The sequence below is a fragment of the Herbiconiux liukaitaii genome (assembly GCF_041927495.1).
Taxonomy (GTDB): domain Bacteria; phylum Actinomycetota; class Actinomycetes; order Actinomycetales; family Microbacteriaceae; genus Herbiconiux; species Herbiconiux liukaitaii.
The window spans coordinates 1-57,671 of the sequence record NZ_JBHFHG010000009.1 but is presented as its reverse complement, the minus strand read 5'-3'; the positions used below and the strand labels follow the sequence as shown (position 1 = coordinate 57,671).

Below are 57,671 nucleotides of genomic sequence, written 5' to 3'. Positions count from 1 at the left end.
GTCGCGGGAATGTCAGCACAGCCGACCTCACCGCGCTGCTGTCCGGGCTCCCGGGAGTTACCCTCGCGGTTTCGGTTGCTGGCGTTGCGGACGCATTCGCATTCGTGCAGGCGAAAGACAATGACTCACTTGGAGAGGCTATTGAGCGGCTTCGAGCATCCCCTCGCATCGAGCGCACGAGGACGTCGGTCGTGCTGGACAAACTGGACGGGGCAGACCCGCTCTCCGTTCGAGCCGGACACGTACTAAAGGCATAAGAACGCCCTACTCAGACCCCGATCGACATCGTCACAGGACGCTTTCGGAGCGGCACGAGCTGCTGGCGCTCCGGGCGCCATCGCATAGTCTCGGTTGGTAGTCGGCCAAGCTGCCGCGGGTGCACCCGTCTTCCTGTCTGCGGGTGAGGACATCCGCCCCCAGACGCTGCAGCCTGGCGTGCCACCCTGGGTTGGTGGCTTCACTGACCTGGATCGCCTCGGCACACTGGACCCATGACGCGGAAGCACCAGAAGCACACAGGAATGGACTATCAGCCTCCCAAACCGGTGCGCCTGGATGTGTCGCTTGCCGGTTAGCAATTTGACTGCATGCGTTAGACAGATGCCTATCAGACCCCGCTATCGAAATGAGGCGGGTGCACCTTGGGTTGACTTGCAATCTTTTGACGCCTTAGCCAATCTCCGCCAGGTCTCAGCCCACATGCCCGCCATACTTAGTGCACACAGAGACGGCCAGGAGTGTGCCCAGTTGCGAATTGAGACGATCAATGTCGGAGACGGAGCATGCGCCGTAGCCAGTGACACCGATGAAACCACGGATCTCACAATGATTGACTGCGGGCGTTGGCGACGAGGAGATCGTGTCGCCGCCAGCCGCGCCGCGAATTATCTTGGAGAGCGTCTTGGTGAAGTCACCACCCTCGTTGTCACACACTTCGATCGCGACCACTGGGGCGGCCTTCTAGAGTTGGCGGCAACCCACGCGACCCTTCGCCCCAACAACTCGCCGCCCGTCGAGATCCGTATTCCCGGCATGCCGGATACCTTCGCCGCGGACCTTCGTGCCGGCATGCTCGCGCTGATCTCGAGCCGAGACGGTACCCCGGTGAATGCCATGGAGCTCCTCGACGCATGGCAGGCGACCAACATCGGAGTGCGTCAGACCGTGCACTACGCCGGGGACGAATTCGAAGCCAACGGCCTCGAATGGAAGGTGCTCTGGCCACCTCACCAGATCCCCCCTGAAATGGGTAGCCGAATCACAACCTGGCTCCAGGATCTCAACCAACTCGCACACGAGATGGAGTCCGCCGGCCATGGCAAACTGCTAAACGACCTGCGCAGGGCCTACGCCGAGGTCGAAAGGTTCGACACCGCAGTCGACCGAAAAGAACCCTGCCCAGACGCGCCGACCTGGTCGTCGCTGCCCGAGACGCGGATTGCCGAGCACACCGCCGACGACCACCCGCGACTGGACGCAGCCGAACCTGTACCTGCAGACACGGAGTTCGTTTCGGCTCCAGCGGCATTCAAGAAAGACCTCGCGAAGCTCGCCGCGCGGATGGGCGCCCTCGACAACGCGCTGAGCCTCGTGATTGCCACCAAGGTGGGGGACTTCATCAACTTCGGCGACATCGAAGGCGACGCGCTCGAAGCTCTGCTCCTGTCAGGAAAGGTCGAGTCTGAGTATCCCGTGATGTTCGCCCCGCACCATGGAACCCATGAGGCTCCTTATCTTCTCCCGAAGTCCGGCGTGTGCATCTCGCAGAACGGCACCGATCACCACAAGAAGAACCTTAATCATCGCAGAACGCATGCTAATTACGGCCGCTGCATCAGCACCTGGGACCGCGGGAATATTGATCTGGAAACGGACTGGCGGGGAGTTCGGCGCAATCCCTGGTGGTAGCTAGAACTAGATGGAGCAGGGCTTGGGTCGCGTCAGAGGCATTTGTGAGGACACCTCATAGACCAAGGTAGCCAGGTGCCGAGGACTTCTCCGACCTGGGCGGCGCCCTCGGGCGACGAATAGTCGAACTGAAATGTGGTCGCCGTCCTCTGGCGAGGTCAGGGGTTCTGACCCGCCTTGGTCAGCGACCGGCTCCGCCTCCGTCAGAACTCCGGCAGGCTCGTGAGGTTGTTGTCCATTCTCCGTCGGCGTGCGTTCGGAGATACTTAGGCAACGCATTCACCACGCCCACGTTCAGTCATCTTGAACTGGAGCCGACGTAGACCTTGTTGCCTTTCTGGACTCAGCGACCAGTGCGGCTTATCACTTGACCCGGAATCGGTTGATCCGATCTGCTTGTAACTGGTGATAGTGAGCTCCCGGTTTTGCGCACTGTCGGTGGTTCCTTGCGCTGTCCGCGTGCGATGCCGCGTTCAGTGATCCGGACCAACTCCCGGCCTCGACAATGACGACCTGGTCGCCGAGGGCTGCTATGACTCGGTTCCGTGCGAGGAACCGCCACTTCGTCGGAGCGGTCGTGGGCGGCAGCACACTGATGACCACTCCCCCGTTCGTTGCGACTCGGGTGATGAGGTCGTGATGCCCGGCCGGGTACGGCCGGTCCACTCCACCAGCGAGAACGACGACGGGCGTTCCACCGCTTACAAGTGTGGCGCGGGTCGCCGTCCCGTCGAGACCGTAGGCTGCACGGGTGATGATCACGTGCCCGTCCGCGACGACGTCGCTGGTCAGATTCATTGCGACGTGCTCGCCGTACTTTGTGGCGGCGCGGGAGCCTGAGATCGCGGTGGCATGTTCGGCGGTCAGCGCCTCGAGGTTCCCGCGGCACCACAGGAGGAGCGGGGCAGTGTCACCCAATGGCACAAGACGTGTCGGCCAGCCCGCATCCTCCGGGGTGAGGATGGCGAAGCCGTGCTTACCGGTGAGCTCGAGGCGGCGAGCAACCCGGCCCTGGTAATACTGGGCTCCCGCAAGGCTCGCGAGCCGATCTGGAACGTCGCCGTTCGATGGGTTGAACACGAGAGCGAGAGCGCGACCGGGCCGTGCGTGTGGATGAGGGCTCCCGCATCGGGGTCCCCGGGTTCGACGATGACCGACCAGGCAACGCGTGCGATCGCGGCATGGCTGTAAGTCACAGTCGTGCTGCTGGCGCGGCGGATGGCTTCGACCGCGTTGTGTTCGAGTGGCGGGCGTGTGGGAAGTCCGGTTCGGACGATTCGGACGGGGTTCTGTTTGGTCGACATAGGGTTCCGCTCGATGATGGGGAGGGGGCGCCTCCGGGCCCCCTCGAGTGCTTCTAGAACGGGCCCGTTCCGCTGGTGGAGTCGGCGGGGGCGACCTGCTCGGCGGTGTCACCGGCGCGTGGGGTCCGGATGTAGGCGGTGGTGCCCCAGCTGAGGTCGTGCCCGATGGCGTCGGCATCGATCTCGACGTTGGTGCCGCTCTTGTCGCCGTCTTCCCATGCGCGCACCCGGAGCTTCCCAGTGACGATGACTCGCTCGCCCCGGCGGAGGCTGCTCGTCACCCCGATCGCGAGCTGACGGAATGCGCTGACCGAGTACCAGTTGGTTCCTGTCTCGACCCACTTTGCGGCGTCGGGGTCGTAGTGGCCCTGGGCGGATGCGACCCGGAAGTTCGACACATCCAGGCCCGCCTGAGTGACGATGTGGCGGGGGTCGGTGGCGAGGATCCCGGTGATGGTGATGGTGTCCGACATGATCTGTTCTCCCTCTGGTTGGCTGATCGTTTTTCTGTGCGTCTCCGCGGGAAGATCCCTTGAGAGCGGGAGTGTCGAAGTGCCGGGACGTGGAATACCGGACCAGGCGAAGCCGGGGAGGATATCCCGCGAAAGCCCGGCACGTAGACGCGGAAGCGAACTAGGGTCTCCACCCGGAGATGTAAAGAAGCCCCAGAAGGACTGCCGCCGGCGACGCCGGCGTCCGCTCGGTATCGCTCCGTCGACGCCGTCACCATGAGGTTTGCGCGATCGCCCAAGCGGTCGCTCGATCACGTCTCGGGAGTCGCTTCTCAATTCGGGTGTGTGGCGGCGGTAGGCTCCCCCTGATGACCCCACAGCCGCTTGTCCCAGACGATTACCGCTCCGTTCTCGACGAGCTGAAGTCCCAGGTTCGCAGCGCTCGAATGCAGGCGCAGCGCCGGGTCAACAAAGGGTTGGTGCAGCTGTATTGGTCGATCGGTCGCACGATCGACTCCCGGCAAGTGGACGGTTCGTGGGGTACGGGCGTCCTGCAGAGGATCGCGGATGACCTTCGTGCGGAGTTCCCGGAGATGAAGGGGTTTTCTCGCTCGAATCTGCAGTACATGCGCACTCTTGCTCAAGACTGGCCCGAGGAAGCCTCAATTCGCCAACAAGCTGTTGGCAATTTGCCGTGGGGACACATCACTGTCCTCATCGACAAGCTGCAGGACCGTGGATCGCGCGATTGGTACGCCGCGCGCGCGGTGGAGCATGGTTGGTCTCGGAACGTGTTGATGAACCAGATCATGAACCGAACCCTGGAGCGAACGGGCGCGGCCGCAACGAATTTCGCCGGGCAGCTCGCACCTGCCGACTCCGATCTCGCGCTGCAGCTCGCCAAGGACCCCTACGTCTTCGACTTCCTGGACCTCACATCCGATGTCGCGGAGCGAGAGCTTGAACAGGCGCTGATGGACCGGATTGTCGACACGCTGCGCGAGCTTGGAGCTGGCTTTGCGTTCGTGGGCCGGCAGGTGCATTTCGATGTCGGCGGCGACGACTTCTACCTCGACCTTTTGTTCTTCCACGTCGAGCAGCTGCGCTATGTGGTCGTTGAACTCAAGACCGGCAAGTTCCAGCCGGAGTACGCGGGGAAGCTCGGCTTCTACGTCGCTCTCGTCGATGACCGCCTGCGACGCGAAGCCCACGCACCAACGGTAGGGATTCTGATCTGCGGTAGTGGTAACGAACACACCGTCCGCTACTCGCTCGGCCGCACAGAATCGCCGATGGCGGTGTCCACCTACACATACGAGTCGCTCCCGGCAAGCGAGCAGGCCGTCCTCCCGAACGCCGCCCAACTTGCGGCAGCGTTGGAACGGGAAGTCGAAGAGAACTGAATACAGCTCAATATGCCAACAGGTTGTTGGCATACTGAGGCGAGAGGTCCAAGTGGGTCAGAAATACGCAACCGGTGGAAGTCAGTGAGCACCGTAGCCTGAATCCTTGACAGAACCGGTAAGTGCGGACGCGATCCGAGAAGAGCTCCGTTCCTCCCGCCGACGGCTCTGCAGGCTTGGCGATGAAGGCCGGATCGTTATGTCCCAGAACAGCTGGAATATTGACTGACGCGACTCGGCCATGGCGATGGAGACCGCTACGGCGGCCCCAGAGCTGGCCAAAGCGGCGGTGCTCTGGGTGCATTCGCTCCCACGTCCCGACGGCGGCCCTCCCCCATCGCAAACTAGGACTTCGTTCCCGATGGCGAGCCTCGAATTTGATAATGACGAGATCGACCATGCAACGGCGTTACCGAATGCGGAAGTAGGCTTCAAGCTCATTCCGTAGCCGACGGCTCGACGCCGGCCTCGTCTGCTCATTCTGGGCTACCCGATAGAACGCATTCGAATGGATGGGTGTGTGGACTACCTCCGGTAGCTCACCGCGAGCAGTCCCCCACGCAACGAACGAATGTTCGATTCTCGCCCAATCCCCTTGAGCGTGCGATCTACAGACATGCTCGTGGTTACCGATTTCCACGACCGTCTTGGCGGCCTCTGGCGGTACTCAGGGTCGATTTGACCGTTGATCTGGGCCAGTCACCCATTGAGCCCTCTGTTCGTCCATTCTGAGCGAATTCCGCGCCAGAATGCGGTGACTTTTGTGGGTCGTCCTTTGGTTTTAATACTGGTATTTATGGGTTTGCTGGTGTTGCTGGTTTCGATTGCATATATGGCTTTTCGGGCAATACTGTGAACACCAGCATTTCGTACGAAGATTGACCGGTTTATCGTTGCTCCTGCATGGGCGGAGTGCAACGTGTGTCGAGCTTGAAACACCACAATTGCAAGCATTGCTTGCTAATCTGGTTTTACCTGGATCGCCAGAAACACTTGCAATACTTGTTTAGGAGACTGTCGTGGCTGAGATAGACCGGAGCGTTCTGCAACGCACCGTTGCCGTCATCAACAACAAGGGCGGTGTCGGCAAAACGACCCTGACCACGAACGTTGGTGGTCTCCTAGCGGCATCTGGATGGCGGGTTCTGATCGTCGACCTGGACCACCAGGGCAACGCCGGACTGGATCTTGGGTATCGGAACACGGACAAGGATGATGACGGCGCGAATCTACTGAAAGCGCTGATCATGAACGAGCAGCTGCACCCGGTCGAGGTGCGACCGAATTTGGATGTCGTCGTGGGAGGCAGCCTGCTCGAGAACGCGAACGGTCCGCAGCCGGCCTCGGCGTCGAAGAGGGGAGATGCCCGCCTATCGGTCGCGCGGGCGCTGGAACCTATCGCCGGCGATTACGACATCATCTTGCTCGATTGCCCACCGAGCAGTGATGTGATTCAGTCTGCCGCTGTGGCGGCGGCCCGCTACGTCCTGGTTCCGGTAAAGACGGACCGGGCGAGCCTGGAGGGCCTGGCTCTGACAGCGAACCGCCTCAGCGCCATCTATCAGCTGAATCCGGACATTGACCTGCTTGGCATTGTGCTCTTCTCATCGACGACGTCAGCGGTGAAGGTGCGCGAAGAGTTCATCGGTCAGATCGTCGAAGTGCTGGTCAGCGATGATGCGGGTTCTGAGGAGCGGGACGCGGCCAAGAAGTCGATCTTCGACAATTTCGTCCGTAATGCGGAGGCGGTGGCGAACTCGGCGCGAAACAAGGGCGTTCTTGTGCACGAACTGGATGAGCAGGTGCGGAAGGCCGACAAGTGGTGGGTGTCGCTCCGTAAGGGAGAGCCGGCGAAGCGGGTGGGACCTGCGTCCTCGAAGAGTGTTGCTGATGACCTGCAGGCCATCACGCAGGAGCTGGTGGCCCGGTTGACCGAGCTTGAAGCTGAGGCTGTAGCGGAGGAAGCGAATGTCTGATGATGCGTCCCGTTTTGTTGGCGGCCCGCCTCCGCCACCGCGCAAGGCGCGTGGTCTGACCCGGGCCTCCCGGCCTGCGGTTGCCGTGCAACCCGAGCCGGAGAGCATCCAGGCGATCGAGTCCGCGCCGGTACCCGCTCAGTCGACCTACGAAGCTGAGTCTGAGCAAACTGCGGCCGTCGAGCCTCTCGAAACTCAACCGGTTGCGAGCGTTCCGACGGCACCAATCATTCCTCACCCTCCGGTTGCTGGGCAGCAGCCTGCCGGTGTGCAGAGGTCGGCAGGGGAGGATTTCGATGCTCCGGAGCCCCGACGACACAAGATCAAGGTCACGTTTGAGCTCGACTCGGATCTGCGGATGCGAGCTCGGACGATGTTCAAACTGACAGGCGAGGATGAGGGCGACGTGTCCTTCGGTGGAATGCTCGCGACACTCATCGAGAACGAGTGCATCCGCCGGGAGCGTGTGTACAACGGGGGCCGTCCGTTCGAGGGGACGGACCGAAAGCTTCGTCCGGGCCGCCCCTTGGGCTGACCTGGAGGACAGAGTGCCGCCCGCGGCGGCTCCGCTAGCCTGCGCCCACCAGGGCCAGCATGTGAGGTTCTGCTGGCCCTGGTGGGCGCAGGGGATCAGTTGGGTTCTGTCGGCTCGGGGTTGCCGGTGAGGGGCTTCTGCGAGGGTGTGGGCTGGTAGTAGTACTCGGCTGGCGGTGGTTCGGATGGTGTCGGCGTCGCAGTTGCTCCAGCCGGCGACGTAGCCAATGCTGTATGCGCTGGTGTCGAGGCCGAGGAGCCCGGTGGCGATGTAGGCGCCGCTCTCGGCTTCGGTCTCGGCGGTTCCGCGGTGCTCTATGAGGGTTCCTTGATCCTGGTCGGTGTGGAGGAGGATGTGCCCGGCTTCGTGGAGGATGGTTTTGGCGGCTTGGGCGGGGGAGAGGTTGGCGTCAACGACGACGCGGGTGCTTCCGCCGCGGGTGGTGAATCCGTTGACCTCGCCGGGGATCGCTTCGAGGGTCACTGTCCATCCGATTGACGTCAGGTAGTCGGCGGTGGCGTCGAAGATGCCTGCCGGGTCGCCGCCGGTGAGCCGGTGGCCCAGTTCGGCGGGGTCGGGCTGTGTGGGGTCGATGAGGTCGGTTCGTGCCCGGTCGAACACGGACAGGATGGGGAAGTAGGTGAGGGTCTTTTCGCCGTTCTCGCTTGGTTCGGCTTGCTCGCCTTCGCCTGAGTCGTCACTGCTGAGTTTCTTCTGCCGGAATCCGAAGATCCGGATGCCGCGTTCTCCTTTGCGCACCTGTCGTCCGAGTTGCTGCCACTTGCGGAATCCGGCTACGTGGGTACCGGTGGGGGACTGGGTGAGGATCAGGACGAGGTTGTTGAACGAGTACTGATGGAACGCCTGGACGAAAGTCAGGAACAGCTCCCATTCGCCGCTGTCGCTCAGTTTTTCGATTTCGGTCACGATCGATGCCTGCAGCTCTTGGGCTTGGGCGCGACGCTCCTCGGGGGATGTGCGGAGCCCGCCGTTCTTGACCTTGCGCATTGCATTCTCCTCTCAAACACCCCTCACGTTTCTTTGCCGTGAAGGCGGTTTACCGCCGCTAGGGCGAGCTGGCCGGAGTGCAAGCGACCGTGGAATACCGGGGGGCGCAGCGAGGGAGGATATGCCGCGAAAGCGCTTGTACGGAGGTTGGCCGACCGTATGCTGCCGAAGGCTTCACGGCAAAGAATTAGTCATCTCCGATGGCAACAGTCGGCCGGTGCGCCGGTCGTCTTTTAGCCGGCGCGGGCTCCGTCCCGTGCCGGCGGCGATCTGAGCTGGACCGGGCGCACGCAAACGCGACCAGCGTCCCTTGAGGAGCACGGCGCGCTGGTCGTCGCGCTCAGTCGGTAGGTGGGCGGTCGCCTTGGCTAGTCAAGTACCTCGCAGTCGAGGCAGATCGGGGCGAGTACGGTTCCGCCGAAACGATGCAACATGCCGTTCGACGGACAGAAGAGCTTCCGGGTTCGCACTTGCACCAGACCCTGGGCTTCCCACGTTTCATTTTGGGTCAGCTCACCCGCGTGCTCGTGGTCGGGATTCTCGTGAAGGTCCCATTCGATGCGCTCCCACGCGAGCACGATGAGGTAGGCGTGCGCATACTCGTCGCCGTAGTCCTCGAACTCACCGGCACCGGGCTTCCCGTAGCCGGTACCGCGGTCGGGGAGGTTGCAGGAGTCGGTGACGTACCGGTAGGTGGTGGCCTGGTCGGGAAGGTCCGTCGGGAGCATCCATTCTTCACGGATGCAATGGGCTTGGATCAGGTCGACAGCGGCCACGACCTTCGGGGGGAGCGGGATGGTGGGCGGTTCAGTGGTCATGGGGCCCTCCTCGGGGCTGGTGGTGTGCGGGTGGAGGGTGCGGGGCCGGCCTCCGTGGCGGCCCCGCACCTAGGCGGGTCAGATCGACCGGAGCATGGCGATGATCGGCAGGAACGCCGGATGCACGCTCAGCGTGGCCACCACGGCGTCGACGACCTCGGGGGAGGGGTTCTGACCGATGGTGTCGGTGACGGCCTGAGCCTGCTCGTCGCTGAGTCCCTGGGTGTCGCCGTCGTCGTCGGCGGTCAGCGCGAGGGCGGAGCCGAACAGGGCGGCGGGGTGGCCGAGCGCGTGGGCGATGATCGTCAGCGGCAGGTTAAACGGCGCCCCGTTGATCGCGCCCTCATCGTCCACGTACAGGTCGATGCCGTCGCGGCAGCGCACCACGTCGAAGTTTCGTGCGTCGATCGCTTGCTGGATCGCCTTCCATGTCTGGTCGGCGGACACGGTGACCTGCTGCAGCTGGTCGGCTCCGATCAGGATGCCCCGGTGGGTGTCGGTGGTGGTCATGATGTCTCTCCTAGTGGTCGAAAGTGGTGGGTTCGGCGACGGTGTAGCCGGGGAAGATTCCGTCGGCCATCAGCGCGAGCTCCTCGATCGCCGAGTTCATGGCGTCGTGCTGGTCGAACGGAATGACGCCGTTCTCCCAGCCCTCGCCGTGCTGCTTGTCGAGCCATTTGGAAGCCAGCTCGACGTCGGTTGAGCCGGCGATGGTGTCGCCGTCTGGCGTGGTGAGGATCAGCACGGCGTCTCCTAGTTCTCGGAGAGGGTGTATCCGCGGGTGCCCACTAAGCAAGCCCGGGCCGTGGGGTTCGTCTTGATTGCCGCCCAAGCCTCGGGGGACACGACGTAGGCCGGGTCGCCGTCGTCGTCCGTGAACGCGACGGCGGTGCGCGCGTCGAGCACGGCTCCGGTCACGGGGCAGGTGATGATCCGCCCGACGAGATAGGCGACCATCTGGCCGCGCACGATGTTTTCAAGTGTGGTGCTCATGGGTTCTCTCTCACTCGACCGATTTTCTTGCCTGTCTGGCAAGCGCAGCGATTGAGAGTGGAGGGCCCGTAGTGCGCGCCGATTCGGGGGAAATAAGTCCGTCAGGGCGCGTCCGAATCGGTGGGCACGAAGGGCCGGCAGCGAACTATCGTGAGGTGGCCAGACAGACGGAAAAATGACGACTAGGCAGTGCCGCCGGCGGCGGCTCCATTCCGATGAGGGCAGTGCGCCGGCGTTCCTTCTGCGGCTCCCTGCTGGTCTGCCTCCGTTCCGATACCAGGGTCAAACTGTTCTGACATCGGATCGAGGTTCCGGCCTCCGTGCCGGAGCCGGGGGAGTGGCCCGGCGTGACAGCAGTGTGGGACTGCCACGCCGGTGTCTGCTACTCCTCGAAGTCGTCGCCGGTGTCGTCCTGCTCGCTCTCGACCTCGACGGGCTGGGCGTCACCCTCCGCGGCGTGCTCTGCGCGGGCGGCGGCACGGTTCTTCTCGTGCTCGGTGATGATCTGCTCGACCTCGCTGAGGCTGTACCCCCACGCGGCGATCTGGTTGAGGTAGAGCGCATCCTGGGTGTTCGGGTTCCGCCAACTCATCTTGGACGTGTTGGCCTCTATGCCGCCAAGAATCACCGCGAGGGCGACGTGATGGGCCTTGGCCGGGGTGGCCTCGACGACGGCCGCGAGCTTGTCGCGGTCGTAGTAGCCCCCGCGCTCCAAGCCCATCAGTTCGTGGGCAAGGGCGTTTCCGTCGCGGGCGGCGCTGCCGACGTTCAGCCCGTGGATGGTGAGGCCCTGGGCGATGAACTGCGCGGCATCCCTCGGCAGGGTCTTGCGCGACAGGAACGTGGCCAGCCACTCCCGGCGCACTGTTTCAGCGCTGGCCCACGCCTTGTTGTTTGCGATCAGGATCTTGCGCTCGGCCTTCTGCTCGTCGGTCATCGGGCCGCTGTTCGCGCCGCTCCCGCTGTCCTTCCGGAACCCTGCCGCCTTGGGGTCGGCCACGGAGTAGACCGGGCGCAAATGACCGCCGAAGTAGGTGGCCACGTAGACAGCGCGTCCCTCGGCGGCGTCGATCTGCTCCTGGGTGGGGCGTGTGCCGTCGGCGGTCACCAGGTCGCGCACCAGCGTGTAGTCGTTCTCGAAGTAGCCGCGTTCCCGGTCGAGGATCACGTACCCGCGCTCGGCGTGCAGGGCCTCAATTGCGGCCTTCTCAGCGTTACGGGCCTTGTCGTCTCGCGCCCGCTGAGCGGTGTGGGCGAACTGGCCGGGTTCGGTGGTCGCCACATCGATCAACTCGGCCACGATGTCGTCATCGCCCTCGAACTCGATCAGCGTCGCCGCCTGGTCGAGCGTGAGCGAGTGCGACACGATGGCGGATGCGGCTGCGGCGTTCTCGGCCACGGCGATCCCAGCCTTCACGAGGGCAGGCTTGGTGTTGAGCCGCTTGGCGATCACGGTCGGGGTCAGTCCCTCAAACGCGAGTTGCTGGTACGCGGCCACCCGATCGGCGTCGGTGACGGCTTCGCGGTGCTCGTTCTCGGCTATCTGCTGCACGATCCGATCTACGGTCTTCTCGTTGGCCTCGACGATGTAAGCCGGGATGCTGGCCAGCCCGACCTCACGGGCGGCGAGGGTACGGCGCTGACCGGCACGCACGATGATATTGCCCTGCTCGTCGCGGCGGGCAAGGATCGGCGACAGAACACCGTGCTGCTTGATGCTCGCGAGGAAATCAGCGGGCAGCTTCGCCTCGCTTCGCACGTTGGCCTCGACGATAATCACGGTCGGGTCGATGTGCTCGACGACGCCCTGCTGGATGCTGGCGGTGTTGGTAGTCATTGGGTTTCCTCTCCCTCAACTGATTTTTCTGCCTGTCTGGCAAGCGCAGCGATTGAGAGCGGACTGCCCGCAGTGCGCGCCGATTCGGGCGAAATAAGCCCGTCAGGGCGCGTCCGAATTGGTGGGCACGAAGGGCAGGGAGCGAACTATCGTGAAGTGGCCAGACAGACGGAAATTTGCAGGCGAGCACGGGCCGCAACGAGGCTCCTTCACTGGCGGAGCCAGGATGGGTGGCAGTGTTGCGAGAACCGACCGGCCAACCTGTCCTTTCTGGTTAGGACTCTCTTTCGACGCGCCGGGGTCGGATCCGACCGGACGGGACGATGGCCGCCAGGATTGATAGCACGCTAGCGAGCTATCAACTCTTGTGGAGGAACCATGACAGCGATCGACAGCAGGCCCCCGAAAAAGCGTGATGTCGCCGTTCAGTTGAACACTCGAGTGTCGCTTGATTATCGCGAGTTACTGGACGAGGTGGTGGCCCGTGAGGGCATCAGCTTGCGTGCGGCGGTCGAGACAGCCATTCGAACCACGTGGGGGAGTGGGGCACAGAAGGCGGATCCGTCGTGAGCGCCATCGAACCGGCGGTCCCCCGCATTCCGCGCGACCGCCTGAAAGCACTGAATTTCGCTGCAGCTCAAGAACAGGACGACAGCAATCCCCTCGTGGGCTACAGCGCCCGTGTCTGGGCTCAAGTATCTCTGCCGTACCGCGACCCGGGCGACGTTCCGTATTGGACTCGCAAGAACGGTGATGTCGAGCTGACGATGCGTCCTGCTCTTCTGTCGAATCCTGACGGCTCGAAGTACGAAGGATTCGCGTACGGGTTACTGCCCCGACATGCGCTCACCTGGATCGCAACCGAGGCGGTCCGCACGCAGAGCCCGGTGCTTCAGCTTGGCTCAAGCATGAATACGTTCATGCAGAAGATCGGGCTAGCTAAGGGCGGCCGTGATGCGAAGCGACTCACCGAGCAGCTGCAGCGCTTGTTCGGTTCGCAGCTCTTCGTGCGTGGGCTGGCGATGAACGAGAGCGGCCGCGGCGAGATGGTGAAGTATTTCCAGATCGCCGACACCGTCCAATTGTGGTTCTCGAAGGAGGTCGGTGACGAGAACAAAGGCCTGTGGTCGTCATCGGTGACCTTGTCGGAGTCGTTCTACCGGTCGATAGTTGATGCCCCGGTCCCGGTGCATCTGGAGGCGATGCGAGCGTTGGGTTCGTCGCCGATGCGGCTAGATATCTATTTGTGGGCGACGTACCGGGTATTCACCCTGACGCGTCCGGCGAAGATTCGCTGGACGGAGCTGAATGATCAATTCGGTGGCCAGTACGGGTCAATACGTCAGTTCAAGGCGGCGTTCATCAAGAATTTGCACGAGGTGAAACTGGTCTATCCCGAGTTAAATGTCGAGGTGACTCAGGAGTTTCTGGTGCTACGCCCTTCGCGCCCGCATATTCCGCCGACAAAGCGGAGAGTCGAGCTGATTTAGTCCTCGGCAAACGACGGCGGTGCTGCGGGACACGTCACTAAGTACCCACGATGAGTTCCGTCACTAACTACCCACGATTCGTCGTCACCAGTTACCCACCCATCAGGTTCTGTCACGAGTCCACAATTGCGCCGTGAGGCCCTCGAGGGGCCCTCGAGGGGCGCTCGGCGCTCAGGATGATGCGGAACAGGGTCTAAGGGCCCTGAAACGGCCTGCAGTGGGCAGTTGGCAGATTCTATGTCGAGGCGTGAGGTCGCAGATGCAGTGTGAGTTTCAGATTCTCTATCGCTCAAGTCCGGTTGTTGAATTGGATTGCAAAGTGCTCCGTGGTTATGTCAGGTGGTCAAGTCTTCTAAAGGTAGAGCTACTGGCAGAACTACAGGGGGAGGGTCGAGACCGGCCTGACATCCGCTTCAATCCAGCGGTCGGAGCCCCTCGGTTAGGCGACGACTGTCACCAATCACCCATGGCGACGTCACGACTTACCCACGGCTCCGTCACCGAACACCCACGGCTGTCACCAAATACCCACGATATTTGCGGGGGTGTTTGGTGACAAGCGGGGTCGAGAAGCGCACCTTCGTCTGCGTCACCGGATACCCACGATCTGCTGGGAGACCGCGTCACCAAGCACCCATAGCTGGACGCCTCAGCAGGGGATAGCTGACCCTGATCCTTCGCGTCATCAAATACCCACGATGTAGAGCCCGGAGGCCGTGGGTACTTGGTGACGGCTGGTTGAGCCGCAGGTCTAGCTGATGCGAAGCGCTACAGCCGCGGTTGGGCTACGCGACGTCGCCCAACGCCCAGCGGCTCCCTGGTCGGAGGTAGCCGGCCTCGACATAGTGTCGCGCCTCCCTATGGTTGGCAAAGCCGTCGGCGGACCGTGGGTATCTAGGCCAGGTGCGCTCTCCAGAGCCGTCGTCGCGGAAGAGGGGTCTGGCTGAAACGTGAGGACGGGCGGGGCGTTGCCGGGGGCTGCTGTGCATCGTGTCGTATTCTGCGAGCCACCATGCCCACACTTCCCGCTCAAGCGCGTACAGTCGAGCTCGAGCCGCCAACGTTCCCAGTACTCCGATCGCGCGTGCCGCCGCGTCGCGGAGATCTCGAACTGACCTCACCCAGCCCGTTCCCCGTTTGATGACAAGCCGTGAGCGCCTAAGACGACTGAGAGCTGTCGTGGCAGTTCGCCTGTCTATCCCAAGCAAACGGGCGGCCCCATCGACTGAGATGGCATCTACCTGATCGCGGAGCTCCGCGTAGACGCGTCCGGCGGTGTGACCGTGGCCGGCTCGCGTGAAGAGGTCGTGCCGACCGTCGGTGAGAAGGTGGGTGAGTTTATCGAGCATGACGGTGCGGAGGCTGAAAAGTTGGCCCGGGGGGCGGGGGTTCTTAAGTGGTTGTGACCGGTCCTTGTCGGATGGTGTGGAAAAGTGCGGGGTTAGCCTGAATTCGCGCGCGTTGGGACCGTCTGCAGTTCGGATGGTCTCGATCCATCCGTCTGCTGCGAGAGTTGCGAGGGCGCGGTTGGCTGTGGTGCGGCCGATACCTGCGAGCAGGGCGAGGTCGCGGATTGAGGCGCCGACGGTCGTCTTGCCGGTATGCACGCTGAGGTAGGTCAGGGCGAGGAGCACGGATCGTTCGCTGACGGCGGCTTCGGTACGTCCCCATCGGCCGGGGCTTGCGTGCAGGCGCTGCAGGAGCGCCTGGGTGGTGGCCATGATGGTGTCGAGCTGGGTGAGGTCGATGATGCGGGTGTCGGCCGGCAAGCTGCTGCGGAATGACGCGATTTCCTGCGCCTTGACCCATTGCCGGTGAAGGCGCTCTATCGCCTCTTGGGCTGCTCGTGGGCGGCGGGTTCCGCGGCCGGTGTTCTTGGTGCGGTAATGCTCCATGCCGGGGGCAGTGCGGGCGGCGTGCTCGACGTCGCGGGTGGTCCAGCCGGCCGTTGCGGCGGCCAGGAGGCACATGAATCCGGTCCAGGAGGGATTGCTGCCACCGCGGACGGTGGCCATGTGGGATTCGCCCCAGGCGGTGAGTTTTCGGTGGGGCCTGTGATCGTTGGTGGGTCCCGAGGGCCCGCTCTGTTCGGTCCTGGTGTTGGGGGCTGTGTCCTCGAGCGCTGTGGTGAGGGCCGTAAGCGCTGCAGGCTCGGCGGTAGCGTCGAGAAGGCTGTCGGTGGTGCCTCGAAGGACTCTGGAGTGACTCCCGTTGCGGTGGGGCGATAGGGGCGGCCGGGCGGCGCCTTCGCGGGCGTTGAGGAGCATGCCGTGGTCGAGGCTTCGGTAGTGGGCGCGGGCTGCGGTTGCCAGGGCGGCGGTGGCGCGGGCTGGCAGGCCGCCTTGAGGGGCGATCCAGATGTGCCGGCCGCCAGACGCGGACGATTCGCAGACCAGGTGCGGGATGTTGTGGGCGGTAAGGAGGGTGCTGAGTGCGTCGCAGTCGTCGGCCGCGGTCTCGGGTTCGTCGATCTTGGCGTCGAAGTCGAAGCAGAGAACCCGGAATGTGCCCTGCTCGTCGGCGAGTCTCATGCACCAGGGGGTACTGGGCGTATGCGGGCTTAGCCGGTGCAGGTGGGGGTATTCGTTGGCGTGGAGCTGCCCGTCGGCTTCGCGGACCATGATGCGGACTTGGTCGCGGGGGCTGATCTTGCGGGTCAGCTGCCAGGCGGTGTGGGTATCTTGTGACGGGTGGGTATTTGGTGACACGCCGCCCAGTTGTGCTGCATTGATTGGGGGTTGGCGCGTTACGATGGGGTTACCTCCACTCCGGTGGGTGGGTACGACAAAGGCCCGGATCTGATCCGGTTTTTGCTGGTAGATCGGCCGCGGTACCTGTTCGGGTCGCCAAACTTTTCGCAGGTTCGTGGCTGAGAGGCTTGGCCCGTCGCTTTGCGGCGGGCCGCTTCTTGTTAAGCGGCTGTGACGCGGGCCTCCTTGGGCAGGGGGCGCACGCGGTCGGTTGCCGCTGCGAGCTGTCGGGCGTGGGTATTTGGTGACACGCCGCTGTTGCCGCCCTGTTCAGTTGTGGCGGAGCCTACAATCCTGAACATAGTGAGACCTCCCGTGAGGGTTGGTTGATCTGGTAGAGCTCGAGCCTTCGTGCCTGGAAGCTGGTTGGTTCGAGCTTGTTATTGGGAGATGCCCGTCGCGGTTGCGGCGGGCTCTTTCGTTTAAGCCACCTCTGAGATAGGCAGCTCCTGGTAGCGGGGCACGATGGGGGACTGGGGGGCGAGCTCGGCCATGCCGACCTCGCGGGCGAGTACCGAGGCGATGTAGTCGTTGACGCTCATCCCTCGGGCTTCGGCTTTTTCGCGGACAGCTTCGCCGAGGGGGGTGGCGACACGGGAGATGAGTGCTTGGCGGTCGCCTTTACTTTGCCGGCCGCCTCGGTATCGCTGGCTAGTCATGGCACTGAATCTATGGGCGTTAAGAATCAGATTCTGTGAGTCGCCCCGGTGTGTCGGGTCCTTCTGAATCAGATTCTTAAACTCACACGGTGCCGGCGCGCGTCCTAGCGAAGACTGTGAAACCGCGTCCGCCACTCGCGCTGAGCGAGACTGCGAGCCTGAGGCGCGGAGGAGTTGGCGTTGATATGTTCTCATCACGCTCCAAGCGTATCCATATGACCGATTTCATACGGCCATTCATTGCTGATGGTACATCTGCTTTTGCGACTACCCTCGAATGGGGGACACTATGGAGTGTCGACTTGAATGGAGGGAGCATGCAGATGGAATTAAGAAGCGGCTGGGCACTCTCAGATATCAACGGTGCACGTCTGTCCTGGGCGCTAGTGAACCCACAGGGGCAGACATTCGCGCTCGTTGAGGCCGTTGAGGACACCAGTCTTCGATTTGGTTCGCCTGACTCGGCGTCTCGGCCCCAGTTCCTCTTCACCACAAAGTGGTGCTGGGGCGAGCTCCCGCATCCCGAACTCTTCTCGTCGAGATCGCTGACCGCTCTGGGCGAGGCATTGGTTACGTGGGTAACTGACTCACGAGACTTGAACCGCGTTAGCGCTTTGGCGCAGGATCGCGATAGAGCTCTGGCCGGCGATGCTGCCGCCAGCCAGCGGCTGGCAGCAGCGGTGTCCCGCGTCGAAAGCAGGGCGCGCGCCTTGGTGATGGAGCAACGCCTTGCGGAATGCTCGGACGATTCCCTTTCGCTCTCCTCCTGGTTGTCGGCCCCGGAAACGATCGAGCTTCGGCGGGCTTCACGAGAGTTGCATCTGACGATGCCGTCGGCCTGGGATGGGTATGAGGCTATGAGCGAGGCGGAACTCCGCTCATTCGTCGACCAGCGACATGGTCCTCGCTATGATGCCGCGACGATCCAGCTAGGGAAGTTCATGGTGGAGATCAGCGTTCTGAATCCGACTGATCCCGAGGAGCGCGAAGGACTGCTAAGGAAGCTGGTCAGCAGCCTTGGCGATGAGAATAGCGCCAACATAGCCGAGTCCGCTCAGTGGCTCGAGTACCTGGCCGTCATCTCCGGATCGATGTCTCCGCTACTGCTTACGATCCTGGAAGAGCGGCAGAGCGAGTTCGAAACCGTGATGAGCGACTTCTACGAATCCGTCTGCAAGACACTCGGGTACGAGCTGAAGGGCGAGCACCAGGCCACGGGTTATGTGGCACTCGTGAGGCTCGGAAGCGCGATTGTTGAGACCAGTGCGCTCCGCGCGCTGGGCCTGAGCAATGAGAAGTGGCTCTGGCACGATGATCGCCCAGAAGACGACCTGCGGTGGTCGGAGCCTTCGTTCGCGCTGTGGCGGGAGATGCGCAATATGCTCCAGCCGCGCGACGCGCGTAACGTGCTGGCTTAGTCGCGGTCGTCGTCGCGAGAGATTGAGGCGTCAAAGAGCATTCGAGCAGCCTCGGCCACGCCTGATCGGCTGATTCTGTAGCGGCCCTGGGCGTCCTCCACGACGAATCCGAGGCCGACCAGGGTGGTCAGGCGCGATCGTGCCGCTCGGTCGTCTATGTGTTGCCGAATTTCGTCGAGGGTGGCGGGGGAGTGGCTGGACAAGAGGTTCAGAATCTGCGCGCTCACAGGACCGAATGGCTCTCCAGCGTCGGCTGTGGGGTGGATGAGTGGCGCCGTGCTTGCGTCCTGAGGCAGCAACCCGAGCATGTAGTCGAGCTGGCGGGAGACGAGGTACTGCAGCCGGGCCGGGGCTAGGGAGTAGCGAACGACCTTGCCTCTGCCGCGCTGATCGCGCGGGAGGTCACCGATGACCACGCCGGCGTCTTCGAGCATTCGGAGGCGATGAGAAAGGGTTCCCTTAACGACGTCGACGCCGCGGTCTTGAAGGTTCTTGTAGATCTCGCCGAACGTCGCGTTGCTGTGCCCGGCGAGATAGGACGCTATCTCCGAATTATGCGGGCTTCCGAGAACCTCTGCAGCCACAACGACGTCGTTTGGCATTGGGTCAGGTCCTGGATTGGTCGTGCTGTCCCCATGCATATATCCAGTTTGACCGACTGAGTCGTTCATTCCTGCGCATGGACGACATCATTCCATGAAGTCGTCTTAATAGCCCACCAGGTTGAACTATTCAGGTACTATGACCAATATGCCAAGGTCATTGAGCAAAAGGTTGCCGTGGCGCGAACTCACTAGTGAAGCCGACGGAACGGTTCTGGTTGATGGTAAGCGACTGTACCCCCGAGATGGATCGAGCGCCTACGGTGCCGCGATCGAACTGTTCACCGCTGAGGCGCTCGAACTAGGCTTGTCCGTGCTCGTGCGGAGCAGTGGGCTGGCCGGGCAGACCTGGTTCAAGGTGGGCTCTGATGGTGCTGTAGCCGTCGCGGAAGCTCCCGCGGATGCCAGCGAGCCGGCCAGGGTCCTGCCAGCGCCTTCGGCCGGTGGTGCCGCGCTGACGGCGACGGGGGCGGTTGAGCTCCCGAGGTTAGCCACGTCATCGACTTCACTCGCGCCGATAGCTTCGCTAGTTGTTCGGCCAGCATCGAGAGTGGCTATGGCGGCCGAGCCAGACGACGTTGAGGGAGAGGCGCTGCCCACGCGCCGGAAGCCCTCGGCGGCTGATTTCGGGGCGAACGTGGCGGAGCCAACGCCCCATCCGGCACAGATGGGGTGGCGGGGCGTACTCAACTCGGTGGGCCTGCGCCTGGCTCCTGGGCCGGCCGAGCTTGAAGACCGGCTGTGGAGGGCGACCGCGCAGCGCGGGCTCGCCGGCCACAAAACGGTCGTATTCGTGAACCTCAAAGGCGGCGCGACCAAGACAACAGCCACTTTCATGGTCGGTGCGACCCTTGGTCGCGTGCGGGGTGGGAATCTGCTCGATTGGGACAACAACGAGAACCAAGGCACTCTCGGTGACCTCGCATTGCCTGCCTCTCATGACCTCACGGCGCGTGACCTGCTCGACAACATCGACCGGTTCCAAACCGCGTCAAACTCGCCCGAGCTGATGAACTACATGCGGCCACAGGGGGAGAACCGCTTCCACGTTCTCGCCTCTCAGAACAAGGCATCGAACACCGAAGTCATCGACGGGTCCGCGTTCGTGACTCTGCACGGGATGCTGCGGCAGTTCTATCACCTGATCCTCGTAGACACCGGCAACGCTGCGACCGCAAGCACCTGGCAGGCGGCCGTAGAGATCGCCGATGAAATCGTGTTGGTGGCGCTCAACAAAGAGGATTCGACTAAGAAGCTCGCCGCTACGGTCGACACCCTCGTGGCGCAAGGACTGGAAGCGAAGTTGGCACGCGGCGTGCTGCTACTGACAGAGCCGACCGCACCCGCCCGGAAAGGCTCGCCACGCGACCTGGCGGCGGCGAAGAACCGGGCTGATGCCGTCGATCACTTCCGGAACTACGTGCGCGAAATCGTGCACATCCCCTACGACAACGCGCTGGCTGACGGCGCGCGCGTGGTCTACGAGAACCTGCAGCCGGGCACCCGGCGCGCGTACCTCGCGGCCACGGCCGCGATCGTGGCAGGGCTGTAGCGATGGTGACCGTCGCGCAGCTGGCCGGGCCTATGTGGCTGGTCGGCGGGCAGACTGTCGAGGTTCCGGCAGGCGTTGCGCCTGCCGTGTTCCTAATCGGTTTTCTGGAAGCCGACAGCGCCGAGCTGGGGGAGCGCGAATTAGTCGTGCAGTCCACAGGGCAGCCGTCGTTCACGCTGACTCTCGGCGTCGACGGGTCGGTGACGACCACGGCGCTCACCGATCCGCGCATCCTGGAATGGCTGCGGCCTGCCCGCGACTGCGCTGAGGCACCTGTGGTCGACGAGCAGGCCACAAGAGCCGGCTGGACGCTCTACGGGCTCCACCACGGCTCCGGGGCGTCGACCTGGGCCGAACTCCTAGACAGCACCGAGATAGCCAACCCTGACGCTGCCAGCGGCCGGCTGCTGCTGGTCGCGCGCACTACGTTGCGCGGCGTCGAGGAGGCCAAGCAGCTGACCTACCGGGCCGGCGCTGTGCTTATGGTCGCGGACGCTCCCGGCAACGTGCCGGCCGACGTCCGCCGCGGCATCAAGGTTCTCTCCGGTGCCGCCCCAATCGTCCACGTTCCCTGGGTTCCCCCTCTGCGGGGAATGCTGACCGTTTCACAAAACCCCGCCATGGCAAGAGTCGCGGCAAAGATCGCTGCGGCAGTCCGTGGCTCATGGAAGGAATCAACATGATCGACCTCGTACACGCCGCCGTCGCGGCAGTTCCCGCGGCCCCGTACTGCATGCCGCAGGACGCAGTCAATGCGCTTGATACGGGGAAGTTCTGGACTCAGCTCGTCGCAGTCGCACTTGCCGTAATCGCTCTCATCCTGATCGGTATCGGAATGTTCTTTTCGTCCCGCCGTGGTGATGGCGGCGAAATGATGAAGTCGCTCGGCTGGTGGATCGCGGGAGTCGTCTTGATCGCCGCCGCTTCCGGCATCGTGTCGATCTTCCTGAGCCCCGACCCCAACTGCGTGCCGGGCGTCGGCTAAGAAGGGCGGCTAAACCGTGATGTTGAAGGAAACCAGCCGGGCCAGCAAGGTCACCTTGTGGCTCTCGTTCGGCGTCCTCGGTGCTGCGGTCATCGCGGCACTGATTATCTTCTTCCTGCCGACCGAGAAATCAACCGATGCACCCGACGCCGCGGCGACGGCTTCGCCCGCCCCCGCCTCGAGCACCCCGACCGCGGACGCGGGCGGGATCGGATGCAAAGCACCGGCCCGTGACAACCGGAAAGTACCGACCGACCTTCGGTGGGCGGCATCCCAAGGCGTCACTTGGCCGGTGTCCGATTCGACCGGGCCGACGACCACAACAGCCGGGTTCCCCGCGTGCTTCGAGCATTCCCCGACTGGGGCAGCTCTGGCGGCGGTGTCCTCGCTGTATGCGCAGATCGACCATTCACCGCGCGACGTCGGAGAGTTCTATCTCGCGGAGTCTCCTGGTCGTGACGCGGCGCTTGCTGACATCGGCTCGTCGCCGTCGACTCTGAAAAACCAGCTGGAATCGAACGGGCTGGCGCTCGTGGGCTTCCAGGTCGAGCAATACGACGGCGACCGCGCGGCCATTCGCATCATCATTCGGGTGCCGAATAGCTCCACCGGGTTCCGCGGACTGCCCTACCCGATGGTGTGGGCTGACGGCGACTGGAAAATTCAGCCGCTCGACAACGGCTCCACGGGTGAGGCGTCGGACGTGACAAGTAGCGAGTTCATCGGCTGGACGGCTGTCGGCAATGGCTGACGGATGCTCCAACCCCCTCGACGTCGGGTGCGCGATCGGGGGTATCGCTCAGGGCGAGTTGGCCAAGTTCGCACAGCAGCTCGTGGAGGGCGGTAACGACCTGTGGAATGGCTTTTACACGTCGTGGGTCGGGGCGGGTCTTGACGGGATCATCGGCGGGAGCACCGCCGATTGGTTCAGCGGGGTCACGCTCCCGATTCAGGTGTTCCTCCTGACCCTCGGGCTGATGGTCGCCGGCATCCGCATTGCTCTTGCCGCGCGCGGGGACGTGGCCGCGGATGCGGCCAAGAAGTTCCTGCGGGCGATCCTCGTAGCGGTCGCGGGCGTGGCGTTCTTCTCGGTGCTGCAAACCGGGTCGAACGCCCTGGCTAAGTACATTCTCGAATCGGCCCAAGCGACCGAAGGCACCAATCAGGTGCTGTGGGACTCGACGACGTTTGCGAGCAACGTCGCCTTGCAGCTGCTGTTCGGGCTGCTGGGCGCGTTGGCGGTCGGCATCCAGTGGATCATCATGCTGCTGCGCGCGGTGGCGGTGTCGGTCCTGCTGCCGTTCTGGCCGATCGCGGCCGCGGGGGCCATGTTCGAGAAGCAGGAGCAGCTGTGGGAGAAGACCACCGGCTGGCTCCTGGCGTTCGTGCTGTACTCGCCGGTCGCGGCCGCGATATACGGCCTGGCAATCCGGTTCAAGCAGGGCCGTGACGGGCCGGAAGCGGCAATGGCCGGCCTGGCCCTGTTCGCGCTGGCAATCTTTGCTCTCCCGGCGCTGATGCGCCTGGCGGTGCCGATCACGTCGGCGGTCGGGAAGGCCAACGCGGGCGGCATCCTCATTGATGCAGCTAAGACGGCGGCGGTCGCCACGGTCGCTGTCGGATCGGCCGTGGCCACAGGTGGCGCATCTGTGCCTGCTGCAGCTGCTGCGGCCAGTGGTTCGGCGAGTGCCGCGGGCGCTACCGGCAGTGCAGGCGCGACCGGCGCGACGGGTGCCGCCGGCGCGACTGGTTCGGCTGGTCCCTCGGGTGGCCCCGGCCCGAGCGGTGGCCTTGGGACGCCTGGCGGCTCGGGCTCTAGTGGCGGCAGTGGATCGGGCGGCGCGTCCGGTTCTTCGGGTTCCTCCGGGTCGTCGGGGTCTGGCCGTTCTGGCTGGGACTCGGCGCGTGACCTGGCACGCGCAGTTCCCTCGGGAAGCCACGGAGTAGGAGAAATGATCGACGATGACTGACCAGACAACACAGCGCGTCCGATTCGGCGTGTGGCTCCCGACGACGCGAGCGACCCTCGCCGGGCTGACGCTGCCCGGCTGGGCGGTGCTCCTCGGTGGGCTCATCCTCATGGTGATGATGTTCACACGCGGATGGTTCGGTGCCGGGTTCGTCGCCTTCCTGGTGGCGGTCGGCTTCAATCTGATGTTCGTGCTCCGGTTCGGTGGCGACACCACCGGCCGCACGCTCGCCTCCATGATCGCGTCGCGGGCCTCGGGCAAGAGCCGCACCCGCCGCGGCGAAGCCTCGTTCCGGTCTGGGCTGTTTTCGACCATGCCCGCCGATCACCTGACGACCCTCCCGGGCATTCTGGCCAACACCCAGGAGATCAGCGGAACGGACGGCTTCGGCCGGCCGTTCACGCTGCTGCACAACCCGCGCATTAAGACCCTCACGGCGGTTCTGTCCTGCAACCCTGACGGCACGGATATGCAGACGCAGCCGACAATCGACATCTCCGTGGTGAACTACGGCGGCTGGATCTCCTCGCTGTCGCACGACCCGGCGTTGGCCGGCGCGACGATGGTCGTCGAGTCGGCGCTGCGCGACAAGGGGCCGCTGGTCGAGCGCATCATTTCCGACCTCGACCCCGACGCCCCGGAGATTGCGCGACGGCACTCCCTGGAAGCAGGCGAGCAGCTACCCGCGCGCTACTCAGAGGTTTCGACCTGGGCGACGCTCACCTGGTCGGTGCCGGCGCTGGGTATGTCGGTGGAGGATGCCGTAGCGGAGGTCGCGGCGAAGCTTCCCTACCAAGTCGAGGCGCTGCGAGCTGCGGGCGGCGGCGCGGTGTCGGTGGCCACGAGCAAGGTTCTCGCTGAGGCCGTCCGGGTGGCGTACAACCCGGAGCGGTCGGCTGAGTTCGCCAGCGACGCGTTGCGCGGGCAGAGTTCCGGGCTGCACGTCACGGAGGCAGGCCCCGACTATTTTGACGACAGCGCCAAGCGCATTTGCCAGCACGACGGCGTTGCGTCGATGACCGCGCTCGTTCTGGCACCGCCGAAGCTGCAAATCACTGAGGACACCATGGCGCCGCTGTTCAGCCCGGCCGACCGGTTCCTCCGGAAACGCGTGGCGATTTTCTACCGGCCGGTGTCGCCCGACAAGGCCGTGCAGCTCGTTCAGCGGCTCGACGCCCGCGCGTCGACCGCAGCGTCTGCTAAGGCGCGCGAGACTGCCGCCGACCGGGCGTTGAAGGGCAAGGCCAAGAAGCTCGAAACCGAAGTCGTCGAAGGCGCCGCGGTGACCCGTTTCGGCATGGCCGTAACGGTCACCTTCGAGCCGGATAACCGGGCGTACAAGGATGCCGAACTGAAGCTCAAGTCGCTGCTGAACTCGTCGGCGCTGTCGTACCGGTTCTGCGACTACGACGCCGGTCCTTCGTTCCACACGACACTGCCCCTCGGGGTGCTGCCGTGGCTGCACGAAACCACCGTAGAAGCTGCCATGAAGGGGATCGTATGAAGCCCATGCCCGCCTGGGCGCGCTCAAAGCCGCGCACCCTCAGTCCCACCGGATTCCTCGGCCGAGGCGGTGGCCGCTGGAACCGGATTCCGGCCGCTCCGCTCTGGTACGGCTCCTCGGTCCAGGCGAACGGCATCTTTCCGTTCACGGCCGGCACCGCCCGGCCCGTGTCGGGTGCACCCTGCGGCACTGACCTGCTTACCGGCACGGCGGTGGCGTTGGACCATCACGCCTTCTACATGGAGGGCGTGATTTCGTCGCCGTCGATGTTCCTGTTCGGCATCAATGGCGTGGGGAAGTCCTCGACCGCGCAGACGATAACGCTCGGGATGATGGCGCGCGGGATGATTCCCGCGGTGTTCAACCCGTTGAAGAGGGGCGAGCACACCCCGCTCATCGAGCAGGCGGGCGGGTCGGTATTCGAGTTCGGGCCGAACGCCCGCCACCAGCTCAACCTTCTGTCGCCGGGACCGCTGGGTCGCGCGGCCGAACGAATCGGCGGCACGATAGGCGACGAACTCCGCGAGCTCGCAATGTGGAAAGTCACCAAGCAAGCCCAACTCGCTCTCCGCATCAGCCGCGGTGACCGCCTCTCCGATATGGAGGATGCCGTGGTGGAGGCCACGGTACAGACCGTCTTGGAGCGGAACCCCGCCCCGGTGACGGGCGATCTGCGGCAGGCGTTTAGAGAGCCCTCAGAGCGGGTACTGTCCCTGACGAGGCAGACGTCGGTGGAGGCGTTCGACCAGAAGTACTCACTGCTGGGCGACACGATCGAGGCCATGCTCTCGGGCGACCTCGGCCGGCTGCTGGGCGGCACCACATCGGTGGAAATTGATCCCGGAAACAGGGGCGGATTTTGCTTCGACACATCGTCAATCCCGTCGAGCGCACCGGCTCTGCTGTCAACGGCCATGCTCATCTCGTGGTCACTCGGCATGGACTCGATCGACGCTCACTGGGAAATCGCGCGATTTGAAGCTGAGAAGCAGGCCGAGGCCGCGCGCGAGGGTGACACGTACATCCCATCGGTGACCTGGAGCGGGTACACCACCTTGATGGATGAGTTCTGGTACCCAGCGCGGGTCACACCAGGCATCGTCGATCACGCCGACACCCTGTCGCGCTCGAACCGTTCGGTCGGCACCGCGGAGATGAAGATCACCCACTCACCCAAGGACATGCTGTCGCTGCCGAACTCGGAGGACCGGGAGAAAGCGCGCGGCCTGGCCGAGCGCTCCGGGCTCCTCGGGCTCATGGCCCTCACGAATGACGACCTCGACGTGCTGGGCGAAATCAAGCCGCTTACGAACAAGGAGAAAGCCATGGTGTCGGGCTTCAACGCGGCGAAGTCGTGGGGTGCCGGCCCAGCAACGTGGGACGGGAAAACCCCGCCGCCGCCCGGTGCCGGCAAGGTGCTGTTCAAGGTGGAGGGTCGCCCCGGGGTGCCGGTGCAGATGATCCACAGCGGCACTCAGAAGGGGCTCCACAACACCGATGAGCGGTTCCGCGCTCAGCGCCACCACGACGACGAGCGACGGGTGCTGGCCTGATGTCGGCCGTAACTCGCCGCGGCGACTCCTACGCCCCCCTCGTGGCCATGGGCGTGCTGCTGCTGGCCGCGGCCGGCGTGGTGTCCGTCTGGACCCTCGCCGGCTGGTGGTCGGGCACCGCGACCGGCTTCGTGAATCCCGTTCTGGCGATCCGCGACGGGCAGCAGCGGACGGGCGCACACACCGCGGCCGCGGTGCTGGTGGGCGTCATCGTCCTGGCCGTGATCGTGGTGGCGATCGTCATTGCCGCCCGCCGCGGCCGCGACCGCTCGCCGGCCGATCGTGCCGCCCCGAAGATGGGTACTGGCAGCTCGATCAAGCCGCTGCTGCCGGCCGCGCTGCGGAAGCGCCACGAGCGGATGGGGATTCCGGCGCAGTTCGTCGGCATCACCGTCGGCCACACGGTGGCCGGCTCCGTGCCGGTGCGGGCCTCCTACGAGGACACCGTGACGGTCATCGCCGGGCCGCGCCGCAATAAATCAGCGTCGATCGTCACGCCAAACATTCTGGCGGCGCCGGGACCGCTGCTAGCGACATCGGTCAAACCCGACATTCTGGCCGACACCCTGCCAGTGCGCGCTGCGACCGGCACGGTCTCCATCTTCGACCCCCAACGACTCGCCTCGGCGTACCGGGGGCACGACTGCTGGTGGAACCCCCTCGCCGGTGTCCGGACGGTCGAGGATGCCTCCAACCTTGCGGCAGTGTTCGCCGCAGCAACCTATGGGGCTGAGCGAGACAAGGACCCGTTCTTTCCCCAGACCGGGCGCACCCTCATGTCCCGCTACCTCTTCGCAGCCGCAGTAGCGGGGGAGTACCTCCCGACCGTCACGGCCTGGCTCGGCCGCGAAGACGACCCGACCCCGATCGAGATCCTTGAGCTCGACTATCCCCACATCGCGGCCGAGATCGAGTCGATGCAGCAGATGACCGAACGCACCCGCTCGGGTGTGTTCGCCTACGCCCGCGAAGCGCTGTCCTTCCTCTCCTCCGAGTCCGTGCGCGAGTGGGTGCAGCCCCATCACGATGGGCACCCCGAATTCGACCCGCAGCAGCTCGTGACAGCCCCCTCCGACACGCTGTACCTGTTCAGCGAGGAAGGGCCAGGTTCGGCCGGCCCGCTGATTGCAGCACTCACCAGAGCGGTTCTGACAGCTGCGGAGAACACCGCCCGGCAGGAGCCCTCGGGGCGGCTGCAGAAACCGTTCATGGCGATCCTGGATGAGGCCGGGAACATCTGCCGGATACCCGACCTCCCCGACAAGTACACGACCTACGGCTCCCGCGGAATCATCGTCATCACCATCCTCCAAACCCAAGAGCAAGGCGAACAAGTCTGGGGCGCGACCGGGTTCGGGAAGCTGTGGGCGTCATCGACGGTGCGGGTGTTCGGTGGAGGCAACGCCTCCAACACCTTCCTCCGCGACCTCTCCGAGCTCATCGGCGACTACGAGTACACCGAACGGTCGGTGACCACGCACGACGGCAAACGCTCCCTGAACCGCTCCCGCAAGTCAGAGCGCATCATGGACATTTCCGACCTCGCGTCGCTGACCCTAGGCCGCATGGTCGTGTTCGCCTCCGGGTGCCGGCCAGCGCTCGTCCGGTCGATCCCGTGGTGGAAAGACAAGCAGCTAGTCAAGCTGAACCAGACTGCCGCGGCGACTGCGGTGTCGAACCGACCGGATGCCGCCGATGCTGCCTGATCGGCTCCCGATCACAACGGTTCCAGACGGGCTGCCCGAGTGGGTCGATAACGTGCTCTTGCCGACGCTCACCAGCGGTGGCAAGGGCACTGTGTGGTGCCTAGAGTGGCGCGAGCACCCCGACGCTGTCACCCGCCTTGCAGCGATCTGGGACGCCTGGACGCACATGCTCGCAGAAGAAGATGCAATGCTGCACTCGTTCCTCCGCGACGTGCTCGACCACCACCTGCCGGTGATTGTCGACGCCGAGCGTGGAGCGTTCCGCCGCTGCAACTACGGGCACAAGCAGGTCGAGCGGCTGAACGATGTGAAGCCCGGTACCGGAAAGGATGCCAACCGCGCCGCAACTTGAAGTGCCGTGCGTTTGCCTCTGCGAAGCGCATTCGGGTCATTCACCGGCACCCGAGCGGAGTCGCTGGCAATCCCTGTTGCTTTTCTTCTACCCGCCGGTCCAGATGCTTATTCCACCGGGTGAATCCAAACCCGATTAATCCGGAGATCAAGGCCAGAACGACGAATGCGATGAGGGCAGAGCGAGCCCGTTCTGTGCCACTTCTTCGATGAAGTCCGACGGCGCCGCCCCATAGACCTAACGCAAGCGTCGGGGCTAGCGGTCGCCTTCCACACGCCACCGGGGAGGTCTTGTTTCCAAGAGGGCGTTCAGGTGACGAATCTGCTCTACCCATTCGGGCGCAACGGGCTCCAGCTGCTCCAGGCTCAGCGTAAGCAACCCGGGCGCGATGCCGCGGTGGGACTCTGCCCACACTGGGTCGATGTCGAGTACTGCGGCGAACGCTACTGCCCTTTGGATATCTAGTTCGGCTTCCGGCCGATGCTCCAGTCGCTCGATCCGGGCCACGTCTCGGGCCGTGCAGCGCACCACCGATGAGACTTCAGCCGCTAGGCGTTTCTGACTGATGTGGGGCCGAAAGTGACGTCTCGTGAGCCAGATCCAGTCACCCCAGAATGTCGGTGGAATCCACCCTCGCTCAGGCCGGGCAGGCTGAGAAGCACCCTCCTGATCCAGCTCCGCCTCATGCTCTCGCTGGGCCTTGGCCGCCCGTTCCTCCATCTCGATCCTTCTAGGATCGTTCTTCCACTCTCGTTCATGCCGAGCCCAAATTTCTGCTTGGGCTCGCTCGACATCAGCGGAGTGAGCACGGGCCTCGACCACTGCTTCGATGCTCGCCGTATCCAGCTCGAAATGCTCGTACGCCCTCCGAAGCTCCTGGGGATCGACGCCGATCTTGTAACGCTCGGCCAGCGCCGCAAATGTCCCGCGAAAGTGCTCACCGTGGGGGTGGTATCGGCCGCCGTCGATCTTTCCTCTTTCGATCCGTTTGATATCTCCGTACTGACGCGGAGCTAGACAGTGAGCGACCTCATGCAGCAACACAATGGAGTTCATCATTCGTGGATGCAACGAAATCTGCCAACGCCCCTCTCCCGCTGCACGTGCGAAAGAAGCTTGCTCGGTCCGGTTTGATTCCCCACCGCAAACCACATCTACCGTTGGGGCATCAGGAAAAGTAGCCTTCCACCACTGCGTGGATTGAACCCACCACAGATAGGTCGATGCTTCGTTGATGTCCGCGAACTCCTGCCCGATTGGCAGAGACTGTTCGGCGGAGTAAACCCGCCATTGCGTCAGATCAATCGGGAACACCATGAAACGATATTGGCAGTCTGGCGGCCGAGGGGGACCGGTGTATTTCACAAATGGCGCGTTCGAGGAGCCGGCAGCTGATGCGCGCCTCTGGCGCTACATGGACTTCGTCAAGTTCGTGGCGCTCCTCGAATCTGCGGAGCTGTACTTTTCACGCGCCGACCTCCTAGGCGACGCCTGGGAGGGGTCGCTTCCTGTACCGCTCGCAAGCCTCCGAGGGACACCGCTCGAAGCGGAGGGGCCGGTCAACACCTGGAACCTAAGCCACTCCGGGGAGCACGTTCGCTATCGCACCTACGTATCGTGCTGGCATGAGTCAGAGCACGAGTCGGCGGCCATGTGGCGGCTATACGGTGGTGAGTCTCGATCGGTCGCGATCACCACCTCGTTCCGTAAATTCGCGGCTGCCTTCGGTGACGACCCGATGGCCCAGGGGCCGTTCGCAGCGAAGGTCAGATACGTCGACTACGCGACGGCGACCTTCTCCGTGAACAACGGCTTCCTCCCCTTCGTTCACAAGCGCCAGAGCTTCGAGCACGAACGTGAGGTGCGCGCGATGTTCACCCGATCCGCGATATCAGACGCCGACCGCGACAAGCACGATCCCAGCGTTTTCGCTCAAACCAGACCTGCCGGCATCGGCCTCCCCGTTGACCTGTCACTCCTCATCGAGGCAATCCGAGTGGACCCGGCGGCTCCGAGCTGGTTCTCGGACCTTGTCAGCTCCGTGGCCACGCGCTATGTGCTCTCTGCACCGATCGAGCGCTCAGCCATGTCAACCGATCCGTTGTTCTGATGCCGCCGCGCCGAGGGTACTTGACTTAAGACTGCACAACGGATCGCTAGGCTGTTGCCCCCTAGGGCCGTGCCTCGGAGCATTCCTGGGCATTTCTCGTTTGCGCGTGTCGCTCATCCTGCGCACGGCCACCGCGGTAATCTCTCCATGCGTTCTAAAGCTGTGCCCCGAACTCGTTCGGGGCTTTTTTATTGCCTGGAATCGATGCCCGGACGGCTTGACAGACACGGCATGTCACACTCAGACTCGAAAGTGCCTGTTATGCGCGCGCCAGGCCGCCGGATTCTTATCCGGCTTTTTTCATGCCCAGATTGAGCACCGTCCGCTCTCTCGGCCCCCTCCTTTTTCAGACACCCGCGGCTTATCCGCGGCTCCAGCTCACCATGTCACCAGGCGTGGTGTCACCGGCGCGTTCGCGCGCCCTCACCCAGCGGAGGCTCGAATGCTCGACCTGCTGCTCGAGAAGCTCGGGGAGGTGAACCCCAACATCCTGATTGCCCTCGTTTTCGCGCCACTCGTGTACATCACGATCCTCGGCAAGAGCGACAAGCCGGCGAAGCGCATCACGATGATCGTCAAGGGGTTCGCCAACCTGCTGCGCCGCACGCCCAAGGCGTAGCGCTCTCGAAAATCGCACCCTCCCTGGGTAGGGAGAAGTCTGCCCAAAATCAGGCAAAGCGACCGTTTTTAGCACAGTCGCGATATGGCGGATAAGATGCGCTTCGTCCAGCGCTAGGAACGCCTATCACTGTTTGGTAGGCGGAGTCGGGCAGGTGACTGGCTATTGTCGACGGCATAACGTCTGACACATTGGACCGCCTGGACCCGGTGCCTCCGAGTGTTGCGAACGTCCCGAGCAGACCTTCGCCGCTCCGGCAGCTCGGCTCATCAAACGAAGAAGCCCCTTCCCCGAATACGGATCAGGAAAGGGGCTTTTCGTGTTTCTGGTGTTAGCAGTCCGGCAGCTCGTCGAGGTTGTTCTTCGTCGTGTTGTCGCGGTCGGTCCGGAGGTACTTCACACCGTTCCGCGTCGCGACCCGAATCGGCGTGCGTCCGCTCTGCCACGGCACATAGTACGTGTGCATGCCGCTCTCGATTTCACGGATGGCATCAGCCTTTGCACGCGGCGACCAGCTCGCGCCGTCGTTGCAAAGGTGCGTGATGTCTCCGTAGTTGTCCTTGCCGGTCTTGTAAACAGCCCTGTCGGCCACAGTCATAATCCATTCCGCAACACGGCCACCAGCCGCGGATTTCGTGTCAATGGTGACAGTGCTTCCGCGGCTGGCTTAGGGTAGAAGTGTTCCCCGCAAAGGACACAACAAGCCCTGATCTAGCCGCTGGCCCCTAGCCGGCACTTTGCCGGTCGGGGCTTCGTTGCGTTCATGGCAATTCTACCGGCCGGGTCCGACGTTTACACGGGCAAAACTACAGCCGTGTAACTATCCACAGGGTGTACGGATCATCTCGTCGCCGCTGATCGGAGCGATTCGTCCGAGTTGTCCGAATTCCTGACGTGGCCTTTGGGAAATCCTGAGCAGCCTCACACGAAGTTCACATATTCGGCAATGAAATGTACTCCCTGCCGTGACCAGATTGTTACATGCATTCGCGTATACATATCTCCATCCACAGGCTTATGCACAAGTTGCCCACAGGCCCCTTCGTCAGCACCCACATTCCGCAACCCGATCTTGCGCGGCCTGCACGGCTCAGAGTCGTATCCAGGTTGACTTGCTGGTGCCGACCGGGGGGCGGGAGCGCACGATCGGTGAGGATGCGATGCGGGTCTCGCAGCAGATCATCGATGCCGCAGACCAGAAGTCTAGACAGGCATATTGCGGACGCCTTAGGGGACTTGATGACTCGCAACAGATGCGAATACCCAAAAGACTATTGACATAAGGTCCATTATCAGCGGTACGAACACATGCGTCATAAACGCACGGCGTGGAAGCAATGTTCCCAGGCCGGGATCCTCTCATCCGCACAGCGCCGCCGGCGCGGGAAGAGCAAGAAGGCCGGGCAGCCGGTATTCGATGATCACGTCCAGCGGCAGTTCCGCGCCGGCGCCCCGAACCGGGTCTGGCTTACGGATTTCACGGAGCCTCGGACGAGCGAAGGCAAGCTCTACTATTGCGCGATCAAGGACGTCCACTCGAAGAGAATCGTGGGGTACTCGATCAGTGACCGCATGACGGCGTTGCTCGCCGTCGACGCGCTCCGCAATGCTGTCACTCGTCGTGGTAACGTCGACGGCTGCATCCTGCACGCCGATAGGGTCAGCCAATTTTGAAGCCGCGCGATGGCCGCGAACTGCGCCGCCACGACATGGGCGGCTCGATGGGCCGAGTCTGTCCGGCCGGACACAATGCCGCCATGGAGAGCTTCTGGTCGCTCGTCCGAACAAACGTGCTCAACCAGTAGCGGTGGACGGCACGGCACGAGCTGCGCCTCGCGATCGTCGTGTGGAATGAGCGGAAGTATCACCGGCAGCGAGCCCAAGACACACTCGGCGGGTTGACACCTATCGAGTTCGAAGCCAAGCTAACCGAGCCGCTCACCCTCTCGGCGTACAACCTAACCTGTCACCAGTTCGTTCATCACGCTCGATGTATTCGAGACTTACTGCGGCTTGAGGTCATAGGAACTGCATAGCGAGGTCTTTGTCTTCCTTTAGCGGAATCGGCGATTCTGGAGTCTCATCACCCGCACAATCTCGGAAGGCTCCATCATGAAGCGCATCCCCGAACCCGAGTCGACTCCCGACGGCCCGGCCTATGAGGGGCGCCTGCTCGACCACGTTGACGAACCGGTGGTCGACCAGGGCGCCGCCTTCGACATTCGCACCCTCGTCACCCGCCGCAGCGTGCTCGGTCTGGTGGGCATCGGGATCGGCACCGTGGCACTGGCCGCGTGCACCTCCACCACGAGCGGCTCCTCGGAATCGAACATGTCCACCGGTTCGGCCGGCACCTCCACCGCAACGGCGGCGCCCACCACCGGCACCCTGCCCTCGGCCGAGATCCCCGATGAGACCGCAGGCCCCTATCCCGGTGACGGCTCGAACGGACCCGACATCCTCGAACAGTCCGGCATTGTGCGCAGCGACATCCGCTCGAGCCTGGATGGCGGCGCGACCGCGGAGGGCGTGCCGATGACCCTCAAGCTCACCATCACGGACATGGCGAACGGCGACGCACCCTTCGAGGGTGCCGCGGTCTACGTGTGGCACTGCAACGCGGCCGGCGAGTACTCGATGTACTCCGAAGCGATCGAGAACGAGACCTACCTGCGCGGTGTGCAGGTAGTGGACGCAAACGGGCAAGTGAACTTCACCTCCATCTACCCCGCCTGCTACTCGGGGCGGTGGCCGCACATCCACTTCGAGGTGTACCCCGATGTGGACTCCATCACCGACTCGGCCAACGCTATCGCCACCTCACAGGTGGCCCTGCCGCAGAGCGTGAGCGAGGAGGTGTACGCCCTCTCGGCCTACTCCGGATCCACCGCGAACCTCGCCCAGGTGAGCCTCGATACCGACAACGTGTTCGGCGACGACGGCGGGGCCCTCGAGCTCGCCACTGTCTCGGGCGGCACCTCCACGGGCTACCTCGTGGCCCTCACCGCGCGGGTCGACACCACCACCACACCCACTGCGGGCTCCGCGCCCTCAGGCGGCGGCACCGGATCGGGCGGGCCCGGCGGCGGAACCCCACCCACTCGCTGATCCCCTCATCCAGACACACGGCCAGCCTTCCACAGGTTGGCCTCCTCCCACTCGAAAGGACACCCTCTCATGGGCCTATTCCAGAACCTCACCGGTTGGCACGCACTCATCCTCCTCGCCGTGGTGCTACTCATCTTCGGCGCCACCCGTCTGCCCGCTTTGGCCAGGAGTCTGGGGCAGTCGATGACGATCTTCCGATCCGAGGTGCGCGACGGCAGCGCTGCGGCGTCCACGGCGGCGACCTCGTCCACCGAAGACGAGGCTGGCGGATCCACCACCGCATCGTCAGCGCAATCCCCCGCCGCGCCCGTGGCCACCGTGCCGTTCGCGGTGGCGCCCACCGCATCCGCGCCCTTGCAGCGGGAGGCGTCGAGCCTGTCATGACCACCACGCCCACGGCGTCCGCCGACACCCCGATGGCGACCCCCGCTCGCGGCACTATGCCGCTGGCGCAGCACGTCCAGGAGGCCCGCCGGCGGCTGGTGCGGTCGGCGGCGGCAATCGTGGTTGGCGTGGCGCTGGGCTATCTGGTCTCCGACGCGGTGCTCGACCTGTTGCGGCAGCCGATCGCCGAGCTCGCCGCCACGCGCAACGCGAGCCTCAACTACGATAGCGTGAGCGGCGCCTTCGACCTCAAGGTGTCGATCGCCTTGCTCTCGGGAGTTGTGCTGGCCAGTCCGATCTGGCTGCATCAACTCTTCGCCTTTGTCGCTCCCGGTCTCCGGCCGCGAGAGCGCCGCTACACATTCGGCTTCGTGGCTGCGGCCGTGCCGCTGTTCCTAGCTGGATGCGCCGCGGGACTGCTGGTGTTTCCGCACGTGGTGGAGGTGCTCGCGAGCTTCGCGCCTAGCGAGGACAGTAGCGTGCTACAGGCCTCGGCCTATGTGGAATTCGTGCTCAAGCTCGTCGCGGCCACGGGCGTGGCATTCGTGCTACCCGTGTTCGTAGTTCTTCTCAATTTGCTCGGTATGCTGCCAGCCAGGCGCATCCAGGCCGGCTGGCGCTGGATCGTGCTCGCCATCCTGCTGTTCAGCGCCCTGGCGACACCCTCGGCCGACGTGGTGTCGATGCTGCTGCTCGCCGCGCCGATGGCCGCGCTGTTCGCGGCCGCCGCAGTGGCCGCCGCACTTCACGATCGGGCCATCGCCCGGCGAGCGGCCGCGGCCGCGGCATCCGCACCCTCCGACCTTCCCTGACACCCTAGCGAAAGGAGACCACCGTGTTTGGACTCAGCATCGAAAAGCTCTTCGTGCTGCTCGTCATCGCCGCCTTCGTGCTCGGCCCCACCCGCCTCCCGTATTACGCCGAACGCCTAGCACAAGCCGCCCGCGGCGCCCGCGGCCTACTCGACACGGCCCGCGAACGCGCAGCCGCCGAGCTCGGGACCAGTCTCGACCCCGAGGACTGGAAACGCCTCGATCCCCGCCAGTACGACCCTCGCACCATAGTCCGCCGCGCCCTCCTTGACGAGGACACAGGAGAAGAGCAGCCCGCACCCACACCAAAACTGGCCCCATCTGCCGCTGACGTAATCCCTCAACATCCTTCAGCTCCCCCAATGACTCGACGGCCCCGTTACGACAGCCGAGGACGCGCCATCCTCACCGCATAACCCCTTCTACCCGCACCGCTCCACATGCAAAACCTCAAGCCTGGAGTGTCGCTGGTCTCGATAACTTGGGCTTTCCAAGACACCGGCCGCGACCTGGAGCCACCACTCCTGTGCCTCCCTCTTGCCCTACTCGGACTACGACCTCGAGCCCGGGCTCGCACTCAGACCTGTGCGGCGGGGGCATCTCCCCACGTGACGCCCCCACCTTGGCGATCAAGTTAGTCCTATGTCCTTCAGGCCGCCACGCGATGCGGCAGATGTCATCTGCGGTGGCGGTAAGGCGGGTAAATCGGGAGCAGCACGGCGTGCGCGGCCGAAGTCGGTAGTTGATGCGGGTGACCGATCGCGAGCGCGAAGCCCGTCTTTCGCACCTTCATCATCCTCGCTGACACCCTCGTCGCCGGCCACGACTACATCGATTCCTGCAGACGTTGGTGGAGGAGTCGGCCGGTTCTGGGCGCCGTCGAGGTCGGCATTCTCCTCCCTCAAAGTTCAGGCGAGCTGGAGGTTGCGGCTTGGACCAGTAGTCGCAGCCACCAGCTATGCCTGGTGCAGCTGAAAGCAGGCGGGCCCAGCATCGATCCGTACAACACGGGTGAGGTCATTGCCGTTGACAGCCTTGCTGCGACCTTCGCCCAGGGGCCGTGTTCGCAACTCACGTTGTTTCCAACGATTACGAAGCCATCTACTCGATCCCTGTGCGTTTGCGCGACGAGACGATCGGGTCCCTCAACATCTTCTGCGAAGCGCCAGGCACGATGGGGTCAGATGGCATGAGGTTCGCGCAGGCTTTCGCCGACGTGGAGACGATCGGGCGAGCAGTCAGCGAATCAGATGTGGCTCGCCGTTTGATTGAACAGCCGGCGCTGTCATTTCGGGCTGGTGCTCGTCGAGGCAGCGCTCGTGCGCCGAGGTGTCGCCGATCGAGTGCAGCACGTGCACACCGCCGTGCCGGCTGAGCCCGACAGGGTCGGCAGTCCTCCTTGAGTTCACACGACATCGTGTGGTCCACCCCATGTGATCGATCATGTGCAAGAGGCAGATCCCGTGTACGGGTCGGCGGACTCGACCGAGGCTACTTTTGCGTTCCTCGGCCGGTAGAACGGGTCGGCCAGAAGACGGGCGAAGACCAGCTCCGCCGCGCCGATGAGAGCCCCGTCGTCCAAGATCAGTGCCGGCAAGCATCGGGATCCGGCGTTTTCAGTACTGCGTGGACCACTGCTGGCCCGAGAAAGATCTCCCGCACTCGCGAGAAGCGGCCCGAGGAACCCGCCGAGCACGACTGCTTCCGGGTCGAGCGCGCGGACCACGTTCTCCACTCCAGTGAGGAGATACTGAAGCTGCTCCCGGGCTGTCTGCCGCAACAGGGATGAGCCGTCAGCATTTCTACCCAGGTCACTGAGGACCGCCGGCAGTTCGGCGGCCCGTTCCGGCTCCAAGCCCGCGGCAAGCAATAAAGATGTTCGATCGACTTCTGTCTCCAGGCAGCCGGTGCGGCCGCATCGGCACCGGGCACCGTCCGTTCTGACCAGCGTGTGACCGAACTCCCCTGCCTGCTCCCGGCTGCCACTCAGCAGCCTGCCGCTGATCACGATGGCGCCCCTGATCCCGCTCTCTCCTCCGTGGAGATACACGAAGTCCGCCGCCTTTCGGCCCACACCGAACGCGCATTCGGCTAGGGCGCCCGCCATCGCATCGGTGCCAATGCTCACCTCCAGATCGAGAGCCCGCTCGAGCATCGGCCCCAGGGGCACATCCGACCACCCCAGGTTCGGCGCAGACAGCACCGTGCCTAGAGTTCTGTCGACTCGACCGGGCACGGCGACAGCGACTCCGATGATGTGATGCTGCCTGTCAAGTCCGTTTCGCATGCCGTCCACGATCGCGGTGGCCATGTTGACCACCTCGGCGGCGGAGGGACTGCCTAGAGTCGGACACCGCACTTGTCGGAGCACACGACCGCCCATCGCGACGCATCCAACGGTCACCGCGTCAGTCTCCGGATGCACGACGAGCGACACCATGTGGTCCGTCACGGCGACGTTGTGGCTCGGTCGCCCCGGTCGACCGGCTCCGCGCTGGGCCGCCTCTTCCTCTCTAACGAGGCCCAGCTCCGCCAACTGGGCTACGAGCTTCGACACCGTCGAGCGATCGAACTCGGTCACGCGGGTGAGAGCCGATCTCGCTAAGGAGCGTTGGGAGTGCACCAAGCGCAATACGCGCGCGAGGTTGTCCCGGCGGAGGCACTCCTGTGGACTCAATCGGGGGCGGTCGTCTGGGTCCATCAGCCGAGCGTCAAACGCTCCTCCGCTTCTCGCGCGAAGGTGAGGTAGACGGCCGCCGTCCAGGTGTAGGCGCGGTCCCGGAGCCCCTCCCCCGTTCGCGCGTCAAAGTTCTCCGCGAATCCCGATGTCTCGCAGAGCCGACGGAAGCGCTCGCTGATACGGTCGGCGATCTCCACCTCGCCGGCCCGGCGGAGTCCATCCTCGATCAGGGCGGTGGAGGGCGCCCAGATGGGCCCGCGCCAGTAGCCGTCGTCCTCGTACTCCGCGGTGTCGACGAGCTGGGTCGCCGGCCCCCACTCGGTCAAGTGTTCTCCGATGCGTGCGGCCAGTGATTCGCTGACGGCGCCCGGCAGATGGGGAGCGGCGACGATGGGCAGGTTGTTGAGCAACGAGGTCATCTTGCTCTCGCGCCCCGTGGTCGCGCTTCTCGCGATGTATGTGTCCTCGCGCCAGAGCCCGGCGAGAGCGATGGTCATGGCACCTTCCTCCCCACTCCACATCGCCGCGTCCTCGGGCAGGCCGAGTTCTATCGCGAGCTCGGCGAGCACCGAGAACTGCACCACGAGGAACGCCGCGAGATCAGGGGATTCGATGAGCCGGTCGTGATCGAAGGTGGTGGAGTTGTCCCAGCCACTGTCGTTGCCGTGCTGGTAGTGCGCGAGTGCGTGACCGGGCACACGGCGAGAGTCGAGCCAGAACCGGGTCCAGCGAGACAGCGACACGTACAGCGAACGCAGGGTCGGTTCGTCGATGGGCTCGCTCAGGATGGACCGGAGCTTGCGAAGTGCCCAGCCGTGGATGGGGGGCTTCACGAAGTTGTAGAGCACTTCAGAGTGGGTCACGGAATCGGGCAGCGCTCCGGCGGAATCCTGGAAGTCGAAGACGATGCGGAACTGGTCGACGGCCTCGGCGGGCAGGCCCGGGGCAAGGGCAAGGGCATTGAAGCAGTGGTCCCAGCTCCAAACCTTGTCCATCCAGTGCTTCGACATGAGGACCGACTCTCGCTGCAGGAAGCCGCGGGGCGCGACGGTCGCCGACCAGAGCACGTACGCCGCCGTCTCGACAGCAGACGATGACCCGCTCCGCCAAGAGGCGATCCTCTGCACGTAGTCGTCGAACTCTTCCGCCACCGCTCGCACGAGCTGATCGAAGGTCGTGGCCGATTCGTAGGGCGGTCGTGCCGCCTCGAACTCCTCGATCGCAATCTCCCATTCGTGCCCGCTCGCCTCCACCGCGCGTTCGCTCGCACCGAGGGCTTCGGCGCCGTGGAGCGTCAGAGTGCCGCTCAGGCTCGTGATGCGGTAACGACGGCCGGTCTCGTAGGAGGTGAAGACCGCGGCTCCATCGATCGGATCCTGGAAGAAGTAGGTGCCGGTGAACGGAGTGAGCTCAGCAGAGGCATCAGCGATCCGCAGGCCGAGCCCCTGCCCCCGCAGCCGGAGGACGCTTTCGGATTCGAAGACCGCCTGTATGCGCCCGCCATCCGCTGCCAGCCAGTCGAGCGCCGCCGGCGATGCCTCGAAGATGACGTCGGCCGTGGTCTGCGGCTCGAAGGCGAAGACGGCGTTCAGGCCCGTCTGATGGGAGACGAGATGCAGCTGCTCGCGCACGGTGTGCAGGGCGACCACGGGCGAGATGTCGAGCCAGGAGCCTCGACGACTGAAGGGGATCTCGTGCACGTCGAAGTTCAGGGAGGAAGGGGAGGTCACGGAGGGGCCTTTCGGAAGACGTCGGAAAGAGGGGCGGTGGCAACCGGATCAGTCCTTGACAGCTCCTGCCGTGACTCCGGCGGCCACGTAGCGCTGGGCCACGACCAGCAGCACCGCCGCGGGGATGGATGCGACCACCGCTGTCGCCATGATCGCGTTCCAGTCCTGGTTGTTGTTGCCGATGTACTTGTAGATGCCCATCGTGATGGGCTGCAGTCGGCCGCCGGCGTTCAGCGTCGACGCGAAGATGAAGTCGGACCACGACCAGAGGAAAGCGAACAGCGACACGGTCACGATCGAGTTGCGGCTCACGGGCAAGACGATCGACCGGAAGGTGCGCCAGTTGCTCGCGCCGTCGATGCGGGCAGCGTTGAGAAGCTCGTTCGGGATGCCCGACATGAAGGCAGTGAAGATAAGGACTCCGAACGGTACGGCGAGGGTTGAGTCGGCGAGGATGAGACCGGGGATGGTGTTCAGCACACCGAGGTTGATGTAGATGGCGTAGAACCCCATCGCCATGATGATGCCGGGGATCATCTGGGCCACGAGCAGGATGAAGCTCAGCGTCGTGCCGCCTCGGATGCGGAGCTTCGCGAGCGCGAAAGCGGCCGGGGCCGAGAGCGCGAGGGTGAGCACGACGGTGCCGATCCCCACGATCAGGCTCGTGCCGAGGTAGGGCAGCTGCTGGGCGAGCACCTGCTGGTACCCCTCGAAGGTCGGGTCGAGGGGTAGCAGGCTCGGCGGGTCCTGCCGCATGGCGCCTGACTTGGTGAGAGAGACGTTGATCATCCAGTAGACCGGGAACAGCATGATGCCGGTGAGCAGGATTCCGATAGCCGAGATCCACCAGCGGCGGCTGTGTTTCTTCACGAGGGGTCCAATCGACGCTGGGCACGGATGTAGATGAGCCCGAAGACGAGGGCGATCAGGATGAGGATGTTGCCGACCGCGGCGGCGGGCGAGAGATCGGGCAGGGCGGAGCCGAAGCCGAGTCGGTACGACCAGATGGAGAGCGTGGTCGACGAGCTCCCCGGCCCGCCCTTGGTCATGATCCAGATGATGTCGAACACCTTGAGCGTGTAGACGAGGCCGAGCAGGATGGTGATGGCCGAGACCGGGCGCAGCAGCGGGAAGGTGATGCGGCAGAACTTCTGCCATCCGTTCGCGCCGTCGATCGACGCCGCCTCGTAGACCTCCTCGGGGATGCTCTGCAACCCGCTGTAGAGGATGACGAGGTTGAACGGTATCCCGATCCAGATGTTCGCGATGAGCACGGCCACGAGCGACCACTGCGGCGAGGTCAGCCAGTTGATCCCCCCGATGCCGATGGCCTCGAGGAAGGAGTTCACGACGCCTGCGTCGCTGTTGAGCATCCACGACCAGGTGGAAGCCGACACGAGCAGCGGCAGCAGCCACGGCACCAGGAAGAGTGCCCGCAGGGTTCCCGAGAGGGGGAACTTGCGGAAGAAGAACACGGCGAGGGCGAGCCCCAGGGAGTACTGGAAGATGATCGAGACGACGGTGAAGAGGGCCGTGTTCAGAAGCGACGGCGCGAAGGTCGAGTCGTAGATGACGTCGATGTAGTTGTCGAAGCCCACGAAGGGCGCTGTGCCATCGATGAAGGAGCGCACCGTGTAGTCGCGGAGGCTCAGCTCGAGGTTGCGGAAGAGCGGGTAGGCGTAGAAGACAAGCAGGTAGACCACCACGGGAAGAGCGAATCCCCAGCCGGCCCAATAGCCCTTGGAACGGCGTCGGCGCGGCGGGGTCGCGGCCGTGAGGGCGGCGGAGTCTGAGTCCGCCGCCCCCCGGCCGTGTCCACGCACAGCCGACCCTGATCGAGTCTCGGTCGCTGTCATGATCCTTCTTCTTCTTGTCGGTGGTGCTTACTCGAGGCCCGCGGCCGCGGACTCCTGTGCAGCGGCGAGCGCGTCTGCCGCGGACTGCGATCCTGTGAGCGAAGCCTGCACGGCGGTCCAGAGCTGCTCCGAGATGATCGGGTAGTCGGTGCCGAGGTTGTCGCCCGTACGGCCCTGCGCCGCGCGGACCGCATCGATCCACGGCTCGAGGGTCGGGTCCTCGGCCAGCTGCGCCTCCTGCGCCTCTTCGGTGGGGGCGACGTAGTTCAGTGCGTTGTCGCTCGCCACCACGTTGTCGGTCGAGGTGAGGCACGACACGATGGCCTGCGACGCCTCGTAGCGGGCGGAGTCGGTCTGCACTGGGATGCTGAGGAACTCGCCTCCCGTGGGGGCTGCGGCGGAGCCTCCGTCGGCCGCAGGGATCGGAATGACCTCGTAGCCTGCCTCGGCCGCGGCGGCCTTCTGCCACGTGCCGTTCTCGGCGAACGCGTACTCGCCCGTGAGGAACTCCTCCCAGCTCGTGGTCTGGGTGTTGTTGATCACCGAGTTGGGCGCGTAGCCGTTGGTCACCCAGTCGGTCCAGAGCTGCACGGCCGAGATGGCTTCGGGCGAGTCGAGCTCGGTGAGCTCGGCTCCCGACCCCCAGAACCAGGGCAGGAACTGGAAGCTGCCCTCCTCGGTACCGATCCCGGAGAAGGTGATGCCCTTCTTTCCCGAGGCGACGACCTTCTCGAGCGCCACGTTCAGCGAGTCCCAGTCGGTGACCGAGGCGATGTCGACGCCGGCGGCGGCGAGCACCTCGGGGTTGTAGTACAGGGCGAGGGTGTTCGCGCCGATCGGCACGCCGAAGGTGTCGCCGTCGATCTGCCCCGCCGCGATGAGGTTCTCCTCGACCGCCGAGACGTCGAGGCCGTTCTCCTCGGTGGTCGTGAGCAGCCCGGCCTCGGCCAGGGTCGAGATGACGGGGTTGTCGATGAGCAGGATGTCGGGCGAGCTCTTCTGCTGGCCGGCGAGGAGTGCCTTGCTGGTCAGGTCGCTGGTGTCGTAGGCGGTGCGGGTGACCGTGACTCCTGCTTCGGTGGCGCAGGCGTCGATGACCTTCGCCCACTCACTGGTCTCGTCGTACTGGGGGTACGGGTCCCAGAACGCGTAGTCGCCGGCGGCGGTATCCGTGCTGCCTCCGTCGGTTCCGGGGGCGGAGCAGCCCGCCAGCGCGACGCCGACTCCGGTGGTGACGGCGAGGACGCCGGCGATACGGGACCTCTTGAATGTGATCACGATATTCCTCTCTGAATGGTCGTTCGTTCGGTGTGTGGTGCTCGTGTTCGTGGTGCAGGTGTTCACAGGGTTACGTCGAACCGGTTCGACTGGCGACCGCGAAGAAGGGCTGAGGGCTCCTTCGTCGGGATCAGGCCGTGCTCGAGCGGATCGTCAGTTCCGGTTCGACGAATTTCACGACCGGCGGCGAGTAGTCCGGGTCGATGATCCGCTGTACCAGGTGCTGGACCGCTTCGCGGGCCAGCACATCGGGCGAGGTCTCCACCGCCGTGAACGGCAGCTGGAAGCTCCTCCCGAAATCGCGGGGGAAGAGGCTCACGACCGACAGGTCGTCAGGCACTCGGGTGCCGCGCTCCTGGAGGATGCGCGGCAGGGCGGCCACCGACGCGTCGTTGTGCACGATCAGGCCGGTCGCCGTGGGGCGGGCATCGAGGATCGCATTCATGCTGCGGCTGATGGCTGGCTGCTGCGATTCCCCGTAGTACGTGTAAAGCGTCATCCCATAGCGGGTCGCCCGCTCCATCGCGGCGTCGCGGAACCGCCACGCGTAGGCACCGCCGCGTTCGAAGACATGGCGGGGCGGCGAGACGAGGATGACCTCTTTGTGGCCGAGCCCGAACAGGTGGTCGACGAGCATGCGGGCGCTCTCACCGAAGTCGAGGTCGAACACATCGACTCCCTCGGTGTCACGCGGAAGCCCCACCAGGGCTCCGGGCTGCCGAGCCTCTCGGAGCGGCTGCAGACGTGGGTCGTCATGGGTGACGTCGAGCAGCACGATCCCGTCGACCATGTTCGACGACGTGATGCGGCGCACGGAGGCCGCACCGTCGGAGTCCGTCACCATGAGGATGTCGTATCCGACCTCCCTGGCAGCCTGCGAGACGGCATAGATGTACTGGAGCATCGCCGGCGGGAATTCGTCCTCATGAAACTGCAGGAGCAGACCCAGCACCATCGTCTCGGAGGTGGCGAGGGCTCTCGCCCCAGCATTCACGGTGAATCCGAGGCGGGAGATTGCGGACTCGATGCGCTCACGCGTCTCGTTGGAGATGGTGCGTTTGCCCGAGAGGGCATACGACACGGTGCTTCGAGAGACTCCCGCCTCCCGCGCAACATCTCCGATGGTAGCCACGTCGCTCCTCCAATGGATAGGTCCGGACCCGTTTTGGTCGAACCGGTTCGATCACCGTAGCGACTCGGCGGGGTCCGCGCAAGTGCCCATGGTGTCGAACGCCGCATCCCCGCCAGCTCGAGCCCCGGCATCGCCCTGATACGTCTGGTCGATCGGTCCTTGCCTTGCTTCAGGTCCTGTGCTTATAGTCGTCGAACCGGTTCGAACGACCAGCGACCGGACGAGCAACGACGCTTGCACGGCATCCTCGCGGCCTTCCCGCTCTGCCCTCCGGCGTCGCCCGACACCCAAGAGAGGTACCCCGTGGATCAACGAATCCCGACTGCACGCAGAGCACGACCGAGACCGGCACCCATCATCGCCTGCGCCGCCGCCGCGGCACTGACGGCGGGCGCGTTGTCCGGCTACACACCGGCAAACACGGCCCACGCGAGCACCCTGGCCGCCGTTCCCGCCGCCCTTCCCTCCGACTCGCTCGTGCTCGACTACACGTTCGAGGCCGACACCATCGACGGCTCGACCGTCGTCGACCAATCCCCGCGCGGCCTCGACGGCGCGATCAGCAACTTCGGTGCGGACTCCCTCGTCGAGGGTCGCACCCCCGGCACCACGGGGCTCGACCTGACGGGTGGGCCAACCGGTTCGACGACCGCCCCCTTCGTGACGGTGCCCAATGGGTTGTTCTCCGACACCGCAGCTGTCACGGTCTCAGCCTGGACGAAGTGGTCCGGCTCTGCCGGGTTCCAGTGGCTCTACGGCCTCGGCAAAGACGCCGACAACTCGCTGTTCTTCACGCCGAAGTTCACGGACTCGGATAACTTTGCGCGCACCTCGGTGAAGCAGGTCACGGGCGGCGGCCAGGCAGACGCGTCCTACGGAACAGCCCTCCCCGCCGATACCTGGGTGAACGTCACCACGGTGCTCGACGGCAGCACGATCATCTCCTACCTCAACGGGCTCGAGGTCTCACGCGGAGCGGCACCCCTCGACGTCGCAGCCACCCTGGGGTCGACCGAGCCGGCCTCGAGCGGCTACATAGGCCGTCCGTTCTGGAACGTCCACCCGTTCTATGACGGTGTCGTCGACGACTTCCAGGTCTACTCCGCAGCCCTCACTCCCGAGCAGGTCGCCGAGCTCGCCGGTCCGGCCGTGCCGACCGTCGAGTCCGTCACGCAGACCACGGTCGAGGCGAGCACCGCCGTCGGTGTCGCCCCGGCACTGCCCGGCGTGAAGGCGCTCTTCAGCGACGGGGTCGAGCGGGAGACCTCCGTGACCTGGGACGAAGTGCCCGCCGAGGCCTACCAGAGCCGTCGCAGCAGCTTCACCGTCAACGGCGTCGTCGACGCCACAGGCACCGCCGTGACCGCCACAGTGGCCGTTGTCGCCGAGGGCGAGCTTTCTATCGATCTCAGTGAGACGACCGGCGCCTTCATGGGCGGCGCCTCCGGAACCCTCTACGGTCTCTACGGTCAGGATCTCCCCTCGAACAACCTTCTCGAGGGCATCAAGCTCCGCACCGTGGCCACCAAGGCGCAGGACGGCCCGCAGCACCCCGGTGCCGACGCACTCGAGGTGGTGAAGCCGCTGGCCGACAGCTCGGACGGCGACGTCTACATCTACATGACTGACATCTACCGCGGATTCCCGTACCAGGTGCCCGGAAACTCGGGTGACGAGAAGCTGGCCGATTTCAAGGCGAAGATCGCCACTCAGGTCGACCAGGTGCTCGAACTGCCCGCCGAGTACCAGGACAACATCGTTTTCGTGCCGTTCAACGAGCCCGAGGGCAACATGTTCGGCAATGGCGGCGAGTCCTTCTACGGCGTGAGCTGGCTCGACGACCCTGCGGAGTTCTTGCAGGCCTGGGACGAGGTGCACGCGCTGATCAAGGGCAAGATGCCCGATGCCCGCATCGCCGGCCCCAACACGAGCGTGCTGTTCGACCAGGTGCGCGGCTTCCTGCGCCACACACTCGCCGAAGACACCGTGCCTGAGGTCATGACCTGGCACGAGCTGAGCGACCCCGCCTCGATCCGGCGGAACGTCGACCGATACCGCGCGTGGGAGGCTGAGGACTTCGTCGGCACCGCCTACGAGGGCGAGCACCTGCCGATCAACCTCAATGAATACGCGTTCAACTACCACACCTCGGTTCCCGGCCAAATGATCCAATGGGTCTCAGCGCTCGAGGACAAGAAGGTCGACGGCGACATCGCCTACTGGAACATCGACGGCAACCTCAGCGATTCGGCTGTGCAAGCCAACCGCGGCAACGGGCAGTGGTGGCTGCTCAACTCCTACGGCCAGATGACCGGAGACACCGTCACCGTCAACCCGCCGTCGGCGGAGAGCTACACCCTCCAGGGCGTCGCCACCCTCGACACCGGCAAGAAGCGCGCCCAGGCGCTGTTCGGCGGCTCCGCAGGAGACCAGAGCGTCTACTTCGACGAGGTACCGGCCGACGTGTTCGGCTCCACCGTGCACGCTCTCGTGCGGGAGATCCGCTGGACGGGACAGCTCGGCGATTCGGGTGAACCCCAGGTCGTCAAGGAGTTCGACGTGCCCGTCGTCGACGGCACGGTGCAGCTCCAGTTCGGCGCCGAGCTCCCCCAGCTCGATGCCGACTCGGCCTACGAGGTCGTGCTCACTCCCGGCGCCAACGCCACCTCACCTGCCCAGCCAATCGACACTTGGCGGGCGAAGTACGAGGCGGAGGATGCCGCGCACTCGGGTACCGGCTGGAGCCGCAACGGCCCCGAGGGAACCCCCGGCAACGTAGGCGGCTTTTACACCTCCGGCAACTACAATGTCGGCGGCCTGCGCACGGGTTCGGACGTCAAGCTCGACTTCGCGGTCGAGGTGCCGGAGACGGGATCGTATGACCTGTCGCTGTTCGCCAGCGCGGAGAACGTATTCGGCCGGAACGCCGAGCAGGGACCGGTGAACGTGTTCGTCACCGTCGATGGCGGTGCGGAGCAGGAGGTCTTCCTCCCGCTCGGCTACAAGTGGGTGGTGTGGGACCACGCCGACACCACGATCGACCTGACCGCTGGCGCCCACACCATCTCGGTCTCCGCCAAGAGCCTCGACGGATCCAGGGGCACCAAGGGTGACGCGATCCTCGACAAGATCGAACTCGCGCTCCCCAACCCGGACGCCGCGTCGATCTACGAGGCCGAGAACGCCACCCTGTCCGACTCCGCGGTCACCGACTACAGCCGCACTGGAGTCTCCGGATCGGGAGTCGTCGAACTGACGGGTGAGGCGACGTCCACGTTCTGGGTCTACTCGCAGGCCGACGCAGCCTCCACGCTGTCGTTCTCGGCCGAGGGTGAAAGTGCGGTGACGGTGAACGGTGTGGAGGCCGGTTCGCTCTCCGGCGACGAGTCCATCACAGCATTCCTCTCGGGCGGCGTGAACAAGATCGTCGTCACGGCAGCGACCGGCGAGCTCGTGCTCGACCGCGTCGTGGTCTCCGAACCCGATGCGCCCGTCGCTTCGGAATCGTACGAGGCCGAGGATGCAGCCCTCGCCGGCACGGCGGCCATCCGCCCGCTCACGCTGGCATCGGGTGGGGAGGCCGTCGGAACCATCGGCGGTGAGCCAGGCAACGACTCCGCGCTCACCTTCGACTCGGTCACCGCACCGGCCGACGGCACCTACGCGCTAACCATCCGCTACTCCAACGAGGAGCAGTCGCCAGCGACGCATTACAACCCAGACCCGCTGGCCCGGCTCGCCACGCTCAGCGTCAACGGCACCGAGTCGACGGTCACGTTCCCGCACTCGTTCCATCAGAACAACTTCTGGGAGCTGACCGTCCCGGTGACCCTCCAGAAGGGCGAGAACACCATCTCGTTCCGCTCGGAGGAGAAGCCGAACTTCGACGGAGTGACCTACATCTCGGACCAGTTCCCGGGAGTGCTCCTGCGTTCGAAGTACGCACCTAACATCGACCGCATCAGCATCACGCCGTTCGTGGTCGACGACGCGCCCACACCCGAACCGACCATCGAGGTCGACCGGATCGCGGGAGCGGACCGGTACGAGGTCGCGGTGAACACCTCGAAGGCCGGGTTCCCAGACGGCTCGAACACCGTGTACGTCGCCTCCGGTGCGGTGTTCCCGGATGCCCTGTCGGCAGCTCCAGCTGCGACGGTCGCGGGTGCACCAATCCTGCTGACCACAACTGCTGACCTGCCAGCAGGGGTGGCGGCCGAGATCAAGCGGCTGGGCGCTTCGAAGATTGTGATCGTCGGCGGCACCTCGACTGTGTCGGCGAATGTCGAAGCTTCCCTGAAGAAGCTCGGCGCTGTCACTCGGATCGGCGGAGCCGACCGGTACGAGGCGTCACGGAATATCGCGAAGGCTGCATTCCCGGACGGTGCTCCCACAGCGGTCCTAGCTGCCGGCACGACGTTCGCTGACGCCCTGTCGGCGGGTGCTGCGATTGATGGCGAAGGCCCGGTGATCCTCGTGAACGGCGCGGCCTCGACGTTGGATGCGGCTACGAAGAATCTGCTTGCTGACCTCGATGTGAAGAGCATCGCGATCGCCGGTGGTGAGGCCTCGGTCTCGGCAGGCATCCAGACGGACGCGGTCAAGATCGCGACCACGGTGCGACTGGGTGGTGTTGACCGATACGAAGCGTCTCGCAGCATCAATGATCACTTTTTCTCCGAAGCTGATCACGTGTTGCTCGCGACTGGGCTGAAGTTCTCCGATGCCCTCTCGGGATCGGCATACGGGCCCCGGATCGATGCGCCCCTGTTCACGGTGAAAGCGGACTGCGTCCCCGCGCCTACGCTGGCTCAGATCAGGGATCTAGGCGCCACGAAGGTCACTCTCCTGGGTGGTCCGGCTTCGCTCTCAGCGGCGCTCGAGGATCTGGAGGCATGCACTTCGTAATAGGACCTCCCGCAGCGACGGCGCTACCCTTCTGCCCGTCCATCTGCCACTAGGCGGGCACCAAATCGTTCGATTCGGTGCCCGCCGCCTCCTTAAGGCCAATGAAATGCACCCGGAACGCGTCAAGCTACCGACCCTTAGGGAACTAACCTACGCAAAAAACTCTCCGCACTCGCAAGCCGGGTCACCGTGTCGGGTCTCCGGCGCGGGCAGGGGAATCTGAAGCCGGGCGCGAGCTAGACCTTCCGGTACTATTCTGCGACGGATGTCCCCTCCACTCTCGCGTTCACCGCGGGTCGTCAGTCGGTCGTCCACTCGCAAAGTGAGCGCGTCGGGACGGACGACGCTAGCGGCTCCCGGTCACCCAGTGGCCTACTATGCCGTCATATCAGGGACCAGAAGCGGGCTCAGGCGATCAGGTCGGATCGGTGCACAAGGCCAGCAGCTCCGATGAGCGGGCTATCGTCTGAGAGGGCTGACGGCTCCACACGAATGTCCCTCATGGTGATCAGCGGAGCCATCTCGGTGAGACTCTGGCGGATAAGAGGGAAAAGGTCCTGGCTGACTTTGGAGAACCCACCGCCGATCGCAACTGCTTCGAGATCCAGAAGGGCACCAACAGAAGAAATACCTTCGGCAATCGCTCTAGCACACCTTTGCACAGCCAAGATGGCCACCTTGTCGCCAGCCTCATACGCGTCAGCAAGGTCTTCGCCCGAAGTACCTGCCCAACCCTGTGAACGTGCCCATGTGACAATCTTCGGCCCGGCCGCGATGCCCTCCAACGTCACACCGTAGTCAAGCCCCGGGCCGGCGCGGGTAGCGAGTTGGATCTGGCCGATGTGGCCGGCGTTCCCGGACCGGCCGTGCACGATTCGCCCATCGACAAGCAGTCCCCCGCCGATGCCAGTCGAGACGACCATTCCCAGAGCGGTTCGGTAGTTCTGGAGCGCTCCGACCCAGTGTTCGGCGAGCACGATGCAGGTGCCGTCCAGCCTCACGGTCGGTTGCAGCCCGGTGAGGTCCCGTACGAGGGTAGCCAACGGGTAGGAGCGCCAGGCTGGCAGGTTGAGAGGGGATACTGTCTCGCCGGAAATGGAGATCGGACCAGCGCTCCCGACACCGACCCCTCCGATCTCAGCCCCGGGTACCGCTTGGAGCGCACGCGTGACCACGGTTTCAACTGCGCGAGCGATACCCTCTCTGGATTGTTTACGTCCTGTGGGTGCACGGTGCCGGGTATGGGAAAGCAATTCTCCGTCCTGGGTGACCAGCGCAGCTTCGACTTTTGTTCCCCCGAGGTCGACTGCCAACGCGATGCTGGGCGCGCGAGTCATGCCGCAAACCCTTCCGCCAGGAGCGAGCCAGCTAAGTGGAGCCACCTCTTCGGATCATTCATTGACGCTCGCACGCCGCCAGCGAGGTCGCTGAGAGCGATCGCTGTGGCGAACAGGCCGGGGGCTGGTGCGGCAGGAATGCTGCCGGCGACCAGGGCGCAGGGTACGTGGGCTGCGGAGGCGAGTCGGCGGACGTGACCGGTGACTTTGCCGTTCTCGGACTCGGGGTCGTAACGACCCTCCCCAGTGATGACGAGGTCCGCGGAGGCGATTGCATGCTCCAACCCGGTGACGACCGCAATGGTCGCCGACCCCGATGTGACCGACGCGCCCCAGGCGATCATCGCAAACCCTGTCCCGCCGGCAGCGCCTGCGCCCGATTGCATCGGATCGGCCGGAAGGCTTGGACGCAACGCTGCGGCCAAGCGCGCGAGATTGAGGTCAGCATCATTGACGCGGTCGGTCTCAATGCCTTTTTGTAGGCCGAATGCGGCAGCGGCGCCAGTCGGCCCCAGGAGCGGGCTCATGACATCGGAGAGTATTCGAACCTTCATTCCCGAAGGAATGGCTCTTAGGTTCGTGACGTCAATCTCGGCAATACGAGCCAGCGCTGAGTTGCCGAGCCCGACATCACGGCCATCAGAGTCGGAGAAGCGGGCGCCGAGTGCGGTGAGGGCGCCGTGGCCGCCGTCGGTTGAGGCGCTTCCTCCAAGCGCAAGCACGAGTTCGGAGGGCCGTGAGTCCAGCGCTGCACTGATGGCTTGCCCGAACCCATAGGTGTGGGAATCCCATGGGCGGAGACGGTCCAGAAGGGTGATGCCGCTGGTATTTGCAAGTTCCACCACCGCGACAGAACGTTGAGGTGTCTCTGGGTCCAGGAACAGCCAGGTGGTGTCCACGTCCCGGCAGTCCGGCCCAATCACAGTGATGGGCATGCGGGCGGCACGGCCGGGCAACGTGGCTTCGATCGCATCGATGGTGCCTTCGCCCCCGTCTGCCATTGGAAAGACCCGGACCGAGTCGGCCGGCCGAACGCAGCACCAGCCGTGGGCGATAACAGCTGCCGCGTCGCTGGCGGCCATGGAACCCTTCAAAGAGTCGGGGGCGATGACAATTCTCATCAGCCGTCTATGCGATGTCGATGTCGATGTCGAGGAAAGGCTCGACCAGTTCTACGTAGCGGCGGGCCAGGGTGGCGACCGTGTCAGCCCCGGGCGCGGCCCACACGTCTGCGTGGAAGATTTCGACCTCAATGTCTCCGGTGTAGCCGGCCGCCGCTACCTGCCGGGTGAAGTGTGGGAAATCGATATGGCCGTCGCCCATCATTCCGCGGGAGAGTAGCGTGTCGGCGGGCAGCGGGGTGATCCAGTCGCAAACCTGGTAACTCACGATGCGGCCCATGGCACCGGCGCGGGCGATCTCCGCATCGACTCGCGGCTCCCACCACAGGTGGAAGGTATCGATCACGACGCCCACCTCGTCAGGCGCGAACTGCTCGGCGATGTCGAGCGCCTGCCCGAGCGTGGAAACCACACCGCGGTCAGCGGCGAAGATCGGGTTCATCGGTTCGATGCCGAGCACTACGCCGAGCTGCTTCGCAACAGGGGCAAGCTCGGCGATCGCCTCGACCGCGCGGGAGCGGGCTCCGACGAGGTCTTTCGAACCCTCCGGCAGGCCGCCCGGAACGAGCACGAGTGTCGCCGCGCCCAGCGTGGCAGCTTCTTCGAGGGCGCGCAGGTTCTCGTCGTGGGCGGCCCGGCGCGCGGCCTGGTCGATCACGGTGAAGAAGCCGCCGCGGCAGATCGAGGACACCCGTAGTCCGGAATCAGCGATCCACCGCGCGGCCGTCTTGAGGCCGACTTCGGAAAGCGGTTCGCGCCACACCCCGATGCCGCCGAGCCCGGCCGCAGCGGCGCCGTCGATAGCTTCACGCAGGCTCCAGTTCGCGGTGGTGCGCTGGTTGAGCGCGAGCCGGGCGAGCCGCGAGTCACCATTCTGGGGCGTCGGCACGGTGGCAGCGCGACCGCTCGGCACGTCGATGGTTGCCGGCGGATCTGTCAATGCACCGGATGCGCCACCAGGCACATTTGATGCAGCCTCGGGATACGCGGTCATCGCGTCGCCCCGAGCGTCTCGGCGAGGAGCCCGACGCGGTGCGCCGCGAGCTCTGGGTCGGGCAGCAATCGCGCCTCGTTCGCGAGTTCAAAGACACGGGTCAGGTGCGGGAGGCTGCGTGCTGACTGCAGGCCGCCCACCATCTGGAACCCGTTCTGCGTTCCAGCCAGCCAGCCCATGAAGGAGATCCCGACCTTGTAGTAGAACGTCGGTGCCTCGAAGAGGTGTCGAGAAAGCTCAAGCGTTGGTGCCATCTCAGCGTCGTAGCGGGCGAAGTCGCCGTCGTCGAGTGCGGCGAGAGCCGCGGAGGCAGCCGGCGCGATGGCGGCAAAAGCGCCGAGCAGCGCATCCGAATGACCCTGTCCGTCTCCGCGGATGAGCTCGGGGTAGTTGAAGTCGTCGCCCGTATAGAGGCGCACTCCCTCTGGGAGGGCGCGGCGGAGACCGATCTCGTGTTCGGCGGAGAGCAGCGACACCTTCACTCCATCGATGTTCGCGGCGTGTGCGTTCACGAGCTGCAGGAACGTAGCCGTGGCCGTCTCGACGTCCGTCGAGCCCCAGTAGCCTGCGAGCTGCGGGTCGAACACTTCGCCGAGCCAGTGCAGAATGACCGGGCTGGCGGCCTGGCCGAGGATGCGGTCGTACACGGCGAGGTAGTCGTCGGCCGCGGCAGCGGCACGGGCAAGGTGCCTCGACGCCATCACGATCACCTGGGAACTGGTGCCCTCTACGAACTCGAGCTGCTCAAGGTAGGCGTTCTGCACCTGTTCGAGAGTTGCCGGTGTCGCCGCGGTGGCCGCATCGGGGAGGTGATCGGTGCCCACGCCGGAGGCAATTCGCGCGCCGAACTCTTTGGCTTGGGCGGCGCTGCGCGAGATGAGCTCCTGGGTGGCGGGCCAGTCAAGGCCCATGTTGCGTTGTGCCGTGTCCATCGCCTCGGCGACCCCTAGGCCGTACTTGAACAAGCCCCGCCGGAAGGCCAGCGTTGCGTCCCAATCGATCGCGGCGGGCGCACCCGGCGCGTTGTTCCCGTGCGGGTCGGCTACTACGTGCGCGGCCGCGAATGCCACTCGAGAGGTGTATGGCTGACGGTGCTCCACCCACTTACGGGGCTCGTTCAACTCGATCTCCCGCCAGCCGTCGGTCGTGGGGAGAGCGATTCTGGTGCCCGTAGCCGACGGGATCACAGCGCTACCTTCTCGATCTCGATGCGGCGTCCCTCGTTGGACGAACGCAGTCCTGCGTCGACGAGCTGCAGGCCGCGCACGCCGGCGGCGAGGTCGTAGGGGTGGGGGCGGCCGAGGGCGACGTCCTGCAGGAACTGCTCCCACTGCGCGCGGAAGCCGTTGGCGTACTCCTGGTTGTCGGGGATCTGGGTCCACTGGGACGGAAAGTTCTGATCGGTCGGCAGGTCGGGGTTCCAGACCGGCTTCGGGGTGTTGACCCGCGGCTGCACCTTGCAGCCGAACAGGCCGGCGACGGCCGAGCCGAGCGTACCGTCGACCTGGAACTCGACCAGCTCGCCGCGGTCGACCCGCACCGCCCAGCTCGAGTTGATCTGCGCGATGATGTCGCCCTCGAGCTCGAAAATGCCGTAGGCGGCGTCGTCGGCGGTGGCCTCATAGCGGTTGCCCTGCTCGTCCCAGCGCTCGTGGATGTGGGTGACGGCCTTCGACGAGACCGCCTCGACCCGGCCGAAGAGGTTCTCGAGCACGTAGTTCCAGTGGCAGTACATGTCGAGGGTCATGCCGCCGCCGTCCTGCTCGCGGTAGTTCCAGGAGGGGCGCTGGGCGGGCAGGTAGTCGCCTTCGAAGACCCAGTAACCGAACTCGCCGCGCACGCTCAGAATGCGCCCGAAGAAGCCCGAGTCGACCAGACGCTTGAGCTTCAGCAGCCCCGGCAGGTAGAGCTTGTCGTGCACGACCCCGTTGATGACGCCGGCCGCGTTCACCGCATCGACGAGTTCGAGGCCGTCGGCCACCGTGTTCGCGATGGGCTTCTCGGTGTAGATGTGCTTGCCGGCCGCGATGGCCCGCAGGATCGCGTCCTTGCGGGCACTCGTCACCTGAGCGTCGAAGTAGATGGTGGCAGTCTCGTCGGCCAAGGCCGCGGCGAGATCCGTTGTGTACTCGGCCACCCCGTGCAGCGCGGCGAGCTCGGCGAGCTTTTCGGCGTTCCGGCCGACGAGGATCGGCTCCACTGTAAGGCGGTTGCCGTTCGGCAGCAGCACTCCCCCATCGTCGCGGATCGCGAGGATCGACCGCACTAGGTGCTGGCGGTAGCCCATGCGTCCGGTGACCCCGTTCATGATGATGCGAAACGTCTGCGTCGACACGCCGTCTCCTTTGCTGTGGCCTTCCAGAGTGGAAAGCGCTTTCCAGCACCATAAAGCAAGAGCGAGGAGACGGCAAGTGCACATCTCGCCGCCTCGTTCCGCTGGTCAGCTGATGCGGGGCGTGCTCTCCCGAATGACGACGTGTGCTTCGACCGGGGATAGAAGCTCATTCTCGCCCAGAGCTGCGCCGAGGGCACGACGCCCGATTTCGGGCAGCGGGATGGCGACTGTGGTGAGGTTTGGGATGACGTCTCGGAGGAGCATGATGTCGTCAAAGCCGGCGACTCCCACATCCCTTCCGGGCCGGAGTCCCTCGTCCCGCACCGCGGTCATGACTCCAAGTGCCATGGCGTCGGTCACAGCGAAGACGCAGGTTCTAGGTGGCAATGGGTCGCGCAGCAGGATTCTGGTCGCGTGATAGGTATCGTCGCGGCTAAGTTCGGTCGGCATTAGCGCGGCCAGGGGTATCGGCCGAGCTGACGACGAGATGCCGTTGATAAACCCACGCACCCGTTCGCGGGGAGTGACTGCGGCGGCCGGTCCGGCCATAACGACGAAGTTTTCGTAGCCCAGATCAGTGAGCCTGCATCCAAGTTCTGCCGCGCCAGCACGGTTATGGACTTCGACAAGGCCTCGGGAGGTTCGGTCCGCTGGGTCATCCTCGGGGAGGGAGCCGACGAATGCGATGTGACCGCCGCGCTTTTCATAGGCAGAGAGCTCGGCGTCCAGGAGTGCCGCGCGCGGTTGGTCGTCGCGTCGGCTGCCGGCAAGCACGATCGCTCGCGGCCGCTGCGATCGCAGCGTTTTCACCGCGCGTATTTCGCCGTCGGGGTCGTTTCCCGTTGCGATCAGGGTGACCATAAGGCCTCGCTCGCTTGAGGCGCTGATGAGGCCCGCCGCGATGCCGGAGAAATAGGGGTCGGCGATGTCACCGACGATCAGCGCAACCGTCTGATCTGCACCGAGTGCCATCGCCTGTGCACGCGCATCTACGACGTACCCGAGTTGCACCGATGCGGCTCTCACGCGCTGCTCGAGCTCCGGTCCGACCTTTCGGGCACTGCCATTGACGACCCGTGAAGCGGTCGCCAAGGACACCCCCGCCAGCTCTGCGACGGCTGCCAACGTCGCTGGGCCACCGTCCATCGTTTCGGGTGTTCCGCGATCTCCTGGCCCCGCTTTGTGACCGGACATTCGCCCCCCTTTGCCTTTACGCTCGGGCTCTCCCGGCGCCTCAACAGTAACAACGCACCAGTACGCAGCTGCGGGGTTGAGAGGGGAGCAGACGAGTGAGGGTTGCGCTCTCGGCCAGGTATTGCGGCGCCATAAGGGGATAGCGCTGTCTAAGCGGTTCTGCGATGAAGGAGATCCATGACGAACGAACGTGATGGACGAGGCGGGTGGGGGCAACGACCGTCGCGAGCATCGTGCTCACTGGGGCGGCGATTACCGGAGCCCCACTAACCGCACCAGCTGATGAGAAGGCGTCGGTCCGGACTCTGACGACGGTAGAGCCGGGGGCATTGAGCACCCCGTCATCGGCGTGACGGGGGAATCGTTGCAGACGGCGCTGACCGCTGTGCAGGATCGGCCTGCACTCCGGCTGAGGTCGCGTAGTCAGACCGAACACGCCGTCCCGGTACACGGGCATCTTTAAGAACAACTCGATCAGCATCGCGGAGCTGCGCCTGTACGGCCGGCACACCGGGCCCCGGCGTCAGCGATGACGATCGCCCGCACAGCGAGCTCAAAGGCGATCAGCAATCTCGCCGTGCTCGGCGACGCCGTGACCGAGTGGTTCAGCAAAGCCGCACCGATAAGCGCCCCGGCGGTCACGATCGATGCGACTTCGGTCGGGGAGGTCAGCAGCGACGGGTGCACCTGGACAACCTCCAGTCTCGTCGACGCTAGTTGGGCGGCGAACAAGAAGTCAGCTTCCGGATGGACCATACCGATGCGGTCGGTGCGAGCGAGCCGGGGACGAATCGCACGACGGATGCGTCCAGGGTCTACCTCACCTGTGACGACGGCCTGATCACCGGTCTCGCGTCTCGAGTCGTCGCCGTCTAGCCGACGAGGTCGCCGGAACCAGCGAAGGATACTCACGTCGCTAAGCTGTTCGATCGATCAGTCGGCACGTTCACGGACGCGGGCCCGCCCGGCGGCCAGTTCTACCTGATCCTCGATCTGGGCACCGGAAAGGCGGTCACCGTGGACCACGCAGACCTCCTCGTCCGCCAGGACGGCAACAGCGTCAGTCGGGCTGCGAGCACCTACCTTCAGGGATCGAACGATCTGACCACCTGGACGCGGATCACACCGAACGCCACCGGGGCGTTGGGGGGCAAAGCCTCGCGTCCGCCACCCGCGATACCGGTACGTGCGGATCAGCAACACCGACTGGATCAACATCGCGGAGCTGCGCGTGTTCGGAACGGCCAGCTAGCCCGACCGGTCAGCGGATGGAGCGGTGGGGGGGGGGGGGGGGGGGG

The 57,671-nt window shown here is 64.6% G+C and carries 48 protein-coding genes (1 of these 48 running past the window's edge); 24 read left to right on the top strand and 24 right to left on the bottom strand.

The annotated features are described in order from the left end of the window. Both ACEXQC_RS18780 and ACEXQC_RS18775 read left to right on the top strand, forming a co-directional pair. Nucleotides 1–257 carry the 3' portion of an Lrp/AsnC family transcriptional regulator gene (locus tag ACEXQC_RS18780; protein ID WP_374825818.1) on the top strand. The gene continues 211 nt to the left of window position 1, outside the view, so the window shows 257 of its 468 coding nt (coding positions 212–468); its start codon lies off the left edge, out of view; it ends in the stop codon at nucleotides 255–257. Nucleotides 258–747: 490 nt separating this feature from the next. After that, nucleotides 748–1,908, top strand: a complete 1,161-nt coding sequence (locus tag ACEXQC_RS18775) for an MBL fold metallo-hydrolase (RefSeq protein WP_374825816.1) — start codon at nucleotides 748–750, stop codon at nucleotides 1,906–1,908. Nucleotides 1,909–2,271: 363 nt separating this feature from the next. Here ACEXQC_RS18775 and ACEXQC_RS18770 read toward each other — a convergent pair whose 3' ends face one another. Further along, nucleotides 2,272–2,988 (bottom strand): DNA-processing protein DprA, encoded by a 717-nt coding sequence (locus ACEXQC_RS18770; RefSeq protein WP_374825814.1) that lies wholly within the window; start codon nucleotides 2,986–2,988, stop codon nucleotides 2,272–2,274. A gap of 277 nt (nucleotides 2,989–3,265) precedes the next feature. After that, complete coding sequence (locus ACEXQC_RS18765; RefSeq protein ID WP_374825812.1) at nucleotides 3,266–3,685, bottom strand: single-stranded DNA-binding protein; 420 nt, start codon at nucleotides 3,683–3,685, stop codon at nucleotides 3,266–3,268. 347 nt (nucleotides 3,686–4,032) lie between these two features. Here ACEXQC_RS18765 and ACEXQC_RS18760 point away from each other — a divergent pair, with 347 nt between their 5' ends. Both ACEXQC_RS18760 and ACEXQC_RS18755 read left to right on the top strand, forming a co-directional pair. Continuing rightward, complete coding sequence (locus tag ACEXQC_RS18760) at nucleotides 4,033–5,067, top strand: PDDEXK nuclease domain-containing protein (RefSeq protein WP_374825810.1); 1,035 nt, start codon at nucleotides 4,033–4,035, stop codon at nucleotides 5,065–5,067. 1,019 nt (nucleotides 5,068–6,086) lie between these two features. Further along, on the top strand, nucleotides 6,087–7,043 hold the full coding sequence (locus ACEXQC_RS18755) for a ParA family protein (protein WP_374825808.1): 957 nt from the start codon (nucleotides 6,087–6,089) through the stop codon (nucleotides 7,041–7,043). Here the strand turns inward: ACEXQC_RS18755 and ACEXQC_RS18750 are convergent. The 6 genes from ACEXQC_RS18750 to ACEXQC_RS18725 form a co-directional block, all read right to left on the bottom strand. Then, nucleotides 6,973–8,586: an ArdC-like ssDNA-binding domain-containing protein gene (locus tag ACEXQC_RS18750; protein WP_374825806.1), complete on the bottom strand. Its 1,614-nt coding sequence runs from the start codon at nucleotides 8,584–8,586 to the stop codon at nucleotides 6,973–6,975. The two genes, ACEXQC_RS18755 and ACEXQC_RS18750, sit on opposite strands and share 71 nt — an antisense overlap. Nucleotides 8,587–8,954: 368 nt before the next feature. Further along, complete coding sequence (locus ACEXQC_RS18745; RefSeq protein WP_374825804.1) at nucleotides 8,955–9,404, bottom strand: hypothetical protein; 450 nt, start codon at nucleotides 9,402–9,404, stop codon at nucleotides 8,955–8,957. 78 nt (nucleotides 9,405–9,482) lie between these two features. Continuing rightward, on the bottom strand, nucleotides 9,483–9,914 hold the full coding sequence (locus ACEXQC_RS18740; protein ID WP_374825802.1) for a DUF3846 domain-containing protein: 432 nt from the start codon (nucleotides 9,912–9,914) through the stop codon (nucleotides 9,483–9,485). A gap of 10 nt (nucleotides 9,915–9,924) precedes the next feature. Then, nucleotides 9,925–10,149 carry a hypothetical protein gene (locus tag ACEXQC_RS18735; RefSeq protein ID WP_374825800.1) on the bottom strand — a complete coding sequence of 75 codons (225 nt, stop codon included), beginning with the start codon at nucleotides 10,147–10,149 and terminating at the stop codon, nucleotides 9,925–9,927. A gap of 8 nt (nucleotides 10,150–10,157) precedes the next feature. Next, the gene (locus ACEXQC_RS18730) at nucleotides 10,158–10,397 is read right to left on the bottom strand and encodes a hypothetical protein (RefSeq protein WP_374825798.1); all 240 of its coding nucleotides are present in this window, start codon (nucleotides 10,395–10,397) and stop codon (nucleotides 10,158–10,160) included. A gap of 382 nt (nucleotides 10,398–10,779) precedes the next feature. After that, nucleotides 10,780–12,234: a ParB/RepB/Spo0J family partition protein gene (locus ACEXQC_RS18725; protein WP_374825796.1), complete on the bottom strand. Its 1,455-nt coding sequence runs from the start codon at nucleotides 12,232–12,234 to the stop codon at nucleotides 10,780–10,782. Between the two features lie 378 nt (nucleotides 12,235–12,612). On the opposite strand from ACEXQC_RS18725, the gene ACEXQC_RS18720 reads away from it, so the two are divergent. Continuing rightward, the gene (locus ACEXQC_RS18720) at nucleotides 12,613–12,804 is read left to right on the top strand and encodes a hypothetical protein (protein ID WP_173184548.1); all 192 of its coding nucleotides are present in this window, start codon (nucleotides 12,613–12,615) and stop codon (nucleotides 12,802–12,804) included. After that, nucleotides 12,801–13,724, top strand: coding sequence for a replication protein RepA (locus ACEXQC_RS18715; RefSeq protein WP_374825793.1), 924 nt, complete (start codon nucleotides 12,801–12,803; stop codon nucleotides 13,722–13,724). Before ACEXQC_RS18720 ends, ACEXQC_RS18715 begins: the two co-directional genes overlap by 4 nt. Nucleotides 13,725–14,509: 785 nt before the next feature. Here ACEXQC_RS18715 and ACEXQC_RS18710 read toward each other — a convergent pair. Then, complete coding sequence (locus ACEXQC_RS18710; RefSeq protein ID WP_374825791.1) at nucleotides 14,510–16,255, bottom strand: hypothetical protein; 1,746 nt, start codon at nucleotides 16,253–16,255, stop codon at nucleotides 14,510–14,512. 1,474 nt (nucleotides 16,256–17,729) lie between these two features. On the opposite strand from ACEXQC_RS18710, the gene ACEXQC_RS18705 reads away from it, so the two are divergent. Continuing rightward, on the top strand, nucleotides 17,730–18,551 hold the full coding sequence (locus ACEXQC_RS18705; protein WP_374825789.1) for a hypothetical protein: 822 nt from the start codon (nucleotides 17,730–17,732) through the stop codon (nucleotides 18,549–18,551). Here the strand turns inward: ACEXQC_RS18705 and ACEXQC_RS18700 are convergent. Continuing rightward, on the bottom strand, nucleotides 18,548–19,153 hold the full coding sequence (locus ACEXQC_RS18700) for a helix-turn-helix domain-containing protein (protein WP_374825787.1): 606 nt from the start codon (nucleotides 19,151–19,153) through the stop codon (nucleotides 18,548–18,550). The two genes, ACEXQC_RS18705 and ACEXQC_RS18700, sit on opposite strands and share 4 nt — an antisense overlap. Before the next feature lie 556 nt (nucleotides 19,154–19,709). On the opposite strand from ACEXQC_RS18700, the gene ACEXQC_RS18695 reads away from it, so the two are divergent. The 9 genes from ACEXQC_RS18695 to ACEXQC_RS18655 are packed head-to-tail and all read left to right on the top strand — an operon-like array spanning nucleotide 19,710 to nucleotide 28,775. Continuing rightward, entirely contained in the window at nucleotides 19,710–20,705 is a 996-nt protein-coding gene (locus ACEXQC_RS18695) for a MinD/ParA family ATP-binding protein (RefSeq protein ID WP_374825785.1), read from the top strand. 2 nt (nucleotides 20,706–20,707) lie between these two features. Next, entirely contained in the window at nucleotides 20,708–21,388 is a 681-nt protein-coding gene (locus tag ACEXQC_RS18690; protein WP_374825783.1) for a hypothetical protein, read from the top strand. Continuing rightward, the gene (locus ACEXQC_RS18685; protein WP_374825781.1) at nucleotides 21,385–21,690 is read left to right on the top strand and encodes a TrbC/VirB2 family protein; all 306 of its coding nucleotides are present in this window, start codon (nucleotides 21,385–21,387) and stop codon (nucleotides 21,688–21,690) included. The genes ACEXQC_RS18690 and ACEXQC_RS18685 overlap by 4 nt, the downstream gene beginning before the upstream one ends. A gap of 19 nt (nucleotides 21,691–21,709) precedes the next feature. Beyond that, the gene (locus ACEXQC_RS18680; protein ID WP_510186169.1) at nucleotides 21,710–22,441 is read left to right on the top strand and encodes a DUF8175 domain-containg protein; all 732 of its coding nucleotides are present in this window, start codon (nucleotides 21,710–21,712) and stop codon (nucleotides 22,439–22,441) included. Between the two features lie 58 nt (nucleotides 22,442–22,499). After that, nucleotides 22,500–23,660 (top strand): hypothetical protein, encoded by a 1,161-nt coding sequence (locus ACEXQC_RS18675; protein WP_374825777.1) that lies wholly within the window; start codon nucleotides 22,500–22,502, stop codon nucleotides 23,658–23,660. Next, on the top strand, nucleotides 23,653–25,164 hold the full coding sequence (locus tag ACEXQC_RS18670) for an SCO6880 family protein (RefSeq protein WP_374825775.1): 1,512 nt from the start codon (nucleotides 23,653–23,655) through the stop codon (nucleotides 25,162–25,164). The genes ACEXQC_RS18675 and ACEXQC_RS18670 overlap by 8 nt, the downstream gene beginning before the upstream one ends. After that, nucleotides 25,161–26,717, top strand: a complete 1,557-nt coding sequence (locus tag ACEXQC_RS18665) for an ATP-binding protein (protein WP_374825773.1) — start codon at nucleotides 25,161–25,163, stop codon at nucleotides 26,715–26,717. The genes ACEXQC_RS18670 and ACEXQC_RS18665 overlap by 4 nt, the downstream gene beginning before the upstream one ends. Before the next feature lie 47 nt (nucleotides 26,718–26,764). After that, nucleotides 26,765–28,423: a type IV secretory system conjugative DNA transfer family protein gene (locus tag ACEXQC_RS18660; RefSeq protein ID WP_374825960.1), complete on the top strand. Its 1,659-nt coding sequence runs from the start codon at nucleotides 26,765–26,767 to the stop codon at nucleotides 28,421–28,423. Beyond that, a complete protein-coding gene (locus ACEXQC_RS18655) occupies nucleotides 28,413–28,775 on the top strand; it encodes a DUF4913 domain-containing protein (protein ID WP_374825771.1) in 363 nt (120 codons plus the stop codon). The genes ACEXQC_RS18660 and ACEXQC_RS18655 overlap by 11 nt, the downstream gene beginning before the upstream one ends. 255 nt (nucleotides 28,776–29,030) lie before the next feature. Here the strand turns inward: ACEXQC_RS18655 and ACEXQC_RS18650 are convergent, their stop codons facing one another. Continuing rightward, the gene (locus ACEXQC_RS18650) at nucleotides 29,031–30,092 is read right to left on the bottom strand and encodes a hypothetical protein (RefSeq protein ID WP_374825769.1); all 1,062 of its coding nucleotides are present in this window, start codon (nucleotides 30,090–30,092) and stop codon (nucleotides 29,031–29,033) included. Nucleotides 30,093–30,129: 37 nt separating this feature from the next. Here ACEXQC_RS18650 and ACEXQC_RS18645 point away from each other — a divergent pair, with 37 nt between their 5' ends. Beyond that, nucleotides 30,130–30,885 carry a DUF2971 domain-containing protein gene (locus ACEXQC_RS18645; RefSeq protein WP_374825767.1) on the top strand — a complete coding sequence of 252 codons (756 nt, stop codon included), beginning with the start codon at nucleotides 30,130–30,132 and terminating at the stop codon, nucleotides 30,883–30,885. Nucleotides 30,886–31,327: 442 nt separating this feature from the next. Then, nucleotides 31,328–31,504 carry a hypothetical protein gene (locus ACEXQC_RS18640; protein ID WP_374825765.1) on the top strand — a complete coding sequence of 59 codons (177 nt, stop codon included), beginning with the start codon at nucleotides 31,328–31,330 and terminating at the stop codon, nucleotides 31,502–31,504. Nucleotides 31,505–31,835: 331 nt separating this feature from the next. On the opposite strand, the gene ACEXQC_RS18635 is transcribed toward ACEXQC_RS18640, so the two are convergent. Next, nucleotides 31,836–32,096, bottom strand: coding sequence for a DUF3892 domain-containing protein (locus ACEXQC_RS18635; protein ID WP_374825763.1), 261 nt, complete (start codon nucleotides 32,094–32,096; stop codon nucleotides 31,836–31,838). A gap of 716 nt (nucleotides 32,097–32,812) precedes the next feature. Between ACEXQC_RS18635 and ACEXQC_RS18630 the strand changes: the two genes are divergently transcribed. From ACEXQC_RS18630 to ACEXQC_RS19155, 5 genes are all read left to right on the top strand, one after another. Beyond that, complete coding sequence (locus tag ACEXQC_RS18630) at nucleotides 32,813–33,178, top strand: DDE-type integrase/transposase/recombinase (RefSeq protein WP_374825761.1); 366 nt, start codon at nucleotides 32,813–32,815, stop codon at nucleotides 33,176–33,178. 438 nt (nucleotides 33,179–33,616) lie between these two features. Beyond that, entirely contained in the window at nucleotides 33,617–34,612 is a 996-nt protein-coding gene (locus ACEXQC_RS18625; RefSeq protein WP_374825759.1) for an intradiol ring-cleavage dioxygenase, read from the top strand. A 69-nt stretch (nucleotides 34,613–34,681) separates the two neighbouring features. Next, nucleotides 34,682–34,996: a twin-arginine translocase TatA/TatE family subunit gene (locus ACEXQC_RS18620; RefSeq protein WP_374825757.1), complete on the top strand. Its 315-nt coding sequence runs from the start codon at nucleotides 34,682–34,684 to the stop codon at nucleotides 34,994–34,996. Further along, nucleotides 34,993–35,808 (top strand): twin-arginine translocase subunit TatC, encoded by an 816-nt coding sequence (gene tatC, locus ACEXQC_RS18615; protein ID WP_374825755.1) that lies wholly within the window; start codon nucleotides 34,993–34,995, stop codon nucleotides 35,806–35,808. Before ACEXQC_RS18620 ends, tatC begins: the two co-directional genes overlap by 4 nt. Before the next feature lie 23 nt (nucleotides 35,809–35,831). After that, the gene (locus ACEXQC_RS19155; protein ID WP_510186168.1) at nucleotides 35,832–36,224 is read left to right on the top strand and encodes a twin-arginine translocase TatA/TatE family subunit; all 393 of its coding nucleotides are present in this window, start codon (nucleotides 35,832–35,834) and stop codon (nucleotides 36,222–36,224) included. Nucleotides 36,225–37,249: 1,025 nt separating this feature from the next. Here ACEXQC_RS19155 and ACEXQC_RS18610 read toward each other — a convergent pair. The 6 genes from ACEXQC_RS18610 to ACEXQC_RS18585 form a co-directional block, all read right to left on the bottom strand. After that, nucleotides 37,250–38,389: an ROK family protein gene (locus tag ACEXQC_RS18610; RefSeq protein ID WP_374825753.1), complete on the bottom strand. Its 1,140-nt coding sequence runs from the start codon at nucleotides 38,387–38,389 to the stop codon at nucleotides 37,250–37,252. 119 nt (nucleotides 38,390–38,508) lie between these two features. Beyond that, entirely contained in the window at nucleotides 38,509–40,218 is a 1,710-nt protein-coding gene (locus ACEXQC_RS18605; RefSeq protein ID WP_374825751.1) for an amylo-alpha-1,6-glucosidase, read from the bottom strand. 48 nt (nucleotides 40,219–40,266) lie between these two features. Continuing rightward, on the bottom strand, nucleotides 40,267–41,028 hold the full coding sequence (locus ACEXQC_RS18600) for a carbohydrate ABC transporter permease (protein WP_374825958.1): 762 nt from the start codon (nucleotides 41,026–41,028) through the stop codon (nucleotides 40,267–40,269). Between the two features lie 56 nt (nucleotides 41,029–41,084). Continuing rightward, a complete protein-coding gene (locus ACEXQC_RS18595; RefSeq protein ID WP_374825749.1) occupies nucleotides 41,085–42,074 on the bottom strand; it encodes a carbohydrate ABC transporter permease in 990 nt (329 codons plus the stop codon). Nucleotides 42,075–42,101: 27 nt separating this feature from the next. Then, on the bottom strand, nucleotides 42,102–43,352 hold the full coding sequence (locus ACEXQC_RS18590; RefSeq protein ID WP_374825747.1) for a sugar ABC transporter substrate-binding protein: 1,251 nt from the start codon (nucleotides 43,350–43,352) through the stop codon (nucleotides 42,102–42,104). 130 nt (nucleotides 43,353–43,482) lie between these two features. Next, complete coding sequence (locus ACEXQC_RS18585) at nucleotides 43,483–44,484, bottom strand: LacI family DNA-binding transcriptional regulator (RefSeq protein WP_374825745.1); 1,002 nt, start codon at nucleotides 44,482–44,484, stop codon at nucleotides 43,483–43,485. 303 nt (nucleotides 44,485–44,787) lie between these two features. Here ACEXQC_RS18585 and ACEXQC_RS18580 point away from each other — a divergent pair, with 303 nt between their 5' ends. After that, nucleotides 44,788–49,392 carry a cell wall-binding repeat-containing protein gene (locus ACEXQC_RS18580; RefSeq protein ID WP_374825743.1) on the top strand — a complete coding sequence of 1,535 codons (4,605 nt, stop codon included), beginning with the start codon at nucleotides 44,788–44,790 and terminating at the stop codon, nucleotides 49,390–49,392. 407 nt (nucleotides 49,393–49,799) lie between these two features. Here the strand turns inward: ACEXQC_RS18580 and ACEXQC_RS18575 are convergent, their stop codons facing one another. From ACEXQC_RS18575 to ACEXQC_RS18550, 6 genes are all read right to left on the bottom strand, one after another. Next, complete coding sequence (locus tag ACEXQC_RS18575) at nucleotides 49,800–50,729, bottom strand: ROK family protein (protein WP_374825741.1); 930 nt, start codon at nucleotides 50,727–50,729, stop codon at nucleotides 49,800–49,802. Further along, on the bottom strand, nucleotides 50,726–51,850 hold the full coding sequence (locus ACEXQC_RS18570; protein WP_374825739.1) for a glycerate kinase: 1,125 nt from the start codon (nucleotides 51,848–51,850) through the stop codon (nucleotides 50,726–50,728). The genes ACEXQC_RS18575 and ACEXQC_RS18570 overlap by 4 nt, the downstream gene beginning before the upstream one ends. Nucleotides 51,851–51,857: 7 nt before the next feature. Next, a complete protein-coding gene (locus ACEXQC_RS18565; RefSeq protein WP_374825737.1) occupies nucleotides 51,858–52,844 on the bottom strand; it encodes a sugar phosphate isomerase/epimerase family protein in 987 nt (328 codons plus the stop codon). Continuing rightward, nucleotides 52,841–54,004: a dihydrodipicolinate synthase family protein gene (locus tag ACEXQC_RS18560; protein WP_374825956.1), complete on the bottom strand. Its 1,164-nt coding sequence runs from the start codon at nucleotides 54,002–54,004 to the stop codon at nucleotides 52,841–52,843. Before ACEXQC_RS18560 ends, ACEXQC_RS18565 begins: the two co-directional genes overlap by 4 nt. Nucleotides 54,005–54,027: 23 nt before the next feature. Further along, nucleotides 54,028–55,152, bottom strand: coding sequence for a Gfo/Idh/MocA family protein (locus ACEXQC_RS18555; RefSeq protein ID WP_374825954.1), 1,125 nt, complete (start codon nucleotides 55,150–55,152; stop codon nucleotides 54,028–54,030). 132 nt (nucleotides 55,153–55,284) lie between these two features. Next, complete coding sequence (locus ACEXQC_RS18550; RefSeq protein WP_374825952.1) at nucleotides 55,285–56,325, bottom strand: LacI family DNA-binding transcriptional regulator; 1,041 nt, start codon at nucleotides 56,323–56,325, stop codon at nucleotides 55,285–55,287. Nucleotides 56,326–57,671: the final 1,346 nt, after the last annotated feature.

Excerpts from the sequence above, each read along its gene's own strand:
- ACEXQC_RS18765 (WP_374825812.1), bottom strand. The coding sequence starts at position 3,685 with ATGTCGGACACCATCACCATCACCGGGATCCTCGCCACCGACCCCCGC.
- ACEXQC_RS18760 (WP_374825810.1), top strand. The coding sequence starts at position 4,033 with ATGACCCCACAGCCGCTTGTCCCAGACGATTACCGCTCCGTTCTCGAC.
- ACEXQC_RS18750 (WP_374825806.1), bottom strand. The coding sequence starts at position 8,586 with ATGCGCAAGGTCAAGAACGGCGGGCTCCGCACATCCCCCGAGGAGCGT.
- ACEXQC_RS18745 (WP_374825804.1), bottom strand. The coding sequence starts at position 9,404 with ATGACCACTGAACCGCCCACCATCCCGCTCCCCCCGAAGGTCGTGGCC.
- ACEXQC_RS18740 (WP_374825802.1), bottom strand. The coding sequence starts at position 9,914 with ATGACCACCACCGACACCCACCGGGGCATCCTGATCGGAGCCGACCAG.
- ACEXQC_RS18730 (WP_374825798.1), bottom strand. The coding sequence starts at position 10,397 with ATGAGCACCACACTTGAAAACATCGTGCGCGGCCAGATGGTCGCCTAT.
- ACEXQC_RS18725 (WP_374825796.1), bottom strand. The coding sequence starts at position 12,234 with ATGACTACCAACACCGCCAGCATCCAGCAGGGCGTCGTCGAGCACATC.
- ACEXQC_RS18720 (WP_173184548.1), top strand. The coding sequence starts at position 12,613 with ATGACAGCGATCGACAGCAGGCCCCCGAAAAAGCGTGATGTCGCCGTT.
- ACEXQC_RS18710 (WP_374825791.1), bottom strand. The coding sequence starts at position 16,255 with ATGAGACTCGCCGACGAGCAGGGCACATTCCGGGTTCTCTGCTTCGAC.
- ACEXQC_RS18700 (WP_374825787.1), bottom strand. The coding sequence starts at position 19,153 with ATGCCAAACGACGTCGTTGTGGCTGCAGAGGTTCTCGGAAGCCCGCAT.
- ACEXQC_RS18695 (WP_374825785.1), top strand. The coding sequence starts at position 19,710 with ATGGCGGCCGAGCCAGACGACGTTGAGGGAGAGGCGCTGCCCACGCGC.
- ACEXQC_RS18690 (WP_374825783.1), top strand. The coding sequence starts at position 20,708 with ATGGTGACCGTCGCGCAGCTGGCCGGGCCTATGTGGCTGGTCGGCGGG.
- ACEXQC_RS18685 (WP_374825781.1), top strand. The coding sequence starts at position 21,385 with ATGATCGACCTCGTACACGCCGCCGTCGCGGCAGTTCCCGCGGCCCCG.
- ACEXQC_RS18680 (WP_510186169.1), top strand. The coding sequence starts at position 21,710 with ATGTTGAAGGAAACCAGCCGGGCCAGCAAGGTCACCTTGTGGCTCTCG.
- ACEXQC_RS18670 (WP_374825775.1), top strand. The coding sequence starts at position 23,653 with ATGACTGACCAGACAACACAGCGCGTCCGATTCGGCGTGTGGCTCCCG.
- ACEXQC_RS18665 (WP_374825773.1), top strand. The coding sequence starts at position 25,161 with ATGAAGCCCATGCCCGCCTGGGCGCGCTCAAAGCCGCGCACCCTCAGT.
- ACEXQC_RS18660 (WP_374825960.1), top strand. The coding sequence starts at position 26,765 with ATGGGCGTGCTGCTGCTGGCCGCGGCCGGCGTGGTGTCCGTCTGGACC.
- ACEXQC_RS18655 (WP_374825771.1), top strand. The coding sequence starts at position 28,413 with ATGCTGCCTGATCGGCTCCCGATCACAACGGTTCCAGACGGGCTGCCC.
- ACEXQC_RS18650 (WP_374825769.1), bottom strand. The coding sequence starts at position 30,092 with ATGGTGTTCCCGATTGATCTGACGCAATGGCGGGTTTACTCCGCCGAA.
- ACEXQC_RS18640 (WP_374825765.1), top strand. The coding sequence starts at position 31,328 with ATGCTCGACCTGCTGCTCGAGAAGCTCGGGGAGGTGAACCCCAACATC.
- ACEXQC_RS18630 (WP_374825761.1), top strand. The coding sequence starts at position 32,813 with ATGCGTCATAAACGCACGGCGTGGAAGCAATGTTCCCAGGCCGGGATC.
- ACEXQC_RS18625 (WP_374825759.1), top strand. The coding sequence starts at position 33,617 with ATGAAGCGCATCCCCGAACCCGAGTCGACTCCCGACGGCCCGGCCTAT.
- ACEXQC_RS18620 (WP_374825757.1), top strand. The coding sequence starts at position 34,682 with ATGGGCCTATTCCAGAACCTCACCGGTTGGCACGCACTCATCCTCCTC.
- tatC (WP_374825755.1), top strand. The coding sequence starts at position 34,993 with ATGACCACCACGCCCACGGCGTCCGCCGACACCCCGATGGCGACCCCC.
- ACEXQC_RS18600 (WP_374825958.1), bottom strand. The coding sequence starts at position 41,028 with ATGCTGTTCCCGGTCTACTGGATGATCAACGTCTCTCTCACCAAGTCA.
- ACEXQC_RS18595 (WP_374825749.1), bottom strand. The coding sequence starts at position 42,074 with ATGACAGCGACCGAGACTCGATCAGGGTCGGCTGTGCGTGGACACGGC.
- ACEXQC_RS18575 (WP_374825741.1), bottom strand. The coding sequence starts at position 50,729 with ATGACTCGCGCGCCCAGCATCGCGTTGGCAGTCGACCTCGGGGGAACA.
- ACEXQC_RS18570 (WP_374825739.1), bottom strand. The coding sequence starts at position 51,850 with ATGAGAATTGTCATCGCCCCCGACTCTTTGAAGGGTTCCATGGCCGCC.
- ACEXQC_RS18565 (WP_374825737.1), bottom strand. The coding sequence starts at position 52,844 with ATGACCGCGTATCCCGAGGCTGCATCAAATGTGCCTGGTGGCGCATCC.
- ACEXQC_RS18555 (WP_374825954.1), bottom strand. The coding sequence starts at position 55,152 with ATGAACGGGGTCACCGGACGCATGGGCTACCGCCAGCACCTAGTGCGG.
- ACEXQC_RS18550 (WP_374825952.1), bottom strand. The coding sequence starts at position 56,325 with ATGGACGGTGGCCCAGCGACGTTGGCAGCCGTCGCAGAGCTGGCGGGG.